General features: G+C 38.5%; 55 protein-coding genes and 1 other RNA gene (2 of these 56 cut by a window edge). 18 read left to right on the forward strand and 38 right to left on the reverse strand.

Features of this window, described 5'->3' with window-relative positions:
• Positions 1-1,531, reverse strand: the 5' portion of a protein-coding gene (locus tag LI951_RS07430) for an alpha-mannosidase (protein WP_229441753.1). Its footprint begins 1,151 nt before the window's first position; the window shows 1,531 of its 2,682 coding nt (coding positions 1-1,531); its start codon is at positions 1,529-1,531; its stop codon lies beyond the left edge, outside the window.
• Positions 1,532-1,559: 28 nt separating this feature from the next.
• Entirely contained in the window at positions 1,560-2,849 is a 1,290-nt protein-coding gene (locus tag LI951_RS07435; RefSeq protein ID WP_229441754.1) for a glycoside hydrolase family 125 protein, read from the reverse strand.
• Between the two features lie 162 nt (positions 2,850-3,011).
• Here LI951_RS07435 and LI951_RS07440 point away from each other — a divergent pair, with 162 nt between their 5' ends.
• The 4 genes from LI951_RS07440 (at position 3,012) to LI951_RS07455 (ending at position 7,205) form a co-directional block, all read left to right on the forward strand.
• A complete protein-coding gene (locus LI951_RS07440) occupies positions 3,012-4,040 on the forward strand; it encodes a LacI family DNA-binding transcriptional regulator (RefSeq protein WP_229441755.1) in 1,029 nt (342 codons plus the stop codon).
• Between the two features lie 15 nt (positions 4,041-4,055).
• On the forward strand, positions 4,056-6,194 hold the full coding sequence (locus LI951_RS07445) for a GH92 family glycosyl hydrolase (protein WP_229441756.1): 2,139 nt from the start codon (positions 4,056-4,058) through the stop codon (positions 6,192-6,194).
• 378 nt (positions 6,195-6,572) lie between these two features.
• Positions 6,573-6,746 (forward strand): type II toxin-antitoxin system HicA family toxin, encoded by a 174-nt coding sequence (locus LI951_RS07450; protein ID WP_202064777.1) that lies wholly within the window; start codon positions 6,573-6,575, stop codon positions 6,744-6,746.
• Between the two features lie 57 nt (positions 6,747-6,803).
• Positions 6,804-7,205 (forward strand): type II toxin-antitoxin system HicB family antitoxin, encoded by a 402-nt coding sequence (locus LI951_RS07455; RefSeq protein ID WP_202064778.1) that lies wholly within the window; start codon positions 6,804-6,806, stop codon positions 7,203-7,205.
• A 471-nt stretch (positions 7,206-7,676) separates the two neighbouring features.
• Here the strand turns inward: LI951_RS07455 and LI951_RS07460 are convergent, their stop codons facing one another.
• The 3 genes from LI951_RS07460 to groES all read right to left on the reverse strand — a co-directional run bounded on the left by LI951_RS07460 (position 7,677) and on the right by groES (position 10,870).
• Positions 7,677-8,537 (reverse strand): hypothetical protein, encoded by an 861-nt coding sequence (locus LI951_RS07460; protein WP_229441757.1) that lies wholly within the window; start codon positions 8,535-8,537, stop codon positions 7,677-7,679.
• 369 nt (positions 8,538-8,906) lie between these two features.
• Entirely contained in the window at positions 8,907-10,535 is a 1,629-nt protein-coding gene (gene groL / locus LI951_RS07465) for a chaperonin GroEL (protein ID WP_202064780.1), read from the reverse strand.
• Positions 10,536-10,585: 50 nt separating this feature from the next.
• Complete coding sequence (gene groES, locus LI951_RS07470; protein ID WP_202064781.1) at positions 10,586-10,870, reverse strand: co-chaperone GroES; 285 nt, start codon at positions 10,868-10,870, stop codon at positions 10,586-10,588.
• A 240-nt stretch (positions 10,871-11,110) separates the two neighbouring features.
• Between groES and LI951_RS07475 the strand changes: the two genes are divergently transcribed.
• Positions 11,111-11,287 carry a hypothetical protein gene (locus tag LI951_RS07475; RefSeq protein ID WP_202064783.1) on the forward strand — a complete coding sequence of 59 codons (177 nt, stop codon included), beginning with the start codon at positions 11,111-11,113 and terminating at the stop codon, positions 11,285-11,287.
• Between the two features lie 71 nt (positions 11,288-11,358).
• Entirely contained in the window at positions 11,359-12,024 is a 666-nt protein-coding gene (locus LI951_RS07480; RefSeq protein ID WP_202064785.1) for a CPBP family intramembrane glutamic endopeptidase, read from the forward strand.
• 126 nt (positions 12,025-12,150) lie between these two features.
• Here LI951_RS07480 and LI951_RS07485 read toward each other — a convergent pair whose 3' ends face one another.
• Positions 12,151-12,807: a redox-sensing transcriptional repressor Rex gene (locus LI951_RS07485; protein WP_202064787.1), complete on the reverse strand. Its 657-nt coding sequence runs from the start codon at positions 12,805-12,807 to the stop codon at positions 12,151-12,153.
• 199 nt (positions 12,808-13,006) lie between these two features.
• Here LI951_RS07485 and LI951_RS07490 point away from each other — a divergent pair, with 199 nt between their 5' ends.
• Positions 13,007-14,941: an ABC-F family ATP-binding cassette domain-containing protein gene (locus tag LI951_RS07490; protein WP_202064789.1), complete on the forward strand. Its 1,935-nt coding sequence runs from the start codon at positions 13,007-13,009 to the stop codon at positions 14,939-14,941.
• 106 nt (positions 14,942-15,047) lie between these two features.
• On the opposite strand, the gene LI951_RS07495 is transcribed toward LI951_RS07490, so the two are convergent.
• From LI951_RS07495 to LI951_RS07530, 8 genes are all read right to left on the reverse strand, one after another.
• Positions 15,048-16,847, reverse strand: a complete 1,800-nt coding sequence (locus LI951_RS07495; protein WP_229441758.1) for a choline/carnitine O-acyltransferase — start codon at positions 16,845-16,847, stop codon at positions 15,048-15,050.
• 417 nt (positions 16,848-17,264) lie between these two features.
• On the reverse strand, positions 17,265-17,711 hold the full coding sequence (gene dtd, locus LI951_RS07500; protein WP_202064793.1) for a D-aminoacyl-tRNA deacylase: 447 nt from the start codon (positions 17,709-17,711) through the stop codon (positions 17,265-17,267).
• Positions 17,712-17,722: 11 nt separating this feature from the next.
• A complete protein-coding gene (locus LI951_RS07505) occupies positions 17,723-19,936 on the reverse strand; it encodes a RelA/SpoT family protein (protein ID WP_202064795.1) in 2,214 nt (737 codons plus the stop codon).
• 489 nt (positions 19,937-20,425) lie between these two features.
• Positions 20,426-21,067: a deoxyribose-phosphate aldolase gene (locus LI951_RS07510; protein ID WP_202064796.1), complete on the reverse strand. Its 642-nt coding sequence runs from the start codon at positions 21,065-21,067 to the stop codon at positions 20,426-20,428.
• 10 nt (positions 21,068-21,077) lie between these two features.
• Complete coding sequence (locus LI951_RS07515; protein ID WP_202064797.1) at positions 21,078-21,830, reverse strand: 16S rRNA (uracil(1498)-N(3))-methyltransferase; 753 nt, start codon at positions 21,828-21,830, stop codon at positions 21,078-21,080.
• A 1-nt stretch (position 21,831) separates the two neighbouring features.
• Positions 21,832-22,779 (reverse strand): 50S ribosomal protein L11 methyltransferase, encoded by a 948-nt coding sequence (prmA, locus tag LI951_RS07520; protein WP_202064798.1) that lies wholly within the window; start codon positions 22,777-22,779, stop codon positions 21,832-21,834.
• A 12-nt stretch (positions 22,780-22,791) separates the two neighbouring features.
• The gene (locus LI951_RS07525; protein ID WP_202064799.1) at positions 22,792-23,280 is read right to left on the reverse strand and encodes a DUF3013 family protein; all 489 of its coding nucleotides are present in this window, start codon (positions 23,278-23,280) and stop codon (positions 22,792-22,794) included.
• Between the two features lie 4 nt (positions 23,281-23,284).
• Entirely contained in the window at positions 23,285-23,917 is a 633-nt protein-coding gene (locus tag LI951_RS07530; RefSeq protein WP_420705923.1) for a DNA-3-methyladenine glycosylase, read from the reverse strand.
• A gap of 786 nt (positions 23,918-24,703) precedes the next feature.
• Here LI951_RS07530 and LI951_RS07535 point away from each other — a divergent pair.
• From LI951_RS07535 to LI951_RS07550, 4 genes are all read left to right on the forward strand, one after another.
• Positions 24,704-25,981, forward strand: a complete 1,278-nt coding sequence (locus LI951_RS07535; RefSeq protein WP_229441759.1) for a replication-associated recombination protein A — start codon at positions 24,704-24,706, stop codon at positions 25,979-25,981.
• 54 nt (positions 25,982-26,035) lie between these two features.
• Positions 26,036-26,228: non-coding RNA, 6S RNA (gene ssrS / locus LI951_RS07540), on the forward strand.
• A gap of 74 nt (positions 26,229-26,302) precedes the next feature.
• Positions 26,303-26,572 (forward strand): hypothetical protein, encoded by a 270-nt coding sequence (locus LI951_RS07545; RefSeq protein WP_202064802.1) that lies wholly within the window; start codon positions 26,303-26,305, stop codon positions 26,570-26,572.
• A gap of 95 nt (positions 26,573-26,667) precedes the next feature.
• Positions 26,668-27,144, forward strand: coding sequence for a universal stress protein (locus tag LI951_RS07550; RefSeq protein ID WP_202064803.1), 477 nt, complete (start codon positions 26,668-26,670; stop codon positions 27,142-27,144).
• 124 nt (positions 27,145-27,268) lie between these two features.
• Here the strand turns inward: LI951_RS07550 and LI951_RS07555 are convergent, their stop codons facing one another.
• The 17 genes from LI951_RS07555 to ulaG all read right to left on the reverse strand — a co-directional run bounded on the left by LI951_RS07555 (position 27,269) and on the right by ulaG (position 40,068).
• Positions 27,269-28,456 carry an acetate/propionate family kinase gene (locus LI951_RS07555; RefSeq protein ID WP_202064805.1) on the reverse strand — a complete coding sequence of 396 codons (1,188 nt, stop codon included), beginning with the start codon at positions 28,454-28,456 and terminating at the stop codon, positions 27,269-27,271.
• A 33-nt stretch (positions 28,457-28,489) separates the two neighbouring features.
• Positions 28,490-29,500 carry a class I SAM-dependent methyltransferase gene (locus LI951_RS07560; RefSeq protein WP_229441760.1) on the reverse strand — a complete coding sequence of 337 codons (1,011 nt, stop codon included), beginning with the start codon at positions 29,498-29,500 and terminating at the stop codon, positions 28,490-28,492.
• A gap of 209 nt (positions 29,501-29,709) precedes the next feature.
• Complete coding sequence (gene comGG, locus LI951_RS07565) at positions 29,710-30,051, reverse strand: competence type IV pilus minor pilin ComGG (RefSeq protein WP_202064807.1); 342 nt, start codon at positions 30,049-30,051, stop codon at positions 29,710-29,712.
• Between the two features lie 10 nt (positions 30,052-30,061).
• Positions 30,062-30,493, reverse strand: coding sequence for a competence type IV pilus minor pilin ComGF (gene comGF / locus LI951_RS07570; protein WP_202064808.1), 432 nt, complete (start codon positions 30,491-30,493; stop codon positions 30,062-30,064).
• Positions 30,480-30,803, reverse strand: coding sequence for a hypothetical protein (locus LI951_RS07575; protein WP_229441761.1), 324 nt, complete (start codon positions 30,801-30,803; stop codon positions 30,480-30,482). Before LI951_RS07575 ends, comGF begins: the two co-directional genes overlap by 14 nt.
• Complete coding sequence (gene comGD, locus LI951_RS07580; RefSeq protein ID WP_229441762.1) at positions 30,778-31,230, reverse strand: competence type IV pilus minor pilin ComGD; 453 nt, start codon at positions 31,228-31,230, stop codon at positions 30,778-30,780. Before comGD ends, LI951_RS07575 begins: the two co-directional genes overlap by 26 nt.
• Positions 31,205-31,531, reverse strand: coding sequence for a competence type IV pilus major pilin ComGC (comGC, locus tag LI951_RS07585; RefSeq protein WP_229441763.1), 327 nt, complete (start codon positions 31,529-31,531; stop codon positions 31,205-31,207). The genes comGD and comGC overlap by 26 nt, the downstream gene beginning before the upstream one ends.
• Complete coding sequence (gene comGB, locus LI951_RS07590) at positions 31,528-32,571, reverse strand: competence type IV pilus assembly protein ComGB (protein WP_202064969.1); 1,044 nt, start codon at positions 32,569-32,571, stop codon at positions 31,528-31,530. Before comGB ends, comGC begins: the two co-directional genes overlap by 4 nt.
• Complete coding sequence (gene comGA, locus LI951_RS07595; RefSeq protein WP_202064977.1) at positions 32,525-33,484, reverse strand: competence type IV pilus ATPase ComGA; 960 nt, start codon at positions 33,482-33,484, stop codon at positions 32,525-32,527. The genes comGB and comGA overlap by 47 nt, the downstream gene beginning before the upstream one ends.
• A gap of 636 nt (positions 33,485-34,120) precedes the next feature.
• Positions 34,121-34,828 carry an L-ribulose-5-phosphate 4-epimerase gene (locus LI951_RS07600; protein WP_324254745.1) on the reverse strand — a complete coding sequence of 236 codons (708 nt, stop codon included), beginning with the start codon at positions 34,826-34,828 and terminating at the stop codon, positions 34,121-34,123.
• On the reverse strand, positions 34,818-35,675 hold the full coding sequence (locus LI951_RS07605) for an L-ribulose-5-phosphate 3-epimerase (protein WP_229441764.1): 858 nt from the start codon (positions 35,673-35,675) through the stop codon (positions 34,818-34,820). Before LI951_RS07605 ends, LI951_RS07600 begins: the two co-directional genes overlap by 11 nt.
• A gap of 4 nt (positions 35,676-35,679) precedes the next feature.
• Positions 35,680-36,318 carry a 3-keto-L-gulonate-6-phosphate decarboxylase UlaD gene (locus tag LI951_RS07610; protein WP_202064982.1) on the reverse strand — a complete coding sequence of 213 codons (639 nt, stop codon included), beginning with the start codon at positions 36,316-36,318 and terminating at the stop codon, positions 35,680-35,682.
• 94 nt (positions 36,319-36,412) lie between these two features.
• The gene (locus LI951_RS07615; RefSeq protein WP_202064985.1) at positions 36,413-36,568 is read right to left on the reverse strand and encodes a hypothetical protein; all 156 of its coding nucleotides are present in this window, start codon (positions 36,566-36,568) and stop codon (positions 36,413-36,415) included.
• Between the two features lie 15 nt (positions 36,569-36,583).
• On the reverse strand, positions 36,584-36,883 hold the full coding sequence (locus tag LI951_RS07620; protein ID WP_202064987.1) for a PTS sugar transporter subunit IIB: 300 nt from the start codon (positions 36,881-36,883) through the stop codon (positions 36,584-36,586).
• Between the two features lie 40 nt (positions 36,884-36,923).
• Entirely contained in the window at positions 36,924-38,393 is a 1,470-nt protein-coding gene (locus LI951_RS07625) for a PTS ascorbate transporter subunit IIC (RefSeq protein ID WP_229441765.1), read from the reverse strand.
• 16 nt (positions 38,394-38,409) lie between these two features.
• Positions 38,410-38,868, reverse strand: a complete 459-nt coding sequence (locus tag LI951_RS07630; protein WP_202064992.1) for a PTS sugar transporter subunit IIA — start codon at positions 38,866-38,868, stop codon at positions 38,410-38,412.
• A 135-nt stretch (positions 38,869-39,003) separates the two neighbouring features.
• Positions 39,004-40,068, reverse strand: a complete 1,065-nt coding sequence (gene ulaG, locus LI951_RS07635; protein ID WP_229441766.1) for an L-ascorbate 6-phosphate lactonase — start codon at positions 40,066-40,068, stop codon at positions 39,004-39,006.
• Between the two features lie 198 nt (positions 40,069-40,266).
• Here ulaG and LI951_RS07640 point away from each other — a divergent pair, with 198 nt between their 5' ends.
• The 3 genes from LI951_RS07640 (at position 40,267) to LI951_RS07650 (ending at position 43,376) form a co-directional block, all read left to right on the forward strand.
• On the forward strand, positions 40,267-41,028 hold the full coding sequence (locus LI951_RS07640) for a hypothetical protein (RefSeq protein ID WP_202064997.1): 762 nt from the start codon (positions 40,267-40,269) through the stop codon (positions 41,026-41,028).
• Positions 41,029-41,046: 18 nt separating this feature from the next.
• A complete protein-coding gene (locus LI951_RS07645) occupies positions 41,047-41,814 on the forward strand; it encodes a DeoR/GlpR family DNA-binding transcription regulator (protein ID WP_202064999.1) in 768 nt (255 codons plus the stop codon).
• A 974-nt stretch (positions 41,815-42,788) separates the two neighbouring features.
• Positions 42,789-43,376 (forward strand): DJ-1/PfpI family protein, encoded by a 588-nt coding sequence (locus LI951_RS07650; RefSeq protein ID WP_202065001.1) that lies wholly within the window; start codon positions 42,789-42,791, stop codon positions 43,374-43,376.
• A gap of 109 nt (positions 43,377-43,485) precedes the next feature.
• Here the strand turns inward: LI951_RS07650 and rlmN are convergent, their stop codons facing one another.
• Positions 43,486-44,562 (reverse strand): 23S rRNA (adenine(2503)-C(2))-methyltransferase RlmN, encoded by a 1,077-nt coding sequence (rlmN, locus tag LI951_RS07655; protein WP_202065003.1) that lies wholly within the window; start codon positions 44,560-44,562, stop codon positions 43,486-43,488.
• Positions 44,563-45,115: 553 nt separating this feature from the next.
• Between rlmN and LI951_RS07660 the strand changes: the two genes are divergently transcribed.
• Together LI951_RS07660 and LI951_RS07665 are read left to right on the forward strand one after the other, a co-directional pair.
• On the forward strand, positions 45,116-45,793 hold the full coding sequence (locus LI951_RS07660; protein WP_229441767.1) for a CHAP domain-containing protein: 678 nt from the start codon (positions 45,116-45,118) through the stop codon (positions 45,791-45,793).
• Between the two features lie 52 nt (positions 45,794-45,845).
• Complete coding sequence (locus LI951_RS07665; protein WP_202065007.1) at positions 45,846-46,523, forward strand: lysozyme; 678 nt, start codon at positions 45,846-45,848, stop codon at positions 46,521-46,523.
• A 498-nt stretch (positions 46,524-47,021) separates the two neighbouring features.
• On the opposite strand, the gene LI951_RS07670 is transcribed toward LI951_RS07665, so the two are convergent.
• The 4 genes from LI951_RS07670 to LI951_RS07685 all read right to left on the reverse strand — a co-directional run bounded on the left by LI951_RS07670 (position 47,022) and on the right by LI951_RS07685 (position 53,662).
• On the reverse strand, positions 47,022-48,851 hold the full coding sequence (locus tag LI951_RS07670) for an FtsX-like permease family protein (RefSeq protein ID WP_229441768.1): 1,830 nt from the start codon (positions 48,849-48,851) through the stop codon (positions 47,022-47,024).
• On the reverse strand, positions 48,841-49,590 hold the full coding sequence (locus LI951_RS07675) for an ABC transporter ATP-binding protein (RefSeq protein ID WP_229441769.1): 750 nt from the start codon (positions 49,588-49,590) through the stop codon (positions 48,841-48,843). The genes LI951_RS07670 and LI951_RS07675 overlap by 11 nt, the downstream gene beginning before the upstream one ends.
• A gap of 110 nt (positions 49,591-49,700) precedes the next feature.
• On the reverse strand, positions 49,701-50,402 hold the full coding sequence (locus LI951_RS07680; RefSeq protein ID WP_202067506.1) for a GntR family transcriptional regulator: 702 nt from the start codon (positions 50,400-50,402) through the stop codon (positions 49,701-49,703).
• An 875-nt stretch (positions 50,403-51,277) separates the two neighbouring features.
• Positions 51,278-53,662: a DNA translocase FtsK gene (locus LI951_RS07685; protein WP_229441770.1), complete on the reverse strand. Its 2,385-nt coding sequence runs from the start codon at positions 53,660-53,662 to the stop codon at positions 51,278-51,280.
• A gap of 330 nt (positions 53,663-53,992) precedes the next feature.
• Here LI951_RS07685 and LI951_RS07690 point away from each other — a divergent pair, with 330 nt between their 5' ends.
• Positions 53,993-54,814 carry a VanW family protein gene (locus tag LI951_RS07690; protein WP_202067508.1) on the forward strand — a complete coding sequence of 274 codons (822 nt, stop codon included), beginning with the start codon at positions 53,993-53,995 and terminating at the stop codon, positions 54,812-54,814.
• Between the two features lie 335 nt (positions 54,815-55,149).
• Here LI951_RS07690 and LI951_RS07695 read toward each other — a convergent pair whose 3' ends face one another.
• Together LI951_RS07695 and LI951_RS07700 are read right to left on the reverse strand one after the other, a co-directional pair.
• Positions 55,150-56,361, reverse strand: a complete 1,212-nt coding sequence (locus LI951_RS07695; protein ID WP_229441771.1) for an NAD(P)/FAD-dependent oxidoreductase — start codon at positions 56,359-56,361, stop codon at positions 55,150-55,152.
• Positions 56,362-56,449: 88 nt separating this feature from the next.
• Entirely contained in the window at positions 56,450-57,352 is a 903-nt protein-coding gene (locus LI951_RS07700) for a prenyltransferase (RefSeq protein WP_229441772.1), read from the reverse strand.
• A gap of 128 nt (positions 57,353-57,480) precedes the next feature.
• On the opposite strand from LI951_RS07700, the gene LI951_RS07705 reads away from it, so the two are divergent.
• A protein-coding gene (locus LI951_RS07705) for a polyprenyl synthetase family protein (RefSeq protein WP_229441773.1) crosses the window boundary here: on the forward strand, positions 57,481-57,671 show its beginning. 790 nt of this gene lie beyond the right edge of the window; 191 of the gene's 981 nt are visible here — the first part of the coding sequence; it begins with the start codon at positions 57,481-57,483; the stop codon falls past the right edge of the window.

Here is a 57,671-nt window from a genome sequence, read left to right on the forward strand (position 1 = left end):
TTTTTCCTTCTACAAGTGCCAATGTTTCCCATGAAAATTCTGCCATCTCAGAGGTCTCGACACTCACTGTCACAAAACGTTTCATAAAAGGGATACGAAACGCATCTTTTGGAAGTTCATAATCAAATAGAACTTCTTCAGTGGTAATGGAGGCATTCACTGTGTCGCCAAATTGATTTATCACATAGTAGTCTCTGGAAGGCTGATTTTTTAACATGCTGTATAACTGTACCGGCAAACCTTCTTTAAATGTTTTTCGCTCCAGCTCAATTTCCACCACCGCAATCCCTGCTCTTTTCTGACCAGATGTATTGAAAATAACAAAGGGTCTGCTGTTTTCCGGAAATCCAGAGGTATCCATTGCTTCTACCAAACTGGCTGCTGCTTCCTCTGCGAGATACTTTCCAACCTCATTCGCTTTTTGAAATCTCATCATCATTTCACGGTGCACCTCATCAAGAGAACAGCCGCAGATACTATCATGAGGATGATTCTGCATTAGTGTCTTCCATGCATAATCCAAAGTATCATGATCGTATTTCCCGGTCAGCTCATATGCCATAGCAGCTAAAGGCTCACTAATATTTTCGAGTTGTCTTGATACTTGTGTATTCCATTGCTTGAGATAAACTCTGGAAGAAGCTGTATTCGCCAACGTAAACCAGCCATCTGTCTCCTGACTTGTCAATTCCCCAGTGACAGTTCCCAAGTCTTCTGGCAACTCTTTTTGTACTTCTTTCAAATATTCTGTAAAACCAGCATGAATAAATTCATAATCCGGAAAAAGTCTGTTCGCTGTGTGAATTGCTTTTGTAATATCCTTTTGAACAGGCTGATGATCAACTCCATTCATCATAAGATAATGTCTGGTTGAGCCGAATCTTTCAACTTCTGCCAGCTTTTGCTCCCAAAAAATTTTTGCTTCTTCTTCATTCACTGGTATTTCATTACCGTTTGAATACCAGTTGGCAAATAATAAACCAAAGATTCTGCTTCCATCCGGTCCTTCCCAAAACATTTCAGAGTACTGAGATGTAAAATGATCATCTGACAAAACCTCATTATCAAACCCGATTGGCTTTACGCCTCGACCAAAAGCCGCACTTTTCAGCCCAGCCTGAAGCATCATCTGCGGCGTCTGTCCCATATTTCCAAAAGTGTCTGGAAAATAGCCCAAAGCAACTGGTGTACCCCACTTTTTACTTTCTTCCATGCCAATCAGCATATTTCTGGTATTCGATTCAGAACTAATTAAAAAGTCATCCTGAAGAATATAAAAAGGACCAATCTGTAGTTTTCCTTCAGCAATTGCCCGCTGAACGGCTGCCCTTTTTTCCGGACGTACCTGCAGATAATCATCCAAAATAATTGTTTGACCATCCAAATGAAAACTTTTAAACTCAGGATCTGTTTCAAACAGCTCCAGCAAATCATCCATCAGCTCAATTAAACGCATGTGGTGCTGCTCGTATGGCAGATACCATTCCCGGTCCCAGTGACTGTGTGATACAATATATACTTTTTTCTTCATTCCCATCTTTCCTTCCAAAGGTTATCCATTATTTTTCAACTCGGATATCAAAATAATCCATCACTAACTCACAAAACATCATATTTGCCCAAGAAAACCATTCTCTTGTATACTGATTCGGATCATTCACATCAAAGCCTTCATGCATGAGGTGCGTTCCGGCATCGGTTGCTGTCAACAAATTAAGGATACGCTCCTTTTCCTTTTTATCCGAAACAGTCATACCTTCCATTGCCAGCGCAATAGGCCAGACATAATTTTCCGGTGTATGAGAGCTGCCAATTCCTTTGGCAAAAGCTCCTTCATAGTAATAAGGATTTTCTTTACTTAACAATGTTCGACGAGTCGCCTGGTAAACCTCATCTTCCTCAGAAAGATACCCCAAATAAGGAGCAGCAATCAGATTAGGAACATTACTGTCATCCATAACTGTCGCATTTCCTTTTCCATCCGCCTCATAGGCAAAAACCTTTTCTCCTGCCTGATTCCTTGTGATTCCGTAAATAGTAATTCCCCGCTGAATCTCCTCTTTCAATATTTTTGCCTGTTCAACAACTTTTTTATCCTTCAGTACCGAGCTGAATAGTTCTTCCAGATACCCCAAAATAACCACTGCAAACATATTGGAAGGTACCAGATAGCCGTACTTGCAAGCATCATCACTTGGTCTGAAACCGGACCAGGTCATACCTGTTGGAAAAATCTCTGCACCTCTGCCGTTATTGATCAGCGTATCTTCAGTTCTTGACGTGTCACGTGTAAAGCGATAAGGGGAATTTGCATGATTTTGTTCGGTACGAAATACATGCAGGATTTTTTTAATTCCTTCGACAAATTCTTGATTAAATTGATCTGTACGTCCGGTATTTTTAAAAAGCAGGTATGCCAGCTGAACCGGATAGCAAAGTGAATCAATTTCATATTTACGCTCCCATACCCAGTCATTCATCTCCGTATGGTCAGTTTGATGGCCGGCACCATCTGCACTTTCATTAAAAGCATTTGCATAAGGATCAATATTGATACATTGAAACTGTTTTTTTACTAAACCGCTAATCATATCTGCTAACTCTTCATCTTCTTTCGCAATCACTAGATAAGGTCTTACTTGTGCAGTAGAATCACGCAGCCACATCGCCGGAATATCTCCTGTTAATAAAAAGGTCGTACCATCTTCATGTCTCTTTACGGTAGTTAAAAGTGTATTGGCAAATGCAGCATTAAAATTTGCTGCCCAATCCTTATGCTCTTCTCCGCATTTTTCTGTAATCTCCTTCATGAATTTCTCCACCGAACTTGGTATGCTTTTATATACCATTTACTATTCACTCCTCGTTTATTGATATACCATTTGAATGTACTCAGTATAGCTGTATTTTCTATGTATGTCTATCTTTTTTTTAATTAAAAAGGTTTTCAATTATCCAGTGATATGTTATCATCAAAATATGATATATCAAATCAAGAGGTGTAATCGATTATGAAACAACCCTTATACAAACTTATTTATGGAGATCTCCGAAAATTGATTGAAACCGGAAGCCTGGCTCCGGAAAGTAAGGTTCCTACCGAAATGGAACTTTCTGAAAAATATCAGGTAAGCCGTATTACATCAAAACGAGCGTTAACAGAGCTTGAAAACGAAGGATACATTTATCGGGAGCAAGGACGAGGCAGCTTTGTAAAAAATCGGAAAAGTAAAACAGAACAAACAGGAAAAATTCTTTTTATTTTGCCTTTTGCCAACGATCTGTCTTTAGGTAATTTCAATGAAGGCATTTATCCAGTTATCCAAAAGCATGGCTTCGAATTACTGATGACGCCTTCTGATTATTTGGAACAACACACTACGCAAATGATTATTAAGGAATTTGACGGACTGATTTACTACGCAGTCAATACTGAAACACAGCTCGACCTCCTTTTTGAGCTGTCTGTACTAGAGTTTCCAGTTGTCACATTAGACAAGAAACTATACGACTTTTCATTCCCAGCGGTACTGTCAGATAATTTTCAAGGTGGGCAATTGGCTGCTGGTCATTTAATCGAAAGTGGTCATCAAAGAATTGGCTATATTTTTGGAGAAATACATCATCCTCAAACTGTCCGACAACGCTATTTAGGTTATGTTGATGCATTAAACAAAAAGGATCTGACTTTTCGAACAAAGTTAAATGACACTGAAGCGGCGATCTCAACTGCGGTAGAGTACATTCGTTCCAATCAGCTGACTGCAGCTGTCTGTGAAAATGATTTAATCGCTATTGAACTCATGAGGCAGCTTAAGCAGGCGGACTATCAAATTCCGGCAGATTTTTCTGTTATTGGCTTTGATGATATTCAGGCAGCTTCTCTAGTTGAACCGCCGCTAACAACTGTGGCACAGGATTTCGCTGAATTGGGTCAGCTGGCCGGTTCTAAAATTGTTGCTCTTATACAGAATCAAACAACTCCTGATGAGAAGGTTCCAGTAAAGCTTATTTTACGGCAATCCACTATTAACGAATAAGGAGCTTAGTACAGCATGAAAATTTCAACAATCGATACAAGGCATGGAACAGACAATCAATACAGCTTTTCTCACGGTAATTGCCTACCCTATACAGGCGTTCCTTTTGGTATGAATTTTTTCGCACCACAGACAACTGACCAAAAAGGGAGCTGGTGGTTTCATCCAGATGACCGTATTTTTCAAGGATTCCGTATTACCCATCAGCCCAGTCCCTGGATGGGCGATTTCAGCCATCTGATTCTGCTCCCCATAAGTGGTGAGCTTAGTGAAAATAATCTATTCCATGCTCAAAGCTCTTATCGTCCGGAAGACAGCACATTCAATCCTGCTTGTTTGGAAATCACAAGCAGCCGTTATCAGATTCATTCTCAGCTGATTCCCAGCATGTATGGCGCATTGCTCTCTTTATCCGGCATCCAAGAGCATGGCGGACTAGCTCTTTCTCTGCCTGGCCGTTATAAAATAAAAAAAATAGATAAAACGACTGTTTCCGGAGAAATCATTAATTTTTCCGGATGTGAAGATAAGAATTTCACTTTTTACTTTATCCTCCGCTTTGAAGATGACCTGACGATAATTGAAGGTCCGACTGAGGGTAAAGACGGCTTCGTTATTCTTAGATTTGGTGATGCCGCTGAGCAAACAATCCAACTCGCCGCCTCTTTTATTTCTGCGGAGCAGGCTCAACTGAATTTATCACGAGAAGAAGACTTGTCAAAAGTAGATTTCCTTTCCCGGGCCCAATCCGCATGGGAAGATTACTTAAATAGGATAGAAATTACTCATCATGACCAGAAACAGGTATCTGCTTTTTATCACGCGCTGTATCGAACATTTCTATTCCCCCAAACCTTTTATGAATTAAATGAAAAAGAACTGCCTGTCCACTATGACACATTTAATCAAACCATTCGAGAAGGTGTCTTTTATACAAATAATGGATTTTGGGATACGTTTCGAACCGTGTATCCTTTATATTCCTTAATTGCTTCAGACAAGTACGGTGAAATGCTGGAAGGCTTTTTAAACAGCTATAAAGAAACAGGTTTTCTGCCTAAATGGCTTTCTCCTGATGAGCGCGGAATGATGCCGGGCACACTGATTGATGCAGTCATTGCTGATGCAGCGGTTAAAGGAATTCGTCCGGATTTGATGCCTGCCTTTTTGCAGGCAATGAAAAAAGCAGCGACAGATCAAAGTAATCACGAAAACTATGGTCGTCGCGGGACAAACGACTATTTATCCTATGGCTATGTTCCAAGCACGTATCACGAATCTGTCAATCACACACTGGATTATTGCTACAGTGATTTTTGTATACATCAAGTGGCCTCCCTACTTGAAGATCCAGATGCTGCAGATTATAGAAAACAGGCAAAAAATTATACTCATTTATTTGATAGTGAAACTGGATTTATGCGTGCAAAAGATGTAGACGGTCAATTTCGTGAAGCTTTTGACTCTCATTGTTGGGGAACAGACTACGCTGAAGGGAGTGCCTGGCAAAATAGCTTTGCTGTTTATCATGATTTTGCGGGTTTAATCGATAAATATGGCGGTAAAGAACACTTTGAGAAGAAGCTGATTGCGCTTTGTAATCAAAAGCCTTTGTATAAAACAGGAGGCTACGGCTTCGAAATTCATGAAATGAGTGAGATGGCGGCAATAGAGTTCGGACAGGTAGCACTATCAAATCAGCCAAGCTTCCACCTTCCTTATTTATTCAATTACCTGGGCAAGCCTGAAATGGCACAGCCTATGATCAAACAACTAATGAGCCAATGCTTCAGCAGCACTGCTCAGGGGTATCCAGGAGATGAGGATAATGGCAGCATGTCTTGCTGGTTCATCTTCAGTTCTCTAGGCTTCTATCCTGTTACTGCCGGCAGTGGAGAATATGTCATCGGTATCCCTTTATTTGACAAAGCTGAAATCCAACTCTCAAGCGGCAATACACTTACTATTACAAGTACTCCTAATCAGATTCAGCAGCAGTTTGTTCATGAAGTGAAACGAAATAATGTTAGCCACCCTTCACTGTTCTTTGTACACAGTGATTTAGAAAAGGGCGGTTCTATCGATTATCATTTGGGTATCGTGCCTAATCCAAAAAAATATACAGAAGAACAATTACCTTTTAGCCTTGGATAAATACAGAAACAGCTGGGAAAGAAAAGTTTCCCAGCTGTTTCTGTATTTCAATTTATGATTTTAAAAAAGACTACGGACAAGCCACCCTTCCAGGTCCCAGTCCGTAATCTTCCACTCATGCTGCATTGTATTTTCTATTTCAGCCTATTACATCATGCCGCTCATCAGTCCGAGCTTAATATGACAGGGGTCACTAGCTTAAAAGACCATGAAATAAGGGATTCTAGCTATTAAATTTCATTTTAAGAATCCCGCTGGTAGGGACTAGCAGAAAAGTTTTGCCCTATAAATGATCAAAATAAGTTCAAGATGATTCATAAAACCCATTGAACGACACGTGTTTATCACGTATAATAATATGTACAAAGGAGGCTTGGAATGAAAACTAGGGACCTAGTAAAGCTATTCAAGAATAACGGTTGGTGGTTCTTGAGACACGGAAGCAATCATGACATCTACACCAACGGTAAAAAAACAGAAGAAATTGTTCGACATCGTGAAACAAATGAAAGACTGGCAAAAGCATTAATCAGGAAGTACGGACTCAAATAAGCCCCTCTGCTTCATTGTAAATTATACAATAATAAACAAAAGAAAGGAAAATATATTATGACAAATAAATTTGTATATCCAGTTATATTAAACTATGAAAAAGATAAATCCGGTTATGATTATTTTGTATCTATTCCAGATTTTGAAGGGTTCACACAAGGCAAAGATGTGGCCGATGCTATTTCTATGGCACGGGACTATATCGGAAATATGTTAATCGAATTTGAAAAAGAAGGGAAACCATTCCCTGAATCAAATGCTACTAAATATGACTTAAAAGAAAACGATATGGAAACCTTAGTGGATATTGATTTGACTCGTTTCAAAGCTCAATCTAAAAACGTTGTAGTGAAAAAAACTCTTTCTATTCCAAAATATTTGAATGAATTAGGCAACGAAGCTGGAATAAATTTCTCCGCAACTCTTACTGAAGCATTGAAAGAAAAACTAGGCGTATAAAAAAAGGAAGGTCCGGCATCACGCTGGTCCTTCTTTTTATTTTTTACAACCAAGTACATACAATGCTAACACACTTTACCTTTTTCGAAAAATATGTAAATAAAAAGACCATCTCAGACAAGATGATCAAATAAAAAGAAACGTTACTCAAATAAGCAACAATGAAAAAATAAAAAGTTATTGGTTAACTTCATATATACTTGACTGCCGTTCCGGAATTGAACAGAACCTAGGAATAGTTGCAGGTTTAATTACAAATAATCTTTACATTTACTTAAAACAAAAGTTTTCATAAGTCTGGCTCTCCTTTTCCCATGCACAAATAAATAACAGCACAAAAAGCACTCCATCCACGAAATTTCCCAGACACAGCGCTAAAATATTGCTTATTCAATTTATTCCCACATACGATTTTAGTTGTCTCACTTAATATTTAGAGCCCCAAGTAGGCAATGGGCTAGTTAATTAAAATTAGTTTTCTTGCTCATTTTTACTTTTGATTTCTTTAATAATAAATCTAAGGAAATTTTTTGCATTGTTTTCAGTCTTTTGCTTTAAATACATGTTTAGAACAATCAAACCTACTATAACAGCTGTAGAAAGAACAAAAATAATAATTATTATCCCCACATTTTTTGTCTCTTCATTAACATAATAATCAATTCCATTTTTTAAAGCAGCTAAAATAGAAGCGATAAAAGTAACACTTAAAATACTCTCAATTATTTTTTCTTTGTATATTTTACTTGAGTTTTCAAATTTTATAAATCTGTCAATCGAAACTAAGTACTCTTTAGTCGCTTCGTCAAGCAAATCTACAATTTCAATCACAGAACCAAGAAAATATTTTTCAACACTAGGTACTTTAAACTTTTTGCTATCTGATCTGCTCTCTTCTATAATTATACCCCCAGTCTCTTTAAAATACTCTTTCACTTTCTCATTTTGAGATAGTGATTTTACTACCAAGGTCGCACTCCCCACATCGTTATTGCTGACCCATTTAAATAACCCTGAATACATGTTGGTTAATTTGGTAATAGAATTCTCTGCAGAAATATCTACTATTATTATAATTATAGAAATAGCTAAAAGAATTGCTGACAAAAACATAAGAATTCCAAAAACCAGGATAAATTTTGTTGCAAACATTTTTTTGTCGATACCGTAAATAAGAGCACTAAAAAATAATGCATTGAAACAAAAAAGAATTACTCCAAAAGCTAACCTAAAAGCTCTAAAGTTAAAAATCAACCTAATTAGCTTAAAAATCAACCTTATAATCTTACCTATAATAGGTATCAATAAAATTTTGTCCCATACTTGCCTCATATATTACTCCTTTATTTTTTACTTCATACAAATGATACGCTGTGCCTTTCTTATTATAAACAATAAATAACTTACAGATTGATAAAATATTAATTTTTTTCTTTTCAATCACTTCCTGTAAGTATCTTTTTTTGAAAATATCTATCCAGTTATCATAATATGTATTTTTCCTTTTAGATCATCTAATCGAGTAATCCCACCTTTGGCTGTTAAAGCATCCATGGTTCTTTTAGCCGATTGTTGTAATTCTGGATTGGTTAACCTTATTTCCCGCTTACATAATTTTTTTAGAAAGTTTTGCCCTATAAGCCGTTAAAAATAACAGAAAATTAAAAAGAACCCTGATTTCTCAAGGTTCTTAGAGGTTGCTTACATCATGCCGCCCATTCCCATTGAAGGGTCCATAGCCGGTGCTGCTGCTCCGGCAGGTTCAGGCTTGTCTGCAACAACTGCTTCAGTTGTCAGCAGTAATGCTGCTACAGAAGCTGCGTTTTGCAATGCAGAACGAGTTACTTTTGTTGGATCAACGATTCCGGCTTCCACCATGTTTACCCATTCACCATTTGCTGCATTGAATCCTGTTCCCAATTCGATATTTTTCAGTTTGTCTACAATAACAGAACCTTCATAACCAGCATTTTCTGCAATTTGGCGAATTGGTTCTTCCAATGCACGAATAACGATTTTCACACCTGTTGCTATGTCACCTTCAACTTCTACTTCAGAAACTTTTCCGATCACATTCACCAGTGCAGTACCACCACCTGATACCATACCTTCTTCAACAGCTGCACGAGTTGCATTCAATGCGTCTTCGATTCGCAATTTCAATTCTTTCAATTCTGTTTCAGTAGCAGCACCGACTTTAACAACAGCTACACCACCGGCTAATTTAGCTAAACGTTCTTGTAGTTTTTCACGATCAAAATCAGAAGTAGTATCACCGATTTGGTTTTTAATCAATTGAACGCGTGCTTCAATCGCTTCTTTCCCTCCGGCACCTTCTACGATAGTTGTATTGTCTTTATCAACAACGACTTTACTTGCATTACCAAGATTTTCAATGGTTGTATCTTTTAATTCAAGTCCCAGTTCTTCTGTGATCACTGTTCCGCCAGTTAATACTGCAATATCTTCAAGCATTGCTTTACGACGATCGCCAAAGCCTGGTGCTTTTACTGCAACAACATTAAATGTTCCGCGAATTTTGTTCAATACCAATGTTGGCAATGCTTCGCCATCCACATCGTCAGCAATAATCAGCAACGGACGAGATTGCTGTAAAATTTGTTCCAGCAATGGCAGAATATCCTGAATATTGGAGATTTTCTTGTCAGTAATCAGAATGTAAGGATTTTCCAAAACAGCTTCCATCTTGTCGTTGTCAGTTACCATATATTGAGATAAATAGCCGCGATCAAACTGCATTCCTTCAACAACGTCCAGCTCTGTTTCAATTCCTTTTGATTCTTCAATTGTGATAACTCCGTCGTTGCCGACTTTTTCCATTGCATCAGCAATCAGCTGACCCACTTTTTCATCACCTGAAGAAACCGCAGCAACCTGTGCAATCGCTTCTTTTGAATCAACCACCGTTGAAATATTGTGCAGTTCTTCTACTGCAGTTTTTGTTGCCAACTCAATACCGCGGCGAATCCCTAAAGGATTAGCTCCCGCAGTTACATTTTTCAACCCTTCACGAACAATTGCCTGAGTTAATACTGTGGCAGTTGTTGTTCCGTCACCAGCAATATCATTTGTTTTAGAAGCAACTTCTGAAACCAGCTTTGCTCCCATGTTTTCAAAATGATCTTCCAGCTCGATTTCTTTTGCAATCGTCACACCATCATTTGTGATCAGTGGAGAACCGAAAGATTTTTCCAAAACTACATTACGACCTTTAGGCCCTAAAGTCACTTTCACTGTATCTGCTAAAATATCAACACCGCGAAGCATTGCCGCACGGGCATCTTCTGAAAATTTAATTTCTTTTGCCATGATTTTCCCACCTTATTTTATTTTTTTAATACTATCTTCTACTTAAAAATTTACTCTACAACTGCGATAATATCTTTTCCGGAAACGATTAAATACTCTTTTCCTTCATATTTAACTTCTGTTCCAGAATACTTTTCAAACATTACGGTATCGCCTTCTTTAACTTCTGCAGGAACTTTTGTACCGTTATCAAGAATACGGCCTTCGCCAACTGCGATAACAGTTCCAGTCTGTGGCTTTTCTTTTGCAGCTGAAGCTAAAACGATGCCTCCCACTGTTTTTTCTTCTTCTTCCGCGACTTCAAGAATGACGCGATCGCCTAATGGTTTTAACACAATAAATCCCTCCATAATAATAATTTTACATACATTAGCACTCTTGATAATCGAGTGCTAACTCACACTATTTATAATACTCATTTCTCTTCTGCTTTGCAAGTCTTTTGAACAGAAAATTTTACCTTTCTTATCTAATTCCCTCTTTCGTTATCTTTCAATTAAACTTTTCAGCAGCTTCATGATAAACTAGAAGAAGAAAAGTATCCTTAATAAAATAAAGAAAAAGGAGTTTATGCTATGAGACAGCGTATAATACAAACTGCTCTTTTAACAATTATTTATCTACTCGTTGCAAATATCGGAAACATTTTCTTTAGAGTAGACAGAACCATCAATTGGACGACCACTTTATGGGAAGCTTTATTTTTTGCGATATTCATTTTTCTATTTCTTGGCTATCGTGACAAAAAATAGAAGAACCTCTTTACCAAAGATTACTTTTGTATGATATACTCTTACTAATTGTTAAATAAGGGAGGATCTTCATGGCTAAAAAGAAAACCAGTATCACTATCACTTTGCTCTATTTCGTTATTTTTCTCTCACCGCTGGCATTGGCTGGTGCTTCTCAGCAAATCGTCATTTTATGGTCGACATTTGCGTATGTTCTGGGCGCTGCTGCAATGATTTTTCTTTATTTTAGAAATCATTCAAAAATAGAAATTGAGCAGGAAGGGAAATTAACTTCACCCGTATTTATTTTACTTCTGGGAATTAGCGGAATATTTATTGCATTAATTCTTCAAGCACTCATTATGGGGATACAAATGGCAATCACAAACACTCAGCCCAGCTCGGAAAATACAGAAAGCATCATCTCTGTTATTGTAGAAAATAAACTGTTTATCCTTGCTACGGCCATTGGCGGTCCTATTATGGAAGAATTTGTCTTTCGCCGTTCATTGATTGACTTGTTTACATTTCCTAAAACAGGATTTTGGCTTGCTGCTGTGATCAGCTCTATACTGTTTTCCGTGATTCATATGGATGGAAATTATTTTGTTTATTTCTTCCTTGGTTTATTTTTTACCATCCTTTATAAAATGACCGGAAAAATTTGGACTTCCGTTATTGCACATTGCGGAATGAATACATTAGTCATTATTCTACAGCTCATTGTTCATTATGGATTGCTGGACCTCCCACAATGATTTGAGAGCTGTTTTGTTATCTAAAAAGAAAAAGCAAACACCAAAAAAGGAATCTTTTCCAGAACATTTTTCAGTTCGGGCAACGACTCCTTTTTGTTTGCTTCATATTTGCTTTTGCAACACTAATTATTCTGATTCTTCCACATCAATTAATTTCTCATCATTATGCAGGAAATAAATCAATGTCTGCAGCTCATTGGTTAAATCAACATTTTGAATCAATACGTGTGACGGAGCTGCCAGGCGGGCGATAGTAAAGTTTAGTATCCCTTTGATTCCAGCTTCTGCCAACTGATTTACTATATCCTGAGCTTTACGTGCAGGCAGTGTTAAAATTGCAACTTCAATCTGCTGCATTTTAATTTGCTCCAGCATATCTTCAATCGGGTAAACAGGTACACCATCCACAATTCTTCCGACAATATCCTCATTAATGTCAAACGCACAGCTCACTCTAATGCTGTTGCTTTGATGAAATTTATATTTCAGAAGTGCGCTGCCCAAATTCCCCACACCAATCAGTGCGACATTTGTCAGTTCATCATCATTCAGTGTTTTACCAAAAAAATTCATCAAATTTTCGACATCATATCCGTAACCTCTTTTGCCCAGTTCTCCAAAATAGGAAAAATCACGGCGAATAGTTGCACTGTCAACTTGGACTGCTTCACTCAGCTCAGTTGAAGAAACCTTGTTCTTTCCTGCATCATACAAAATTCTTAAGTACCGATAATATAAAGGGAGCCTGCGTGCAGTGGCTCTTGGAATCGTTTGATCTTTCACATTCATACCTCCAACTATTTAAATCTCCTCTAATAGTAATAATAGCAGTTACTCTGAACAAAAAGCAATGTTACTGCTCATAATTATTTTTTATTTCATACTATAATAAAAAAAATACGAAACAGCTGTTTCATCAAACTGAATTTTTCGTTATTTTATGCTACACTGATAGGGATTACTACGAAATGAGGACAGCATAATGATTTTATTACAAGCAAATCAGATTGCCCGCTATTTTGGTGCTGAGACTTTGTTTGAAAACATACAGATGGAAGTGGCGGACAACAGCCGAATTGCTTTAGTTGGACGGAACGGAGCCGGCAAGTCCACACTGCTGAAAATAATCGCCGGCACAGAAACTCCTGATGCCGGAACAATTTCCAAAAGCAAAACCTCAACCTTGGGATATTTGGCCCAAGATACAGGACTTGATTCTGAAAAGAGCGTTTGGGCTGAAATGCTGCTGACATTTGCAGCAATAACTGCAATGGAAAAAAGAATGCACGAGTTAGAGCAAATAATCAGTGAAACAGATCCCGAGAGTTCAGACTATCCGCCTATCCTAAAAGAATATGATCGTCTGCAGCAGGAATTTGCTGATCAAAATGGCTATGGCATAGAAAATGAAATTCGTTCTGTCCTCCATGGATTTGGATTTGACAGCAGTTTTTATGATCGCTCCATCAATTCTCTTTCTGGCGGACAGAAGACACGTCTGGCGTTGGCGAGAATGCTGCTGCAAAAACCTGATCTTCTAATTTTGGACGAACCAACCAACCATCTGGACATCGAAACCCTGTCCTGGCTGGAAAACTATCTGCCGAACTATTCCGGTGCTTTACTGATCGTTTCCCATGACCGTTATTTTCTGGATAAAGTTGTAACTGAAATTTATGAATTAAGCAGAAGAAAGATGCACCACTACAAAGGTAATTATTCAACCTATTTAAAACTGAAGGCTGAAAAGCTGGCGAGTGAGTGGAAAGCATTTGAAAAACAGCAAACTGAAATTAACAAGCTGGAAGATTTTGTTGCCCGTAATCTTGTCAGAGCCTCTACAACCAAGCGTGCACAAAGTCGGCGTAAAGTCCTTGAAAAAATGGACCGTTTAGATCGACCTCAAGGTGATGAGAAATCGGCGCACTTTCTTTTTGATATCGAAAAAACTTCCGGCAATGTTGTCCTTCAATTGGAAAATGGAGCGATTGGTTATGCTGAAAAGATACTTTCTGCCCCAATTAACATGGATATTCGCAGACAGGAGGCTATTGCTTTAGTTGGACCTAACGGGATTGGCAAATCCACGCTGCTGAAATCAATTATCGGTGAGCTTCCGTTTATTAAAGGCTCTGTTTCTCTGGGAACAAATGTCTCAATCGGCTACTACGATCAGGAGCAGGCGAATCTTCATGGAAACAAAACGGTTCTTGCAGAATTATGGGATGAGCATCCGACAACACCTGAGAAAGATATCCGTAATGTACTTGGAAGCTTTCTGTTCAGCGGAAATGATGTGGATAAAACCATTCCTTTACTCAGCGGTGGAGAAAAAGCCCGAGTCGCTCTGGCAAAACTGTCAATGAATAAAGAAAACTTTTTGATTCTTGATGAGCCGACCAACCATTTGGATATTGACAACAAGGAAGTACTCGAAAATGCACTGATTGATTATGAAGGAACCTTGCTTTTCGTTTCTCATGACCGCTATTTTATTAACCGGATTGCAACGAAGGTAATTGAACTGTCAGAAAAAGGCAGCAAGCTGTACCTTGGTGACTATGATTATTATCTGGAAAAGAAAAAAGAGGAAGAAGAGCTCGCTGCTTTGGTAGCTGTCAAAGACCAAAAAGGGGTAACCATTCCGACGAATAAATCAGATTTTTATCAAAATAAAGAGTCTCAGAAACTCTTAAGGACTCTGAAGAGAAAAATTATTCAGATTGAAGAGATGACGGCTGAAGTGGATAAAACAATTCATATACTTGAAACAGAGATGAGTCAGCCTGATTCAACTGAAGATCATGTCCTTTTAATAAAACTAAATACACAGCTGGAAGAGGCACAAGCGAAACAAGAAGAGCTCCTTAATACTTGGGAAGAGTTGAGCCTTGAGCTGGAGGAAATGGAGTCTTGATTCCACTCTGAAACATACTAAAAATACTGAGGTTTAAGCAACAGCTGTCGAGCAGTTGTATCCAGAAACTTCAGTATTTTTCTATAGCTATTTTCTTTTCAGCAGATTAAAAATTAACAGCTGTGTTTATTTTCTGATCAGCCGCCAAGTCAAGCAGCTCCGTTATTGCCTGATCGATCGCATCCAGCAGCTGCATCGCTTTTTCTGTCAGCTCTTTTCTAGATGAAATGGTCAGGGCAATACGATTTTCAAGAATACCGTAATACAAGCCAAAACCATCCTGTTCTACTGGTCCAAAACTAAACGATTCCAGTAAGTCAGAAGGAATTCCTGTTGTAGAAATAAAATTTTGACTGATTTTTTGAATACCGTCAGAAGAGAAAAAATACTCCGCTTCCACCTTTGCATCAGTCATTTTCTGCAGTCCGAAAAGATGTCGTTCTACCCCCAGCCCTTCTTGGCACCTGCTGATACGCTTGGAATGAGCTTCTATACCACTCATAAACAGCTTATATAAACTCAAATTATCCTGAGCTGATTCCTTCTTCCTGTTGACAAATGCTTCAGCAAACTTCTTTTTTTCCAAACTGACAGAACGGGCACACTCGGTCCTTCCCTGATAAAATTCTCTCATAGCAACAGGCTCATATACAGATTTCAACTCATCGAATACTCTCTGCTGAGCAACTGCCAATGCCATGTGAAAAAGAGCATCCGGACTGATTTTAAATGCCTTTATTTGTTCTTTTCCAACGTAGTCCAAAACTAGTCGTTGAATACTGCAGGAATTATTTTCAGCTTCTGTCAATTCCTTACATTTTACCAGCTCTGCGCTGATTTCATCAGTCAAATGCCAGTTCAATCTTACTGGTATATTTTGTTCAGCGAGCTTTTGGTCAGCAGCAGCTTTACTGAAATCAATAGAATTTAACTGCTTAAATACTTGGGTCAGCAAATTCATCGCCGGAACACCATCAACCGCTGTATGCTCCATATTAAAACCAATCCCGCCATTCTCTGTAATGATTGCCTGGATAGTTTTCGTATAAAACTGATCTTTTCCATCCAGCAGCATAGTTGAAATCCGCCCATTTTCCGTCATATCATCACCGGCATTAAAAGACAGCATAAATAAAGAATGTTCAATCATTGCCAGATTCTCAGCATTTTCCGGATATTTTTTTAACAGCCGATAGACATGACCCGCCTCGTTTCTTTTAACCCCTGTAGAGTAAGCTAAATTCTTTTCGGCTTCATCTGAATAATTATCCTTAGTCAGAATGAAATGAATCATTGCTAATATTGAATCCTGAGAATGCATCTGGCCGGCATCATTAATGACCTCAAGTTGATAATAGCAGCCGTCATTTACAACTATAACATGTCTAGATGGTTTTGCTGCTTTATAGAAAGAATCACCAAATTCGCCCGGAATCCGGCAGTTGCCATAAAAGTTCCCATAAAATGACATATCCAAATGCTCATTTTTACGAGTATAATCCAGCGGAAAACGCTCTTCATAGTAATCTTGACAATTTTTTACCAGAGAGCAGATGACACCGGCAGCCTTCTCAGCACGTGAAGCAAGATGCTTATGGTATTTCGGATTGATAACTAAAGCAAAATTAGATTGGGTTTGCAAATGTCCCTGCAAAGCCAAATAGTTCTCCTCCCAGAACGGAGCAAGCCAGCTGTCTGTTCCTTTGTCGCAATATTCATTCAAGCGTGCTTGAAGTACCATTCCCTCTGCTTCAGCAAACTGCCGGATAATTTGTCTAAATCCATCCATCTCTTCATCCGTCAAAAACGGAGCCGCCCATTCGACAGCTTCTTCCAATGTATCTTCCAACACAGGAACAGGCAGTTTCTTCAATAGAGGACGCAACTCTTCTTTATATCGTTTCATTGATTCAGCTCCTTCTTTTGTAAGTATTCATTCAACTATTTATTATACCAGTGAATCCTCTATTCATGACAGTCACAGTAAAAAAGAATCACATCAAAAGTACAAAACCGTCTATTCTTTATTATGCAGGTTTTTGTTCATTTTTTTAAACTACAAAAAATAAACAACCTAAATATTAAAAATACTGTGTATCTGGATTGCTTCTTCCTTAAAGAAAAAATCAGCCTGCTGGGAGCCTCTTGTTATTTATCACGTTGTTTCCACTGGATGACTCCCTTTTCACTTCATCCTTACTTGACAGGAGGAGTTTTTTTTACTTTGCTTCAATTCTTTTCATTTGTATTTTTTCATGCGTTTGTCATGAAAAAGAGTCATTTCCATTTCTGAAAAATCTTCCAGAAACAGAAATGACTCTTTTTATTTTTCCCGTGTATCAATAACGATTGTGACTGGTCCGTCATTGATTAGAGAAATATCCATGTTGCCGCCAAATTCCCCGGTTTCAACAATAATACCAGCGTCTCTCAGCTGCTGATTAAATGCTTCATAGAGAGGAACAGCCTGCTCAGGTCTGGCAGCCTGAATAAAGCTCGGGCGGTTTCCTTTTTTTGTCTCTGCATACAACGTAAATTGAGAAACACTTAAAATACTTCCCCCTATTGCCTGAATATCCAGATTCATTTTTCCTTCTTCGTCCTCAAAGACACGAAGCTTGCTGATTTTACGTACCAGATACGCCACATCTTCCATAGTATCCTCTACATGAATCCCTAAAAGGATCATAAATCCATGATCAATTTTCCCGATAATAGTACCTGTCAGTTCGACATGAGCTTTTGAAACTCTTTGAATAACAGCCTTCACATTGTCTCCTCCTACCCATTGGTCCGACGAACACTATAAACATCCGGAACATTTTTGATTTTGTCTACTATTGTTTTTAAATGAGACAGGTTCTGAATTTTCACCGTAAGATGAATCATTGCCATTTTATCCTTAGTTGGCTTCGCTTCTACGCTAACCAAATTTTTGGTCATGGAACTGATCGCTTGTAAAACATCATTCAAGAGACCGCTGCGATTATAGCCATAGATCTCTAAATCTGCATTATATTCCTTATTCAGATTCTCAGTATCTTCCCACTCCACCTCGATCATACGTTCAGGGAGCTCCTCCTGATGCTGAACATTCGGACAGTCGGCACGGTGAATAGACACCCCACGCCCTTTGGTGATATAGCCGACAATTTTATCTCCCGGTACAGGATTACAGCAGCGGCTTAGGCGGATCAGAAGATTATCAATCCCCTGAATAACAATTCCGCCTTCGTGTCGAACTTTCATCTTATCAGACTCTTTTTTCACAGGCTGAGTCAGCAGTTCTTCTGCTTCCTGCTTCTGCCGTTCCTTTTCCTGCTCTTTTCGTTCTTTTTCAGTCAGACGATTGGAAACCACTTGTGCGCTGATTTCACCATAGCCCACAGCAGCATACAAATCATCTTCCGACTGATAATTGAATCGCTCAACTGCTTCGGAAATTTTAGCTTTGCTCATAAATTCTTTTGGTGTAAAGCCATGCTCTGTCAAGAATTTGCTGATCAAGTCATGCCCTTTAATAATATTTACTTCCCGATCCTGAACCTTGAAAAATCGTTTAATTTTATTTCTGGCTTTACTGGTTTTTACCATTTTCAGCCAGTCACGACTGGGACCAAATGAATTAGGTGAAGTCAGAACCTCAATAATATCCCCGTTTTTCAGCGTATAGTCCAGTTGAACCATTTTGCCATTTACTTTGGCACCAGTTGTTTTATTCCCAATCTCAGTATGTACACTGTAGGCAAAATCAAGAGGTCCGGAACCTTTCGGCAGTTCAGTTACATCACCTGTCGGGGTGAAAACATAGACTTTGTCACTAAAAATATCGCCTTTGACACTTTCCATAAAATCAGAAGCATCATAACTTTCGTCTTGAAGCTCCAAAATTTCATGGAACCAGCTAAGTTGTTTGCTTTCTTCATCTTCTTCGACTTTATCTGTTTTTCCTTCTTTATATGCCCAGTGAGCGGCTACCCCAAATTCTGCAATCTGATGCATCTCATGCGTCCGTATTTGAACTTCTATAGGATTTCCTTTTGGACCGATAACTGTCGTATGGATAGACTGATACATATTGGCTTTTGGCATAGCAATGTAATCTTTAAAACGTCCCGGCATTGGTGTCCATTTTGTATGAATCGCTCCCAGCACAGCATAGCAGTCTTTAATGGAATCAACGATGACACGTATAGCCAGTAAATCATAAATTTCCGTAAACTGCTTCTTTTGATCTTTCATCTTCCGATAAATAGAGTAAATGTGCTTCGGTCTTCCATAAATCTCTGCGTAAATTTCTAAATCTTCTGTAGCTTTTTTAATATCTTCTACAGCCTCAGTAATATATTCTTCTCGTTCTTCTCTTTTGGTCTGCATTAAATGTACAATCCGGTAATACTGTTTGGGATTGATATAGCGCAAGGCTGTATCTTCAAGTTCCCATTTAATACGGCTCATCCCTAAACGATGAGCCAGCGGTGCATAAATCTCCAGCGTTTCCTGAGCAATTCGTCTCTGTTTGTCATCCCTCAGATGTTTCAGTGTGCGCATATTATGAAGTCTGTCAGCCAGCTTAACCATAATAACCCGTAAATCCTGCGCCATAGCCAGCAGCATTTTTCGGTGGTTTTCCGCCAACTGTTCCTCATGGGACTTATACTTGATTTTACCAAGCTTTGTCACCCCGTCAACCAGCATAGCGACATCTTCGCCAAATTCATTTTTTAAATCTTCCAAAGTTACGTCAGTATCCTCGACGACATCGTGAAGGAACCCCGTTGCAACGGTATGAGGGTCCATATGTAATTCAGCAAGAATGCCCGCCACCTGTATGGGGTGAATAATATAAGGCTCTCCTGATTTTCTAACCTGTCCTTCATGCGCACTTTCAGCGTATTTGTAGGCTTTCTCAACAAAAGCAGTGTGCTGGTCTGACATATATTTTGACACAGTGCTTATTACTTGCGGACCGGTTACGATTTCTTCCTTTGACATCGCCCTCACCCTTTCTCTGTATTTATTTTCAACAGACTGCTGCTGCAGTAGTCTGCACAATACAGTCATTGTCTATTGTCAGTTTATATTTTTATAGTTTAACATTAATCAGAGTAAAAAAAAGCCCGAGAAACAATAAATTTTTGATCTGAGCTGAGATTTTTAAAAGAAAGCAGATTAAAGAATGAAAAAATGAACAGATATACCCCCCTATTTTATTCATCCTTTCGCAGCACATTCAATTCCAAAGTAACTTTCTATAAAAAATCGACTCAATCCATCAAGAATAGAAATTCGGAAAAGCAGTTATTTCTTACTAAATATGAATATTCCTCGTTCAAATCATTCATCTTCAAAAAACAAACAGCAATTTATCAAAAATTTGTTGAACAATTTTCGTAAACTCCTGCCTGCTTCTCATAACTGACTACTGTCCTTGCTTCTTAAGCAGTAATCATTATACTTAAAATTCTCAATTTTGTCCGCTGCTCACTTCTTTTTCAGCAGCGGCAGAACCTCTCTGGCGTTGTTGATTCCAATCACATCTGCACCTGATTGAAGTAAAATTTCTATCTCCAGTAATGTAGGTGAATTCACATTTACCTGAACTCTCAGCTGGCGTTCCCTTGCGGTACGGAAAATACCCAGATGAAATAATGCATCTTCAACAGATATGCCTGTTCCCAGCAAAATTTCCTTAACATTGACACGTCCAATCTGAAAAGCGATTCTGCTGCGATCCTCCTCTGGCATCTCATCGATATCAATGAAAAATCCTAACTGTCCTTTTCCAAAAGAAAGCGGCTCAAGCATTTGAAAAGTTTGCTTGCTTATCGGCAGATTTTCCAGTGTTGCTGTAATATAGACTTCAGCTGCGCCGTTTCTGTATATTTCACCCGTTTCAAACGCTTGTTTACCCAAGGTTCCAGCGCCCAATGGATAATCTGCAATACTCCCGACCTGTATTGTTGTTCCTTCCAAAAGCTGCTTTGTTCTGGTTATCTGACAGGGCAGCACGATAACAGCTTTGATGCCAAACTCCCTGATAAACAAAATATCTTCCTTCAACTGCTGATCAGTCATAGATGAATCCAACAGCAGTACAGATAATTGTTTTAAATCAATGCCCATAACAACCCCCCTACACCAGTAATTCAAATTGATAGCTGACAGCACTCAGTGCATAAAGCGGTGCAGTTTCAGCTCTTAAAATCCGAGGACCTAATCCGCAGAGAACCCCTCCATTTTGTTCAAATAGATTGATTTCCTCCGGTGAAAAGCCGCCTTCCGGACCAAAAACAATTAAAAGTTTTTCTCCTGGTTTCATTTTTGTCAATGTTTGTGCCAGCGTGCTTCGTTCTCCTTGCTTCGCTGACTCTTCATAGGCAACCAATACTTTCTCATAGATAGAAAATTGATCAATCAATTCTTGTTCTTTTTCAACTAAAGTGATCTCGGGAATCCACTGTCGGTGAGACTGCTCTGCTGCTTCCTGTGCAATTTTTTCCAGTCGTTTTGCTTTATTGCCTTTTTTCTTATGGTCCCATTTTACAATAGAATTTTTAGCTGGAAATCCGATAAAATGATACGCCCCAAGCTCAGTCCCTTTTTGAACAATCCACTCAAGCTTGTCGCCTTTAGGAAATCCGCAGGCGATCGTTACTTTTATTGGAAGCTCCTTAACCGCTTCTTCTTTGGAAATTTCGCTGATCTGGACTTCCGAATCACTGATCTCTGTTATTTCTCCCAGAATGACAATACCGTCTTCAAAAACAAGAAAAAGTTGATCTTCCGGCTTCATGCGCATCACTCGAACAATGTGATGATAATTTTCTCCGTTAACTGAAAACAAGTTTTTCTCTTCATAGGTCTCGTTTATAAAATAACGCTGCATATTATTCTTCCTCTGATTTTTTCAAAATAATCGCATACCAGTCGCCCTGTTGAAATATCTGGTCCGCAATAAACCCTGCTTCACTCATCTGTTCTAGTACCATAGCCTTTTTCTCGTGGATAATTCCTGAAACAATAAACGTTCCGTTTGGCTGCAGCAGACGATATGCATCCTTAATCATCAATACAATGATATCCGCCAAAATATTGGCAACTATTACATCCGCTTCAACACTGATATCCGTCAGTAAATTATTCGCCGAAACATGAACATTTTCTGCAATTGGATTCAACCCCATATTTTCTTTTGCAGAAGTAACCGCCACATCATCTAAATCATATGCATACACAGATTCTGCCCCCAGATATCTGGAAGCAATACTCAGCACCCCTGATCCTGTTCCCACATCTAAAAGGGTTTCTCCTCCTCGAAGAACAGTTTCCAGCGCCTGAAGAGTGAGTCTGGTTGTCGGATGCGTTCCGGTTCCAAATGCCATCCCTGGATCTAAAGTGATGATTTTCTCGCTGTCATCTTTGGGCTCGTATTTCTCCCAGCTTGGAACAATTGTTAAATAGCGGGTAACACGAACAGGATGATAATACTTTTTCCAGGCAGTTGCCCAATCACTTTCAGCTACTTCACTGACAGTTAGTTCATTTTTCCCAATTGCCAACCCAAAATCGGGCAGACGCATGATATTTTCTTTGATAAACGGAACAACTTCAGGTAAAAAAGTAGTTTCCGGAAAATAAGCCATCACCAGAGCACCTTCTTTAATATGAGTAAAGTGTTTTTTATCCAATATTTCACCAAACAAATCACTCTCAAAGTTTTCCACATCAAGCGCATCCTCAATCGCTACTCCGCTGGCTCCTGCTTCCATCATAATATTTGAGACTGCTTCAACCGCTTCACTGGCAGTTTCAACTTTTACTTCTGTCCATTTCATCGCTGCCCCTCCTTAATAGCTTGGATAAGGCAGATAGATTTCCAAATCGGTTCCTGCCTGTTTCAAAACATTCTTATATTCTTCTTCATCCCAGATCAGTTCAAAGAATTCTTTATCCGGATTATTTAAAAACTCAAGCAAATCATCCAGCCCATCTGTCAATACATCATTTAAATAGACCAATACACTGTCTATTACTGCTTTGCTGATCCCTTTCTTTCCATCAAATGGGATAACCGCTAAGAAATCTTCAGGGTTTGGCTCCTGCTTCCCTTTTTCAGTATTAAAAAACAATATCCCATCTTCAAACTCAATGATTTCTTCTTGTGATGAAATTCCTTCTGAATCGTCAATCGTTTCACCCGCATTATTTTCCGCAAACAGGCGTACCATCAGTTCAATGGTATGATTTCGTGTATCCCAATCAATTGCTGTGTCAAATTCACTGAGCTGCTTATCTATCTGTTTATCCAGATAATCCAACATCGTTTCTTTTTTCATCTGTCTATTCTTCCTTCCAACCTAATGTCGTTAAATCAACTGCATCTTTTCTCTGTAATGAAATATAGGGGTTTCCTGCCACTGCAAAACGTAATGGGCTGTCTGTCCAGATTCCTTTGTTCGGAATACCAATACGTGGTAAAGCAAGAATTTTTTTCGGATGCTTTCTTTTTTCCGGAACCAGATGGAGAGAACTGTTAAAAATGGATTGACCATATAAGTCTCTTTTAATATCCAATGCCTTTACCAGTTTTCCGGGACCATTCGTCAACTCGACCCCTGTTCTGCCGCCGCGGAGTCTTTCCATTTCCTCCAATCCCTGTGCAGGCTGAATTGCCCGAATCATCACTCCCTGAGGATGACCCTTGTCTCCGGTTACCATATTCAGAATTAAGTGTGTATGCATCGTATACAAATAAATCGTTCCAGGATGATCATACATTGCCTTCAGCCTTGGCGTGTTTCGCATCCCAAAGCTGTGTGCCGCCTCATCTTCAGGGCCCAGATACGCTTCGGCATCCACAATATATCCAGCCAAAAGACCATTTTCTGTCTGATGCTCCAAGTACATTCCTAAAAGATATTGTGCGATCTGTTCTGTTTTATGCGTTTTAAAATAATTCATCGTTTCATTCATAGTTACACCACTTTCCATCATACACAATCCTTGATAAATAAGCTATGAAAACAGCTGCCCAATGGGAGTAAGCCTCCGTTTCTGAAGAGCATTCAACTTTTCATCTGCTTCAAAAGATTTCAAAATTTTAAATCCTTTCAGTTATTCCTCTCTAAAGAATAAGCAATTTTTCTAAAAGATTGTTCATACTCACAACAGTTATTTTATCAAATTTTCTTTAACATTGTATCACAACAAAAATACGAATGTACGTTCTTTACAAAAAACATGATATACTAGGATATGTCTAAAAACTCTAAAGACGAATGTTTTCAAAAAAATAGATCTAGACGAATTCCGTGACAATTTTCGGAGAATACTTCTTATTATCATAAATCACTGCGATTGATTTATCAAAGCAAGTCTTTTCGTGCTTTGAGCAACCACAGGAGCACTTACATGACCTTCTCTGCGACGAGTAATCGCAGGAGCAGATGATACCCTTGTGACAAGCATTCGAAGAAGCATAGGAGTAATCTCTTAATTTCAATTCAATGCATTGATTTTATTTCTTAAAATCAGTCCTATTCTCAGTGCGCCTACCATTCTGCTAAATGCACCTGCATCAGTAGAACTGGCAATTCTGATACCCCGATAGTTTTCAGACACGCCTTAAATATGAATAGAGTAATAATGTCCCGAAAATTTTAAAATGAACAACATACCCGGAATCATCACAATGATCCAGATGCATTTATACTAAAAATAGATTTGATAAACTCAGAGCTAAGGAAAGGAAGATGACTCATGCAAAAGCCTCTTGCCTATCGTATGCGTCCCAGAAATACAGCCGAAGTAGTTGGACAGACCCACCTAGTAGGAGAAGGAAAAATTATTCGCCGAATGGTTGAAGCCCGAATGCTTTCATCCATGATTCTTTATGGCCCTCCAGGTACAGGGAAAACTAGTATTGCCAGTGCAATTGCCGGTTCAACAAACTATGCATTCCGCATGCTGAATGCCGCAACAGACACTAAAAAAGATCTGCAGATTGTGGCTGAAGAAGCAAAAATGAGCGGAACTGTCATTCTCCTGCTGGACGAGATCCATCGCTTGGATAAAACGAAGCAGGATTTTCTCCTGCCACATCTGGAAAGCGGACGAATTATTATGATTGGAGCAACAACAGAAAATCCATATATCACCATCAACCCTGCGATTCGAAGCAGAACACAAATTTTTGAAGTAAAACCACTAAATGAAGATGATATAAAAACAGCGATAGAAGCTGCACTAAAAGATAAAGAGCGGGGGCTGGGCGACTATCCTGTGGAGATTACACCGGAAGCTCTGCAGCATCTTTCCAGAGCTACCAATGGAGATTTGAGAAGCGCATTAAATGGACTGGAGCTGGCTGTTCGATCAACGAAAGAAACAAAGAATAAAATTGTTATTACGCTGGCAATTATTGAAGAATGTGTCCAAAGAAAAGCATTAACGCATGACAAAAACGGCGATGCACATTATGATGTAATCTCAGCGTTTCAAAAATCTATTCGAGGCAGTGATGTAGATGCTGCTCTCCACTATCTCGGCAGACTGGTGGTAGCAGGAGACCTGCCGATTATTTGCCGCAGACTGATGGTTGTTGCCTATGAAGATATCGGGTTAGGCAACCCGGCAGCAGCAGCAAGAGCTGTTACAGCTGTTCAAGCCGCTGAAAAATTAGGCTTTCCTGAAGCAGTCATGCCGCTTTCAACAGCAATTGTTGACCTTTGTCTTTCACCAAAATCAAACTCAGCCAATGCTGCGCTTGGAAAAGCAATAGCAGATATTGAAGCAGGACTGGCAGGAGAGGTTCCTGATCACTTAAGAGACAGCCATTATTCAGGTGCAAAGGAATTAAAACGCGGAATCGGCTACCAGTATCCTCATGCTTTTGAAAATGCATGGGTGGATCAGCAGTATCTTCCTGATAAAATTAAGAATGCTCACTATTATGAGCCTATTGATACTGGAAAATACGAACAAGCACTCCATCAGCAGTACAATAAAATCCAAAGAATGAAAGAAAAAAATTCCTGATTTCAATAGGCAATCTCATTGCCGTATAGATAAAGCTATGCTATTATAAAGATGGTAAATCTGTGATGTGCGCGTTGTCTCTTTTGTGTGTTGACCGAACATTTTTATTGATATCTTGGGATCCGACTAGTATCTAGATGGGTAGCATGCCTTTTCATTTGGTAGCTCAAAATCGCAGATCGTGGAACCCACCTGCTAATTGCGGGCTCAATACTATAAGACAAGTAACGGCATCGACGGATTTTCCTTTTTTTAAACAATTGAGGATGCAGCATTTATCTGAGGATTGATGTTGTATCTTTTTTATTTACGGAGGTAATTATGCTCATTCAAATTCTAATTATTGCTGTTGCTCTTATTTCCATTTTCATTGGGATCTATATCAAAAAAAGCTCTGCTGTTCTTTCATCACTTTCACAAAAAGACATCCCCGCTGATTTTTTTCAGCGATACAGTCAGCTTTTTTTTATTTTAGGTGGTGCCGGGATTGTTATTGCTCTGTTTAATAAATTTTATTTTTCTCTTGGTTATATCGTTATCCTGCTGACAGTGTCAGCCGTATTTGGGTTAGCTCTCTCAAAAAAAATCTGAGGGGCTGCCCTTTTTTATTTAATTTTTCTTTGTTTTGTTCTACAATGAAATTGTAAGGATCAAGAATACTATTCAGGATAAAGGGAGTGGTTAACTTGTTACAAAATTATAATAAGATTATGGTTGCTGTTGATGGATCAGCAGAAGCAGAATTGGCTTTTAAAAAAGCAGTCAATGTTGCAGTAAGAAATAAAGCAGAATTGCTGCTGGCTCATGTCATTGATACTCGTGCATTCCAGTCGGTCTCTGCCTTTGACGGAATGCTCGCCGAACAAGCCACTGAAATGGCTAAACAAACATTGGAAGATTATAAGAAACAGGCCGAGCTTCACGGCTGTAAAAAAGTGTCCACTGTCATTGAATACGGATCGCCCAAAGCTATTATTGCAAAACAACTGCCTGAGGACAACGATATTGAATTGGTACTGATTGGTGCAACTGGTCTAAACGCTGTTGAACGATTATTCATCGGCTCCGTTTCAGAGTATGTTATCCGAAATGCTCCTTGTGATGTACTGGTTGTGCGAACAGATTTGGACAATAACATTCCTCAAGAAGAAGAAGCTAAATAGCTAAGGCTTTAAAAGACTGGCTTTACTGGGGACGTTACCAGTAAAATCAGCTTTTTCAAAAGAAAGACATGAAAGCATTTAAAATCAGCTTTCATGTCTTTTTGAAACTTCTGTTAAATTTAAATTAGCCGCGCAAACGTTCCACGTCACGAGCAATCATCAGTTCTTCATCTGTAGGAATCAGCAGTACTTTCACTTTAGAATCCTCTGTTGAAATCACAGCTTCTTTCCCGCGAACATTGTTCTTCTCTGCATCAATTTCACAGCCGAACCAAGTCATTCCCTTAATTACTTCACTGCGGACATGGGAATCATTTTCGCCAATACCCGCTGTAAAGACAATTGCATCGACACCATTCATCACGGTTACATAGCTTCCGATATATTTACGGATACGATCAGTGAATACTGCATAGGCAGTTTGAACTGCTTCTTTATCCAAATTAGCTTCCAAATCACGCATGTCGCTTGAGATACCTGATAAGCCTAGAAGTCCGGATTCTTTATTCAAAATATTGATCATTTCCTTGATATCAGTCAAACCAAGTTTATCCATCAGATAAGGCAGTAAAGACGGGTCAATATCACCTGAGCGGGTTCCCATTGTTACACCTGCAAGTGGAGTGAAGCCCATTGAAGTATCCACAGATACTCCGCCGTCTACAGCAGTAATGGATGCTCCGTTTCCTAAATGACAAGTAATAATCTTCAATTCTTGAATTGGTTTACCCAACACTTCGGCTGCACGCTGAGAAACGTATTTATGGCTTGTTCCATGCGCACCATATTTACGTGCTGCATATTTTTCATAATACTCAGTAGAAATACTGTAAAGGTAATTGTGTTTAGGCATTGTTGTATGGAAAGCTGTATCAAATACCGCTACACTGATAATATCAGGCAGAATTTTTTTGAATGCTCTGATACCCATTGCATTTGCAGGATTATGCAGAGGAGCAAGATCAGCTAATGCTTCAATTTTTGCCAGTGCTTCATCATCAATAACAGCTGAGTCTTTAAAATCTTCACCGCCGGCAACAACACGGTGTCCAACTCCGGTGATCTCATTGTAGTCAGATAAAATATTTAATTCGATCAGTTTATCCAACAACATTTTCACGGCTACATCATGATCGTTGATATCAACGATTTCTTCATATTTTTGGTCTTCACCATACTTGATAGTAAAGATAGAATCATTTAAACCAATACGTTCAACAATTCCTTTGGCGATTACTTCTTCACTGGGCATAACATACAGCTGCCATTTCAAACTTGAACTTCCGGCATTAATTGCAATTGTTTTAGACATGATATTCTCCTCTTTAAAATTAGTTAGATATTATTATAAATATAAATTTGAAGATTTCCAGGCTTCAAATTGTTGAAAAAATTGAGTGATTTTTTGAGAATCTTTTAGCGAAGCCAGCTTAACAAGCAGCACTTCTTTCGCCTGCCTGCTGTTTTCACCTTTATTCTGCACCATGAGAATACTCTTTCTTGACTGCTCAGACTGGAACATTCCATCAGGAAGTTGAATAAATCCCTGCAGATAAACCTGCTCCTGAATCCACTTCTTAAGATGATCACTCTGTTCAGATTCAAACAAATTTGAAGGAACTAAAAAGAGTCCGAAACCGCCTGGTTTTACATATTTCATTACCTGTTCCATCAGTAAATGATGCGCATAGCTGTGTCCCTCAGAAGCAGAAACTGAAAAGTCCTTCACTTTGTCATCGTTTGGATAATAGCCAATCGGTAAATCACTGACAGCCACATCCACCGGTTCAAGCAGCAAATCCTGAATGCCATCCTGATGAAATAATTGTACCTCTGCGCCTGTAAGACCACTATTTACAGAAGCAACCGAAAGCAGTGTATCGTCAATATCTACACCATATCCAATAGCCTGAGCATTTTCGACTTTCAGATTTAATAAAATTGTTAACAATAGATTCCCCATACCTGATGCAATATCCAAAATCTGCAGCGACTCTCTGTCAGGATACAGTTGTTCTACGAGATAAACAAATAAAAAACCGATACTGTCAGGCGTTAATTGATGATTCGCCTGTATTGGTTCCTCTTTATTTCCCTTCAGCAGCAATAGTTGGCTTAGGCGCCGCAATTCCTCAGGTTCTAATTCAAATTTTGCCAGCTCTTTGTAAATTTTTTCCAGCTTGAGAACCGTTTCTTTTTCAGGTTTTCCATCAAGAATACGTACCTGAAAATTATCCAGAATATTGTCTCCGTTTTCTATATAGGCATCCAAAAAAGAAACATCTAAAGACCCCTTTAATAGCTGAATTGCCTGTTCCATTTGCTCGAAAGCTTTTTCCATCTTCTCAGAAAACAAAAAAACACCTCAACTTTATAAAATATAACAACTTTTGTATCTGTTTCATTTTATCGAAAAAACGCATAATAATCAATCAATTTCACAATAATATTTGGAAATTCGCTTTTATCAGCAAAAACACTGTTAACTTATGACAAATAACCGATTATTTCACTATTCTTTTAAATACTGTATCAGTCATTTTAAGCACCTGTTTGATACACATTTCACAAATCGAGTTCATTGTCTGCTTTATGATAAAACATATAATTTATTCCAGAAACATTCACCGTTATTTCTATCATACCGCTACTGTACTGATAATTAAGATTCCCAGCTGAATAATGAATCGTTTCATCAGTCTTCAAGGTATGGTTATCGCGCACCTCTGCCAAAAACATGCTCGCCATAATTTTTGCTTCGTAAAAACTTTCAGTATGCTGAGAGAAGCTCTTTGTCAGGTGATAATCCTCTATCATTAAAAAGAACAGCAAGCTGAACAAATTCAAAAAGAGCAGCACGGTTATGAAGGTACTTCCTTTATAATATTCTTTTCGGGATTTTTCCATTTCCTCCTCCTCAAATAATGAAACAACCGACTTTATTCTTTCCATTTTCAAACAATATTTCAAGTTCTATCTTTCCCTCCTGCTGTCGGAATTCTGCTTTTTCTATTTTCATCAATAAAGGCTGATAGCCTCCATTTGCTGCCTTAATTATTTTGTTCTGTTTAAATTCAACAATAACTGGATAATCCGCTTCTTGATGATGAAAATATATCTGCTCCTTCGTTACAGAAATCAGTTCAAGGTTGCTCATTTCATTTTCCAATTGGATTAAAAAGATATGCCATTCCTTTTCCGAGGTATTATTTATTCTGTCCGTCAGTACCTGAGCATTTTTCAAATAGCCTGAACTTACCAGACAGATAAATGAAAAGAAAAAGAGTGCCAAAAGACACTCAAATAGCGTAAAGCCTGCATACTGTTCCCAATTTCTACTGTCTTTCAATAGTAAAAACATCCTTTCCATTTTCCACTGTTGCAGCTTTTATTTCTCCGTCCTGCTCAATAATTGTTACGAAGTATTCCTTTTTCTCCCTTAACACTTTTCGAACAGCGGAACCTCCATAATGCTTGTATTCTTTCATTTCTTCATACAAAACTCGTTTCATTGCCAAGCGTTCTTCATAAGGTTTCGCTTTACTGAACAGAACAGTGTGAACAGATAGATACCCGCCGATAACTACGGTAAGGATCGTTAATGATACCAAACTTTCAATGAAAAAGTACCCACTAAAATTCAGAAATTTTTTTAACATATTTTCCACTACCCATCTGAAACTGAAATTCAATCAGCTGATTCTTTCTGCCATATTTAAAACTGTATTTTGAAAGGTTGCCATTGTTTCCCGTTCCTTTTTTAAATATAATTTTCACAGGACCTGTTGCTGCCAGTGCCTCCGGCAATAAAAGGGCTTCTTCTTTACTTCCGGTAACAAAACGAAACTGCTGTTCTTCCAATGAAAAGTACACCTCTGTGTCGACAGCGCCCACCACCGCCATTTGTTGTGTATACAAAAGCTGCTTTTCAAAGCTGGAAAAAAATTGAGCTGTAGAGAAGTTGCTTATATTCTTTTCTACCAATAGACTGGACAGGCTGATCAAGGAGACAGCAACAACAAATACCAGCAGTGTTTCTATTAATGTAAACCCCGAGCAGTTATTTATTCGCCTTGTATCTGTCATACTGCTCCTGTGTAATATACCCTTCTGATAACAAAGCTTCTACTGTCGGAGACTGATCATTTTCCAGCCGGTAAACATCCATTTGAGTCTCGACAACTTTTACAATTGCAGCATTGCCTTTCTTGTCGATACTGTCTTTTTGCTTTGAAAGATTGGGTGCAAAAAGAAGAATCAGCACAGAAATAATTAATAGAACAATGAGCATTTCTAAAAGTGTAAAGCCCTTCAATTGCCTCTGTCTGCATTTGGATATCTGCTGGTTGCGCAAGTTAACAGCTATTGCTTTATTTCTCTTTTTCATAAATTTTCTATCCCTCCGTAAATTGGCAGCAGCATCGCCGCGTATATGCTGACTACTGCCAGTGCAATGATTAAAAATATAATCGGCTGAATCCACTGAATAAGCTTCTCTATTCTGATAAAGAAATTTTTGCGACAAATACTGCTGTAAATCATTAATTCTTTTCCCAGATTTCCTTTTACCTCACCTTGTCTGATGATCATTGACAACTCTTTAGCTAAAAAGGGGAAGCCATCCAACTGATCATAAACAGGCAGCCCTTCAATCAGCCGGTTCTCAATAACTACAGAAAGCTCCTTCATAAGAGAGGCTGTCATAAGTTCTTTCATTACACTGATAATTTGCTTAATCTCCATCCCTTGAGAAAAAAGCTTCCCCCATTCCAAGGCGAAAAAAGCTGAAGTATACTGGATATAATAGGAGCGAATCACAGGGATCCGTGCAAACAACTCAGAACGTTCAACCATTGTTTTCCTCCGTAAATAAAGAATCAGACATATCACAGAAAAAAAGCTGAGCAGCAGAAATCCGCTGATATAGTAAGGACTCTCCCGTACAAAGCGAATACCCGGATTATCAGCTGTAGTCAACCCGCTCATTTCGAGCTGCGGCAGTAAAAATTGACGCATCCCTAACAAAGCAGAAAAGAGAAAAAACAACAGAATTAACGGATATATTAAGATTTTTGATAGACTTTCCCGTTGTTTTTGCAGAATATTCATATGCTCTTCAATCCCCTGCAAGGTTGTTGAAAGGTCGCCATGCTTTTGAGCGAATTCTATTTGAGTGATATTTTCAGCTGAAATACCCAAGCGAAACAATGCAGCTGCCAATTCTTCCCCATTTTCAAGTTCTCCGATCAGATAGGTCAGCAGTTTTTCCGGAAAGACCTTTGCTTTCTTCATAAAAACAAAGCTTTCATTAATCGAAAAGCCATTTTTAAGCAGTTCTGCCAGCAACTTAAAAAGTGCAGCCGACTGCTTTTTAGAAAGTTTACTTCCGCTGTTCATTCGAAAAAGTGATATCATCAATATAGCCATACGCCCATACCTTTCTCAGCATGTCATTCCATGCTGTTACATTTTTTTCCGAAAAATAATATTCCATCAGTAACGCTGAAACTTTTTTCTCTCTTATTTTTGCAGGCAGCAGTCTCTGATAAATGACACTTTGCAGACATTCCGCCAGTTCTCTTTCCTTTACACCTAATTCGATCAGACGCTCTGTCACGCCTGCTATTCCTCTGCTGTGAATTGTTGCAAAAACAGTATGTCCGGTTAGCGAAGCTCTGATGGCAGCTTTTGCAGTCAATGAATCTCTAATCTCACCAATAATCAAAATATCAGGTCTATGCCTCAAACAAGCCTTGATTAACGCATCATAAGTTAAATCAATTTTTATATTCGTCTGCAGCTGAAGAAAACGCTCTTCCTCGATCTCTACAGGGTCCTCAATACAGATAACTTGATGACTCCCGCGCTTTTCTTTAGCCAATTTATACATCAAGGTTGTCTTTCCGGAACCGACAGGACCGCAAAATAAATGAAGTCCTGATGATTTTACAGCTGTTCGAATTTTTGAAAGCTGCCACGGCAGTAAATAGTGTTCTTTGCTGTCACCAAAATAGTGAAGAAAACGAATAACCAGACTTTCCCGCTGCTTAAAATCTCCAACTGTCGATAACCTCAACCTCCTTTCCTGATTATCAACCAAGTAAGATACGGCACCCACCTGAGCCTTTCTTTTCTCACCTACATCCATCTGACCAATAAATTTAAAATGAAAAATCAGTTTTTCTCCATACTCTTTTGAAAGCTGCTTATATCTCATATTAGACTGAGCTGTTCGAAATAAAATATTGTAACGATCTCTTTCAGGGAGAATATAAAGATCCTGAGCTCTGTTACGTATCCCCCATGTAATGAGTTCTTTTGAAAAATCCTTAATATCCATCACATCCTCCTCACAACTAAAATACGAAAAAAAACTGAAAAGTTTTCCACTTTCCAGCTTTTTTCTTTTAATCTGTATAAAATGTCCAAGAGTTTCTACAACGAAAGATTTGAAATACTATATAGCATCTATATACAACTTAAAGAATTTTATAAAAAAATAGTTTTAGTTACTTATGTACTAATTCGTCAGAAAAAAATAATAGAGCAGATATCATTTCAATGATATCTGCTCTATTATTAAGAGTTTTAATGCACTATCTTCCCCAAAATAGTTTATTGCTTTTGATACAATTCATTATACTAAAAAAATCATCTTTGTGACTTTCAAAAATTATTAGTTTTTTTAAAATTTTTGAGAAAAAGAGGTATTTATCCGAAAGGGTCAGATAAATACCTCAGTTTTATACTAAGATAAAACACTAGATCTCTTTCAGTTTAACAAATAGTTGATTGAATATCCTCTCACTTTTTTTATGAAATATACCTTTTTTTGATAAAAGAAAAAATAAAATTCAACTATTTAAGAGACAAGCTGCATACACTTATTGACCGTTTACTGTATTTCAGCCGTCCGAGACTCTTCCATTCTTTTTCACAAATAAGTTAAAATAACTAATTAAATCCTGCATGGTTGTTATTGTCCATAATATGCATTTTTTCCATGCTTTCTGAAATAGTGCTTATCCAGCAAATACTGAGGGATCGCTTTGATCTCTGGGTTATTGTTCTCCGTTAGAGTGCCCATCTCTGCAATTTCATCCAAAACGATACTGATTTCGACTGCTTTTTGTGGTGATACTCCCCAAGTGAAAGGTCCATGACCATATACAAGAACGCCCGGTACAGCCAAAGGATCAATCTGTTGAGTAGTAAAGGTTTCAATAATTACGTTGCCGGTTTCAGTCTCATAATTATTTTTCACTTCTTCTTTTGTAAGCTGTCGAGTACAAGGGACAGCTCCATAAAAGGTATCAGCATGTGTTGTTCCATAAGCAGGAAGTTCACGTCCCGACTGAGCCCAGGTTACAGCATTCTTTGAGTGAGTATGGACTACCGCGCTTATTTCTTCAAATTCTTTATATAGAACCACATGTGTAGCCAAATCTGAGGAAGGCTTCATTCCTTGTTGAACAACTTGCCCTTCCAAATCTGTTACAACCATATTCTCAGGAGTCATTTTGCTGTATGGAACACCGCTTGGTTTAATAACGATTACGCCAAGCTCACGATCAATCTCACTGACATTTCCCCAAGTCAGCTTTACCAGTCCGGCTTTAGGTAGCGCCAAATTTGCTTCAAAAACTCGTTCCTGTATTTTCTTTATTCTTTCATTACACAAAATATCCAGCCTCCTTCAAATAAGGTAAAAGAAACTCTTTTGCCTGCTGTATTTCTTTTTCAGGATTGGGGCTTGTTTCACTCCACATTTCAATTAAAAAAGGACCATTATAATCCAATCGTCTCAGCGTTTTCAGACAACCACTAAAATCGACACAGCCTTCTCCAAATGGAACCTCTTTAAATTTACCGCCAAACCCCTCTGTAACTGCCAGGGTATCTTTTAAATGAACTGCAGAAATTTGGCTGATGCCTGCTTCCAGTTCATAGCCGACATCGTTCTCAGGCCATGCTGAAAGATTGCCTAAATCAGGATAAACCTGAAGATAAGGGGATGGAATCTGCTTTTTGATTTTAAGAAATTTCGAAATAGAGTTAATAAATGGATCATCCATAATTTCAATAGACAGGACAACTTCTTTGGCTGCTGCCATGCTGACTGCCTTTTTCAAGTTTTCAATGAAATAGTTTCGGGAAGACAATGCTTTTTTCTCATAGTAAACATCATACCCGGCCAGTTGAATAGTTCGAACGCCTAAATCAGAAGCCAAATCTATTGCTTTTTTCATAATCATCAATGATTCTTCACGTATCTCCTCTTTTTTTGATCCAAAAGGAAAACGCCGATGTCCGCTTAAACAAATGGATAAAATTTTGGTTCCCGTTTCATGAATTGCATCAATAACTTGTTTTCTTTCTTCTTTTGACCAGTCAAGTCTGGCTAAGCGTTCATCCGTCTCATCAATGGACATTTCAATAAAATCAAAGCCCAGTTTTTTTGTCAGCGACAGTCGTTCTGCCCAGCTGATATCCTTTGGCAAGGCTTTTTCATAAATGCCTAGCGATGTCATCTTTTCACCCCCAAATGCGTTTTATTTCATCTTTAAATGCCTGTGCTGCAACCTGGGGATCATCGGCCGAAGTAATTCCTCGTCCGGTAATAAATGTATAAACATCTACTCCTTTAAACAACTCAAGTGTCTCAACATCCAACCCGCCGGTTACAGAAACCCTAAATCCCATATCAATTAACGTTTTTACTTTTGACAGATCTTTTTCTCCCCATGTTTCTCCTGCAAGCAGGGCATCTCGACTTTGATGATAAATTGCCTGAGAAATTCCGGCATCCAGCCATTTTTGTGCCTGCTCATAGGTCCAGTCCCCATATAGCTCTACCTGGACCTCCTTAACTTCAGCGGCTGCTGCTTTCATCGTAGGAATTGTTGCACAGCAAATCACCGTCATCCAGTCCGCTCCTGCATCCGCACAGTTTTTAGCGACTGTTCCTCCTGCATCCGCGCATTTGGTATCTGCTACAACCAGCTTTTCCGGATACAAAGCACGAATGCAGCGAATGGCTTCTTCACCTGCCTGCAAGCATAAAATCGTTCCGACCTCCACAATATCCACTATTTCTCCGACTTTCACTATGTCTGCCAATGCACTGGCTAAATTAGAATGATCCAGTGCTATTTGTAAATTGGGTAAACTCATTAATTTGCTTCCTCCTTATTTTCCTGTTAGTATGATAATTTGAACTTTATAGATTTGAAACATAAAAAAGAAGGCAGTCTAAGATACTTCATTTCTATACTGCACTTTTTTTCTGACTTCCTTCTTTAATCTTTTCAGCAGTAAAGCAGCTGATTGCCGGCAGCATTGTAGTATACTTGACTCCTTCATATCTGTTCAAAGTACTTTCATATAGACCAGCGCCAGCTGCTTTCAACTTCTGTTCAGCCATATTTCCTATGAGTTTTTACAGGAATCGTTCTCCCAAGTCCGTTTCCTTCACTTTTTCCTGTACTTCTTTTGCTGACATCACATTTTTAATTCCAATGACAGTGATACCTTTTTCTTTTGCATTATCAAACATATTCAAAAAGTTCATTGGTGTAAATACAACATCATATTGAGCAGCAGAGCTTTTCCCTTCTGCAATCGAACAATGGTGAATTTTCGTTATTTCAAATCCCAGATCCTTCAGACCTTTTTCCACACTCTTTTTCATCATTAAGCTTGTTCCTGATCCGTTTGCACATGATACTAATACTCTCATAATAAAATCCTCCTAAATTATTTTTTTCTACTGAGCTTAATTAAACAACCATTTTTTTTACATATTCATCATAATCTTCTGTAATCAGGAAATAGCCTTCCGGATTCGCACGATACTGAAATTGAGGAATTGCCAGAAGAATCAGTACAACAATACCAATACCAGCGTATCCCAGGAATTTCATGATGACAGTGAATGCAGGCCAGACTGTTGCCCAGTCAAACATTCCAAGATAACCTCCATATTGTGCAAGTCCTACAAAAGAAGCAATCAGTGCTGATCCAATTACCTGAATAATTCCTGACAGGAACGGGAAAATGCACGCCGCTTTTACTCCGCCTCGATGATTTGCAAAAAGTGCGATTGCTGCATTGTCAAAGAACAATGGAATAAACCCGGCAATAACAATAACCGGCGACTTGAATAAAATCATTAATCCGATTGTTAGAAATTGTCCCAGTGCTCCAAAAAGAAAACCAATCGTTACCGCATTTGAAGAACCAAAAGCCAGAGATGCCGATACGTCAATTCCCGGAACAGCTCCCGGCAGAAGTGTGTTGGAAATCCCCTGGAATGATTCTGTCAGTTCATCCACAAAGGTACGAACTCCCAACTGCAGAATAGCCAGATAAACAGCAAAGTACAGAGAGGTTTGCAGAATGTAGAAGAAAAAGCTTTGACCTTCAACCATAAATTCTGCTTGAATCAGATAATCCTTGCCAAGTACCAGCATAATAATTCCAAAGAAGAATAGCATCAAAATGGAAGTGGAGACCATATTTTCATTAAAGATAGAAAGAAAGCCGGGGAATTTCATATCCTCAATCCGTTTATTCTTTTTCCCTTTTTTCATTTTCTCAGCCAGTCTGGCAAAGATATAAATTCCAAACATCTGCTGATGGGCGATCGCAAATCCGGCACCCTCCGTTAATTCCTGTGTAATTCCAACAGTTAGATTAGAACCGACTGCCCAGTAGCAACCAAGAACCAATCCCATAACCAGAAGCATTTCCACACGTCCCAAATCAGGGAAACAGAATAGCAGCAACCAGAATGCGGTTGCAGCCTGTTGAATCTGAACGTTGCCTGTTGTAAATACTGCCCGTAGCTTCGTATATTTTTTAAAGCGTACCAGCAAAATATTCATGACAAAGGCAATCAGCAACAAAATCATCGTATCACTGAAAGTCCGTCCAAATGTCTCTTCAATCCCTGCTGTCACTGCATTTTGACCGAAATAAGGGTCAATAACCATTGCATCCAGATTAAATCGTTCTTTTAAACCAACTAGAATAGGGCGGAAATTATTAACTAGACCGCCGGAGCCTACGGTTAATATCAAATATCCAACTGTTGCTTTTAAAAAACCGGCAACACTTTCATAAAATGGTTTTTTCAATAACATGTAACCCAATAACACTATAAATCCAATAAGAAATGCTGGCTGTGTCAGGATGTTTGCAGCAAAATAATCCCAAATCCCTAATAAAAAATCTAAAACCTGTTCCATTCTATCCTCTTCTTTCTTATAATTGATATTTCTCCATCACATCTTTATAATCCGACATTGTTTCAATTGCAGATAAATCATCAATCAAGCCGTCCACCATCAGCATTTCCGATAATTTTGAAATATTTTGAACATGTTCCTCGCTGTTTTTTGCTGCCAGAGTAAAAAACAGGCTCGCATTTTTTTCAGCATTTCCCTCTTCAAAAACAATCTCCTTCGGCATTTTTGTAAAAGAGATTGCCGTACCAAATACTCCTTCACTTTTTTCTGATGAATGAGGCATTGCGACACCCGGAACAATGACAATATAGGGACCAAATTCTTTTACACAATCAATGATTTCGTCTATATACGTCTGATTAATGATTTCTTTTTCCAGAAGATTTTCGCAGCTGATTTTAACAGCTTCTTCCCAATTCTCAGGTACTTTTTCACTCAATCGAATCAAATCATTTTCATAAAAATAACCAAGCATGTTGAATCCCCTTTCATTTTTGATAAATCATTTATTAACCTTTTTAGTTCTGATTACTTACACTCCAGCTGACTCCGTGGATATCGGAATCAACTGCAGCTTATCCTGCTAAATTTCCAGCGACTTTTCTGACGATTAGAGAAACGATGGAAACGGTGTATCATTTTCCACTGTAAATACATCATCAAATCCACGATAGAAATTGAACTCAAGCTTGTCCTTATCATTCGGATAAGTGAATTTTCCGCCAACCTGCCAGATAAACGGCTTAAACTGATAATTCAAACGATCTTTTTTAAATTTCCAGATTTCAGTAATTTCTTTGGGATCAGCCATGAAATTTGCCCAAATATCATAATGCACCGGAATCACTACTTTGGCATTCAATGATTCTGCCATTCTCAGCATATCAACTGACGTAACTTTATCTGTTATTCCTCTTGGGTTTTCTCCGTATGCGCCCAGACAGACATCAATTTTATACTCGTTCCCGTGTTTGGCAAACATATTGGAATAATGGGAATCTCCTGCATGGTAGATATTTCCTCCGGATGTTTCAAATAAGTAGTTTACTGCAATTTCATCCATATCCTGAGGCATTTTTCCTTTCAGAGTCACTTCAGGATTTTCGCATGTCACTAATGCTGTACGATCGAAGGCTTCCAAAGCAACCACCTCAATATCTTTGACTGTCACACGATCACCCGGTCTTACCACAGTCGTTTTTTCTTCAGGAATGCCCCAATTCAGCCAGGTATTAACAACCTCCCGGGGACCGATAAAACGAGCTTCCGGACAATTTTGATGAACAGCAGCAGCTGTGTTAATATCCAAATGATCAGAATGAATATGTGTAACAATCAGTGCATCTACATTTTTTACCGCAAAGGGATCAATGACAAACGGCTGTGTTCTTAAGTTTGGCTGCATATTTTCACAACCGCTCATTCGCATCATTTGATGCCCTTTTTTCATTTTTCCATCTCCATGGCTTCGTTTACCTGTCCCGCACCACAGATCACAAAGAATATTTGTTCCTTCATGCGACTTAAGCCAAATACCTGTACAACCCAACCACCACATCGCCACAGTTCCTGTCTTAACTGCTTCATTTTCTATTTCCTCGTTTAAGTAAGTTCCCCATTCCGGAAATGTGCTTAAAATCCAACTCTCTTTTGTCACATCATTAATTGTTGCCATATGCTACCTCCATTTTGCTTTTTCTGTTTCGTTTACATTTTCATTCTACAATAAATTTAACCGTTTTCAATCCATTTATACGATCATTAAACATTTTTAGGATCATTTATATTGATATACAATTATTTTTAGATCGTTTAAGCATTTTAATGTTGATTTAAGAATGTTTTGTGATATTATTGCGATGAGGTGATGGAAATGAAGAAAATATTTTGGTCTTTTTTTTATACTAGTAAGAAGATTTTACTTTGGATTATTTATTTGATTTTCACGGTATATATCATATATTTAGTCAGCAATACAGATGGACTAGGTGCGAAGATTATTTTTGGTTTGATCGGCAGTATCGTTTTGACAGTGGTCCTTCTTTTTGAGTATTTAAAAAGAAAATATGAACAGATGATTTATGCTCTAACGATTGATTGTGATATTCCTCGGGCTGAGAACTTGAAAATGGTGCTGGAAATAAAAGATATTTTTAACGGTTTCAAGCGTTCTATGTATATTTTTGATGCATTACTTCTTCTTGATAAGGGAGAATACAGAAATTGCCTGGAACACTTAGCAAAACATGAAAGGTTTTTCCGTTCAACCTATGACTATCTTTTCATTTACTATCATACACAGCTTCATTGCTATTATTTTTTAGAAGATTATGAGAATGCAGAGCATATTTTGAATTCAATAGTAAAACTTAAATCATTGAAAAAGAAGCAGCTCAGCGGACTCTATTCATGGCATGAAATTGAAGGAATCAAGTTCTATTTACAGGGAAGAAACAAGAAGAGCCTTGAAGCCTTTAGCCAAGTAGATACAAGCCGCCTGAACAATCGGGAACTCGCTTACCTGTTTTATATGCAGGGATGCAGTCTTATTAAAAGCGGAGATACATCAGAAGGCAATCACTTCATTAACAAGTCACGGTCTGTAGGCAAAACACTGTGCATAAATATAGTTTAATGTGGGGAGAGAATAAACATGAAAAGTTCGTATAAAACAATTCAGAACAGACGAGATCAGATTTTTGAGATAGTAAAGGAAAAAGAAATAGTTACTGTCAGAGAAATCAGTGATATGTTAGCTGTATCAGAAATTACTATTCGTCGAGATTTGAATGCTATGGAAAAAATGGGCTTGATTTTAAGAGAGCACGGAAAAGCAAGGATTCTTCAGAAAGAGAACGGACAGGTGTTTAACAAGGAACTGGAAAGTCTAAAATGCTGTATTGCCCAAAAAGCCGCAGAGTTCGTCAAAGATGGAGATACTCTTTTTATTAATACTAGCTCCACTGCTTTGGCTGCCATAAAAAAACTGGAAGAAAAGCGCGTGACAATCGTTACAAATAATGTGAAAGTTGCCAACATTGATCATAATCCCAATTCAACAGTCATTCTTTCGGGAGGAGAAATTCGATTTCCAAAAGAAGCACTGGTTGGCGATATTGCCATTGAATCTTTTTCAAAAATGTCCTCCGATATTTCCATTATCGGCTGCTCCGGATTGAGTCTTGAAAATGGCATCACTACGCCTGTTCTGCATGAAGCAAAAATCAATTCTCTGATTATAGAAAGAACAAGAGGACCAGTAATTGTAGTAGCAGATTATCGAAAAATTGGAGTTTCTTCTAATTTTACCAGCGGGAACATAAAAGATATTGATTATTTAATTACAGATTCTTTTGCCTCACCTGAATCTCTGAATACCATTGAAAAAATGGGGGTTCGGGTGATACAGATTGAGATATAAAGCAAAGAGGTTGTGACAGCTCTTTGCTTTTCTGAGGAGGAATAAAAGAACTTGCTCCTACGCTTCTTCGAATGCTTGAATAGGCTACACTTTGTTTGACAATTTTTCTGTGGAAAATAGAGCGTTAAAAAACACGATCTACGGTGGTTCGTTGGCGAAGCGAACCATTGACAATGAGTTGGGGTATGTTATCCGGAGGGAATCGTCTGTGCCGTTTCTAGGCTCAGGCGACAAGACGAAAACACATACCCTAGAAGGCTCATTGTCAATGGCAACCGTAACAGAACAAACGGATGTGCCTCAATTATTTATAGAAACTGTCAAAAAATTGTTGCCATTCCAGCTCGTCACATATCTGAGAGTCCTGCAAGGGCTTGCTCCTTCGCTTCTTCGAATGCTCGTCGCATGTCTGAGGGTCTTGCAAGGACTTGCTCCTTCACTTCTTCGAATGCTCGTCGCATGTCTGAGGGGGTTCCTTGCAAGGCAGGCCAATACTTTTTCAAATAGGTGCACATTTGTATTGAGAATCGAACAATGTGAGACTCGTAGAGACAGAAGTACCCAGTTTTAAGAACTAGGCAAGTACTGTTCAGCACTGATATGAACTAAACTACGATGAGTGTTCTATAAGAAACCTCGGGCAAGCCCGAGGCTTTCTTACAAAATAGTGATTCTCAACAATTTCTAAATGGCTTTGCCATTTAGAATTGAAGGCTCTCGCTCCAATCCTCAAAGTACATAAAGACTGGAACACCGTTTATTCGGTTGCAAATATCCAAGACAGACTACTGTCACAAATCCTCTTTTCGATTCTAAAGTCAGCCAAACTTCCCCCATTCATTTCTTTTTTTGCAGGTCGTCTGTTTTTCTCTTTTCTTAAAAAGAACATCTATTATCAGCCCACTTCTTCACACTCTCTGCTACTATTCCCTGCCAAAATCTTGTATACTAAAAAAAAATAAGGAGGGACGCTTGTGAGTGAAAAAATTGTTTTACTGCTTTTAACTGATGAATGGGCAGATTGGGAAGCCAGCTATGCAATTTCCAACATCAATCATACTGCTCCATACAAAGTTAAAACCCTTTCTATAGATTCCGATCCCAAAGCTTCAATCGGCGGCCTTAGAGCAATGATTGACCTGACAATAGACAGCTTCGAAGATTTTGAAAAGACTGCACTTCTGATTATTCCCGGCGGTCTTTACTGGAAAGAGTCTGTGGCGGAGCATAAACAAATCAGCACATTCATTGAAAAAATCAGAACACATGAAATACCCATTGCTGCTATTTGCGGGGCAACCATTTTTCTAGCCAGACATGGTTTTCTGGATTCCGTTGATCATACCGGAGATGAATTTGCTTACTTCAAAGATGAGAAACCGGCTTATCAGGGAGCTGATCATTTTAAAGAAGCTCAGGTCGTCGTCGACCAAGGATTTATCACAGCTAATGAAACCGCAGCAGTAGATTTTGCCCACGCCATTTATACATTACTTAAAATTGACACGACAGAAGAAATTGAAGCTTGGCGGGATAATTTCAAGTTTGGATTGGTTCGTTAACAAAAAAATAATTGGACACCAAAAAAAAGACTCCTTCTGCAACAAACTCAAAAAGTTAGATTTTCGGTCTAACTTTTTGAGTTTGTTTTATTCCAAAGTCTTCTTTTTTCTATTTTGCTGTTACTTTCTTTTCTTTTTGGATTTGCTTGCTTCTCAGCTGTCCGCAGGCTGCATCAATATCGGTGCCATGCTCCTTGCGAATCACGCAGTTTACTCCGTTTTTCTTCAGAACATCATAGAACGCCAATACATCTGCTTTATCACTGCGGCTGTATTGGTCATGTTCGCTGACTGGATTATAAGGAATCAGATTGACATAGGTTAATTTCTTCTTATCCTTCAGAAGCTCTGCCAACTGACGGGCATGCTCCGGGCGATCATTTACATGGTTCAGCATAATATATTCAAATGTAATTCGTCGATTTGTTTTTTCAAGATAATTGTCTACTGCTGCCATCAGCTTCTCTATTGGGAAGCTTCGGTTAATTCTCATAATGGACGTTCTAACGTCATTATTCGGTGCATGAAGTGAGATAGCCAAATTTACCTGCAGACCATTTTCTGCAAACTCATTAATTTTAGGTACAAGACCGCTAGTTGAAACTGTAATATGGCGTGCACCAATTGCCAGTCCTTTTGCATCATTAATGACATGCAGAAAATCCATTAAGTTATCATAATTGTCAAATGGTTCGCCAATACCCATGACAACTACATGACTGACACGTTCTTCTTTCTGACGTTCATCAAAATAATGCTGAACTTCCATAATCTGCGCCACTATTTCCCCGGCAGTCAGATCTCGTTGTTTCGTCAGAAGTCCGCTGGCACAAAACGTACAGCCGATGTTACAGCCCACCTGAGTTGTTACGCAAACAGACAAGCCGTATTCCTGACGCATCAGGACCGTTTCAATCATATTTTTATCAGGAAGTTCAAAAAGATATTTAACTGTCCCATCTTGAGACTCCTGAATAATCACCTGACGCAGCGGATTAATGATAAATGCTTCTTCAAGAACTTCAATCAGCTGTTTGGATAGATTCGTCATTTCACCAAATGTTCGAACCCGTTTTATGTATAGCCATTCCCAGACCTGAGTTGCCCGAAATTTTTTCTCACCATGTTCTATAAACCAGTTGATCAGTTCGTCTTTTGTTAATCCATAAATGGAGATCTTTTCCACCTGTTTTCCTCATTTCTTCTTAACTTCGTTTCATTACTATAACTCATTCTTACAGTCATTGCAACAGAAGCTGCTATGCTTTTCACAAAGTTCTAATATTAATAAAGTCAAATTGGCTGCCTACGCACTAATACTATAGAAAGCTGATTGAGCGATGCTCGTTGCCATTATATATTGATCTATATGGGTTGATACCGGACAGGATAAAGAAGGGATATCTCTTCCTTATCCTATTCATGAAATATGTTGGTTTATGGGTCCATGAAAGGTCACAACAAGCTATAGCTCTACTTATTCCATCATGACTTAGACTTCAAAGTTATCGTATTTCCCCATTCAAACTAATATTTTGCGTAATTTATGCATCAAAAACCGAAACAGTTACAAGTATAGCTTCTTTTATTCCAATTGCCAGAAGATAAGCGTCTCTCATATTTAACTTTGAAAGTAAAATGACAGTGATTTGAAAGTTTTAGTAAACTAATTAGTATTATGATAGGTATATAGAAATAACAGCGCTGAATTTCTAAATAAAATGAAAGGAGAAATCAGTATGACGACACAAGCTCAGGGTCTTCAGTGGATAAATAATTCCATTGGAAAAACCTATGATTTTGATGGTTTTGCTGGGGCACAGTGTTTTGATCTAATTAATTCTTATGCCTTTGAACTCTTCTCAACAAGTTTTCCAGGAGCTGGAGCAATTGATTTATTAAGTACTGGTAACAGGGCTGGTTTTAAAGTGATAAATCAGACAGTCAATAGTTATCCGAAGCCAGGTGATATTTTCATTATGGAGATATACGGTAGTCAATGGGGACATACAGGTCTCATATTATCTGCTGACACGGCAGGTATGTGGGTTGTTGATCAAAATTTCAAAGGTACAGCACCAACAATCAATTATCCGGCAGAAAAACGATATATTAAATATTTAGAATCCTACGGAAAATTAGCAGGTTGGATTCATCCACCATTTAGCAGTTCACTAGAGGAAGAAGATGGGACAAAAAAGAACACCAAAATGCAATGCTTTTTTAGAGTTACAAATGAGTCGTTAGTCCACTATTTTGATGGAAAAAGATTGACTCCAATCGGGAATCCCGATGAAATCAACATTTTAAACGATATTTACAAAGCCAACAATGGAAAAGCAATGCCAAGCTTTGTGCTAGATAAACCTTGGTTTGTTCGGTTATCAGATGTTGCAAAACGCAATGTGCTCATATAGAGACACAATCAGAAAACTTTCAATAAGTTTTTTGCATGAAAGGATAAAAAAGATGGCAAATGAAAACATGAAACCGTCCTCAAAAGGAAGGGATTTGATTAAGAAGTGGGAAGCTCTAAGGCTGAATGCTTATCAGGACTCTGTTGGAGTTTGGACAATAGGTTATGGGCATACCAAAGGAGTCTATGCTGGATTGGTCATTACAGAAGCACAAGCTAACGTATTTCTGGATGAAGATATGCAAAACCATGCTGTAGGTATCTTTAACTACGTAACCGTTCAATTGACACAGAATCAATTTGATGCCTTAGTCAGCTTTCACTTCAATCTAGGAGTAAATATTCTTAGTGGTTCTCAACTGTTGGTTTATTTGAATCAAAAGCAATGGCAGTCTGCAGCTGCTGAAATGAAAAAATATGTTTATGCAGGGGGCCAAATCCTAGAAGGTTTGGTCAACCGAAGAAAAGATGAGGTTGATCTGTTTTTAAAAGAAGAACCTGAAACTACGAAAGGAGAGATTACAATGCAATGTTTTTTTAGAGTTACAAATGAGTCGTTAGTTTACTATTTTGATGGAAAAGGATTGACTCCAATTGGGAATCCTGATGAAATTAATATTTTAAACGATATTTACAAAGCCAATAATGGAAAAGCAATGCCAAGCTTTGTGCTAGATAAACCTTGGTTTGTTCGGTTATCAGATGTTGCAAAACGTGCAGTATATAAATAATAACTCATAGTTATATACTAAAAATAACATTAAATCAGTAGAGTAGAAAACTGATTTCAAACACCGAGCCTCGGCTCGGTGTTTTACTTTCAGCTCCCCCTCATCAAACCGTACGTGAAGTTTTCCTTCATACGACTTTCCAACATTCTTTGCCTTGTGCATTACAGTTTTACTCAATTGCTAGTTTCTTTAATTTCCCCTCTAGTGGATTAACCACTACATGTCATTTTCTATATTTTTTTTTCGTTTTGTGTTGTAATGAATGATTAATAACTCCCTGATGTACCTATCAATCTTCGCCAACCATTTCTGGGCTTTCGTGATAAAAGATATACCCTAAAGGTCTGACACATATTCTTCATGGCTTTCTTGTTAAGAACATGTTCCAGTATATAAAATACTTTTCCATTTTTCCCCCTTTTAGGAAACTTCCGATGATGAGACCTAAAAAAAAACAGAATAGACGAAAAAGAAATTCTTCCGTCTGCTCTGCCATTTTTAAGACTGCACCAGTTTATATACTTTATTAAAATAGAAAATTCTTGCAATCATATAGTAGACAATCTGTATGAGAACAAAAGCACCCAATACCTGCCAGCCTGCCAGCTGCATACTCTGACCAAAGATATGGAACATTGCAGTCAGTGCTACTGCTCCATGTATCACGGAAACAATAATTGGCGTAAAAAACAAAATGCCTACTTGCTGATTAATCATCTTCTTCAGCTCTTTTTTCGCCAGTCCCATTTTATAAATCATTTTAAATTTCTCTACATCGACATCCATGTCACTGTATAAGCGGAAATACAAAAAGCTGCCTGCAGATACAAAGAAAACAATTCCGATAAAAATCCCGACAAACAAAATAGGTTTATAACCGTCTATTATTGATTGTGTCATAGAGGTTTTCGCAGTAAAAAGATAGTTGCCTTCCTGCGTTTTCCCTAATGCAATCAAGTCCTCTCTGGAAGCATCTTTTGGCTGCCAGACAACACTTTTAGTATAGGTCATTTTAGCAAAATTCACTGTATCAGGAACCACTACCGTTGCATTAAAAGCTGGTAAAATTTCCTCTTTTTCACTTTTAGACACAGGCAGGATCTGCTGTCCTGCTATCTCCACCTGTGTCAGCTTTGTTGCCTGATTCCCTGTATTAAACTCACTTTTAAATTCCAATTGAACGGCCTGTCCATTTGTCTGGATTTGAGGTTTGTCTACAACTTTAGCCAGCTGATTGTAGTCGCTCTCCGTAATATAGTTAATCTGATTCTGATCTGCGTAAAGCCTATACTCTGCCTGATCAACCTGGATTCCTTTTTCTTCCAGAAGTGCTGTAAATTCATTGCTGGTCGGTATAATTTTAATTTCTTCTCCAGAAATTTGAAATTCATAAGGGACATTAGCTGCAGACTCCAGAATCATTTGCTGAAAGCTGTAAAGAGTTCCGATTGCCGCAAAAGCAACAGTAGAAATGACAGATACAAGAAAAAACGAACGTGCATTGTCTTTCATTCTGAATGACAAATCAGAGAAAATCACCATATTGGTCTTTTTCCAAAAGATTTTCTGATTTTTTTTTAACTTCTCAATGCTCCAGACACTTAATTGGTTAAACAAGAATCTAGTTCCGACAACAACTAGGAAAATAACTGGGATCATTACAGCTGGAACCATCATTCCCGGTACAAGCAATGCAACTGCATAGCCAACTCCAATCAAAACAATTGCCAATATTCCTTTTAGTAAAGAGCCTTTGATCATTCCTTTACCTAAATCGCCTGCTTTCAGCAAGGTTTGCAGCTTAAGCTTTGGCAAACGAAACTGGATGAAAAAAGCTATCATAAAGAATAAAAGTGTGAATGCCGCAATCGTAATCAGCATCGCCTGCAACGGAAAATAGAAAGCCAGCTGTACATGAATTAAATGATTGCTGATCAGGAGAATAATCTGAGAAAATCCAATTCCCGCAAATCCGCCGATAAATGTTGCAAAAAAACCAATGACCAGATTCTCAATAAAGATCATCCGCTTCAGCTGTTTCGGACTCATTCCCTGAATCATTAATAATCCAAATTCTTTTTTTCTGGACTGAATAAAAACATCCATCGAATATAAAACAAAGAAAAACGAAAAGGCATAAATAATAATTGCTGCACCAAGCATCCCCTGTCTTGCACTCGCATTCAGTCCATCTGATAAAGCAGGATGAAACGCAAAACCGGTAAATGTAAAGAAGACCATCACTGCAAACAATGTACTCAGGAAGTAAGCCATATACAGCCTTTTATTTCTTATTGTATTGCGGATAACAAATTGACTAAAACTCATTTTCAACACCTTCAATCTTAGCCAAATTTACCATAATCTCATTGTAGAACTGCTTCTGACCATTCATCTGCCTAATTTCACCAATCAGCTGTCCATCTTTAATAAAGACAATTCTTTGACAGTAGCTGGCAGCCAGCGGATCATGTGTCACCATTAGAATTGTCGCTTTTTCTCTTTTGTTCAGCTGTTGGAGCAGCTTCATAACATCTTTGGAAGACTTAGTATCCAGATTCCCTGTCGGTTCATCTGCAAGCAGCAGCTGCGGCTGATGGATCATCGCTCTTGCCACTGCTGCACGCTGTGCCTGTCCTCCGGAAATTTCAGCAATTCTCTTTTTGAGCAAAGGCGCAATTCCCAGCTGTTCTGATAATCTGCTCAGTTTTTTCTTCATCACCGAAATTTTTTCTCCATCCAAAGTCAGCGGCAGTACAATATTTTCTTCCACTGTCAAGGTCGGCATCAGGTTAAAGTTTTGAAAAACAAAACCAAGTTCTCTTCTTCTGAATTTAGCAATAGCCTCCTGATTCAATTCATTTGGATTTTTTCCATTTAGTTCAATCGTTCCTGAGGTTGGCTGATCAATTGTTGCCAGTAAATTCAAAAATGTACTCTTCCCACTTCCGGAAGGTCCCATAATTCCTATAAATTCTCCATCCTCAACAGTAAGATTCAAGGCTTTTAAAGCTTTATATTTAATTTCATCTCCATAGGTTTTACTTAGATTTTTTACTTGCAGCATTTTTCTCACTCCATTTTCTTTTTCCTTTCATTCTATAGGAGACACTGCTTACCAGCCATTGAAACAAATAACAAAGGACTTACATTTTTGTCATGTAAGTCCTTTGTTATTTATGCTTCATATTCAATCACGTAAGGATGCATGGCTGTGTTATAAACAGCCTCAGAAAACTCAACAATTTGGTCGTTCTTACCAAATGATCGGCGGATTCGTTTCAGCCCTGACGATTCAGCTGTATTCAAGATTTTTTGCAGCTTGGGAGTCAACGGGATAATTTCAAAACTGTCCTCGAATCGATAAATCTCTATATGATGCTGATCAAGAATCCGATAGAGTGATTCTGTTTCGAATTGTTCTACAGTCACATCCGACAGTGCTCTTGGCAGCAGATATTCAAAATAGATATAGGGCTGGCTGTCAAGCAGATAGAGCCTTGAAAACTTCACTGCGCTGTTTCCCAGTCCTTTGTATGCTTCCATATCTTCTGACAAAGTCACAAGCTCAAGATCAAAGTTCTTTTTAATAATATCCAATCCTGAATCATGGAGATATTCTGTAAAGGTTCCTGCTTTTGATAATTTGTTGTATGGACGATTACTTAGAACAGTCGTCCCTTTTCCACTTTTCTTTTCCACCAGCTCTTCATCTGCCAACATTTCAATTGCCCGACGAATCGTAATTTTACTAACCTCAAACAATTCTTCCAGTTCTGACTCTGTCGGAAGCAGAGAACCAACAGGATATTTGCCATTTAGGATATCCGCTTTGATTTGTTCTGCCACTTCCAGATATAAGACGCTTTTTCTCTTCATATCGCTCACCCTTATCCCTATTTTATCTATCTGTTCCCGCCAAACAGCATGCAGCTCGTATTTTTTCCTTACAAACTATTCCAAACAAGAACTAATACCTTTTTCTTTTTTCCAGACACTTCTGTTGTTTCTTCTCAAAAAATAAGCTGCGTTTCCTCAGAGCTTCTTTCACTGCGCTCGTGCTTTTTTCAATTCTCAATTCCTCGTACTGTTCCGCCATGACTGCCTGTGCTTTTTGTAATAACAACTAGTTTTTTTCTTCTCTTTCTGAATCATTCTTTGTACATACTTGAGATTCAGTCTTTTCTTTTCTGTCTTTACACTTGTTATCTGACTGTACCATGATTCTTCCTTCTTAAAACGAAAAAAAGAACAACTGACACCCCAAGGAGGAAAGGTTACTGACAATTTATGCTTTTGGACTACCAACCAAAATATGTTTTTATGCTCTTATAAACATGATACCGCAAATAGAGCGGAATGCAATTCGATTAAGGTTGATTTCTCTAAAAAAAGAAGAAATATTTTATAAAAAAGGAAAAATCAGGTAACTTAGAAATATCTAAACAGTCTATCTTACTGGTTTCTAAACAGTCTTCAGACTGTTTATTTCTATCTGTATATCTTTCATTTTATTTCAGGGAGATATCTTTTGTTCAGATCAATCGAGCTGTTTATAGAATGGCATGATATCTACATACGAGCCATTCGAAAGCTTAAAGCCATTTGGCATAGCTCCCAGTGCTGTAGTCATATAAATGAACAGCTCCCTTATTAGCTGCTGCAATTTATACTGCTTCCCTTCTGTTTTTTAGTGTAAAAGAAGAGACCACGGAAATTCCTCCCATGGTCTCTGATACAACAATTTCTCTTAATTAATAATCCTGATCATGTTCAGGCGGTTGAACCTCTTCCTCTTCTTCCACTTCAACAAAAACTTTTCTTGGTTTGCTGCCTTCAGACGGACCGATAACATGATTGGCTTCCAGCTCATCCACCAGACGGGCTGCCCGATTATAACCGATTCTGAACCGGCGCTGCAGCAAAGAGATACTTGCTGTCTGCATTTCGATCACAAGTGCTTTTGCTTCTCCATATAGTTCATCCTGAGGATTTTCACTGCTTCCGGAAACAGCTTCTTCCGTAGGCATCATATCTTCCTGATAGTCTGCCTCCTGCTGCTCCGTCACAAAGCTCACTACACGTTCCACTTCGTGATCCGAAATAAATGCTCCCTGCACGCGTATTGGTTTATTTTCCCCCATAGGCAGAAACAGCATATCTCCGCGTCCAAGAAGCTTCTCTGCACCGTTACTGTCAATAATCGTTCGGGAATCTGTCCCGCTGGAAACCGCAAACGCAATTCTGGACGGAACATTCGCTTTGATAATTCCTGTAATAACGTCAACACTTGGCCGCTGCGTAGCAAGAATCATGTGAATACCCGCTGCCCTCGCCATTTGTGCCAGTCGAATGATTGCATCTTCCACTTCATTGCTGGCCACCATCATCAAGTCAGCCAATTCATCAACAATCACAACAATAAATGGTAAAATCGGACGGTTCTCGCCATCCTCGAGATTTTTCTGAATCACCAGCTCGTTGTAGCCGGATATATTTCTCACACCCGCTGCTGCAAATTTTTCATAACGGAATTCCATCTCCTGAACAACCTTTTGTAAAGCCTGTGCTGCTTTTCTGGGGTTTGTAACCACTGGCGTCAGCAAATGCGGAATCCCGTTGTAGACATTCAATTCCACCATTTTGGGATCAATCATCATCATTTTTACTTCGTGAGGCTTTGCTCTCATCAGAATGCTGGTAATAATCCCATTAATAGCTACAGATTTACCACTACCAGTAGAGCCGGCAATCAGCAAATGCGGCATCTTTGTCAAATCAGCAGACTGTACAACACCAGATATGTCTCTTCCCAAAGGCACTTCCAAAATTTTATCTGGATGACTTGGCTGAGCATCAATCACATCTCTAAATGATACTGTGCTGACTGTACTATTGGGCACTTCAATTCCAATTAAGGATTTCCCCGGAATCGGCGCCTCCATCCTTACATCTTTCGCGGCCAATGCCAAAGCAATATCGTCTGTCAATCCGACAATTTTACTTACCTTCACACCCACAGCAGGTTGAACTTCAAACTTGGTAACAGCCGGACCCAAGCTCGCCTTGACAACTTGAGCGTCAACACCAAAGCTCTTGAATGTCTGCTCCAAAACAGAAATATTCTTTTCAATCTTCTTATATTCTCCACTCTGGTCAGCAACAGGTACTGAGTCAAGAAGAGTCGAAAAAGGCAGTTGGTAGTCGCGGTCTTCTGCTTCAGCAGCAATATCAAAGTCAAGATCACCAGCCTCTTCCTGTTCGTTATAGTGTATCTCTTCCTGAGAATAATGCGGTTCAGACCTTTCTTGTTCCTGACTCTGAAAGCTGTCAATTGGTACCAAGGTCAACTGCTCAGGCTCCTGTTCAGGATAATCGTACTGCTCTCTTTCAGTTTGCGCCAGATGCTCTCCCGGCGTATGCTCTCTGACCTGATTCTTCTCAAGCCACTGTTCAGCCATCTCTCTGGCTCTTTCCTGTTTTTCTGCTTCCTTCATTTTTTTCTGTTCTGCACGCTTCTCTGCTCTCGCAGCCAGATGCTCATCACTTTTTGCAAATAGCATTCCCAGTACCTTGCGAAATTTCTGAATACCATCCAACAGCTGCTGAATTTCCAGCATGCTGATCAAATAGCTGCCGGTCAATATCAACACAACAGCAACAGCATAACTCCCAAGCTGAGCAACCAGAAAATGGGTAACAGTGTACAAGCCGGCTCCGATCATTCCTCCGCCGATATTTTCAGCAATGGTGCTTCTGCTTAGATCCATTTTTAAAAAATCCCAGGTAGTATTAATAATATTAGGTGATCCGCTGCCAATATTTCGAAACCAGTAAACATGCAGGAATAGCAATACTCCTAAATATATCAGCAGCCCGCCAATAATAGGACGAGCGGATTTAATTGGAAAATTTTCTCCGAAAAGGACCAGCGAAAACCCATATAACATTAACAAAACTGCAGCAATGGTAAAGGTATTCCCCACTACCAGACGCAGTCCGTTTGCAATCAGTATCCCCAAGTATCCCAACTTTAGCAACCCCAGTAAACTAAAGCAAATAAAGAAGATACCAATAAAAATGTAACGCAGCTGTTCTTGCTGCTTTTTCTGTTTCTTTGTCTTTTTTTTCTGCGCCATTTTTTCCCCTCTTTTCAACAAATTCCATTATACCTGAAAACGAGCACGATCAAAAGTATCCCTATTCCTTTTTCAAAATTATTCACAGAAACATGATTTTATTCAGATTTACAGAGAGTTCCTTCTTAACATTCCCTTTATCAAATAGTCTAACTCTAATAGAAATATTCTCTCATTGAAGAAGCTTCTCCCTGTTTATACTGCCTGAAACCAGTAATCTGCATTTCTCATTTAATATTAAAGAAATATAATTGTAATATTTTTGACACGCAAGTAATATTATGTAATAATTTTTCTTAGGGAAAGTTAATATTATGGAGGGTACTGGTTATGGGAAGAAAATTATTTTGTGAAATCTCACCGACAACATACAAACTATCAGTCTATAAAAATATTATCTCAAGACATTTTCAGGATAAACTGCAAAAGCAACGATTCGCTTCAAAAAAAGAGGCAGAGAAACTGCCTGTTTGTATTTATAAACATAGTTCGTTAATTAGAAGAAAGCTTGGAAATGTCGATCAGCATCTGCAGGATAACAAAGCGGTTAATTTGGCACTGTCAACCCCAAAGGTTTCAGGAATCCTCATCCGACCGGGCGAAACTTTTTCATTTTGGAAGCTGGTAGGCTCGTGTAAGGAAAAAGACGGCTATCAGGAAGGACTGATGATAGGCAAAGAAGAAGCGATCAGCGGAATAGGCGGAGGGATGTGCCAGTTTACCAATCTAATTCACTGGATGGTTCTTCATACGCCGTTTGAAATTGTGGAACATCATCATCATGATGGGGTGGATCTTTTCCCAGATTATGGCAGAGTCATTCCTTTTGGAACTGGAACATCCATTGTTTACAACTATATGGACTACCGTTTCAAAAATTCTTCCGATCAAACCTATCAGCTTATTACTTATACAGACGACACTCATCTTCACGGAGAGCTTTATGCTGAAAAAGAGCAGCCCTACAGCTATCACGTAAAATGTGAAGATGACTATTTTAGCAGAGAACAGGGAATCGTTTACCGCAACAGCAATATTTATCAACAAGTCATTGACAAACAAACAGGAAACGAAATTAAAAAAGTACTGATTAAAAAAAATCATGCCAAAGTTGTCTACCCTACAGACCATTTAACTATAATAGAAAAGTAGAACAACCGATAAATGATTTACAGCTTAACAAATTAATAGCGTGAATGGGACAGAAATAAAGTTCCCAACTCTCTTCGTATCTAATCCCGAATAAACGGCGAGACAAAAGCAAAAATTCTTTTTGCGACGAGTAACCGCAGGAGCAACTCCTTCGGAATTAAGCCAAACTATCCTGAAAATATGAGGAGCTCCAGGGAGGTATCAATTCACAGCTAGTCATTTTATGACTAGTGTTCCTTGACAATTTTTGTATATTCCTTCTTAATTCTCGGAGCTGATCGCTTTTGTCCCGACCTTGTTTTTTCAATAATTAATCAAAGCAGCAATGTTAACTCTTAATGGTAAAAATCAAAACGTCCTTTAGCCAATACTTCTTTTACTCCGCCCGTTTCAAATAGGGAGCGATCCATAATGGCTTTCTTAACAAATGAAGCAGGATAGCCTTTAATTTCCATTTTGCCAACCTCTCCAAAAGCATGGGTGTTTCCGATAGAACAAACAGAGCCCAAAGAATGAAAAGTAAATGGCTGTGTTGATTTTCCTCTAAGCTGAGCTTTAATATTCTTTCCGGCGCACTCGCCCATTTTCAGTGAAATTTGAGCGGTTGTCGGATAAGGTCGTTGACTTTCTTCATCCATTACTGCAGAACAATCTCCGATAATGTAGACATTATCACGTCCGGGGTAAGTTAAATCAGGATTAACCATTACTCTCCCGCGTTTTTCTTCAAAGCCCGATGCGCCAATAACATGGCTGCCGCTGACTCCTGTCGTCCAAATGATGGTTCCGCCATGTAATTCTTTTAAGGTATTGTTTTCTTTGTCATCCAAATAAACAACCGATCCTTCTTTGATTTCCTTAATCGGTTTGCCTGTTAAGAACTCAACACCCCAATCTTTCAGCTTATTGATTCCATAATCAGAAAGTTTTTCACTAAACATAGGTAATAAGCGGGTAACAGCTTCAACACAATACAGCCTAATTTTTTCCGAATCTACACCAGCAGCTTCAGCCAGCTTTTTCTTTCCGTCTGTCAAAGCACCCAGCAATTCAATTCCTGTAAACCCTGCCCCGCAAACAATAATTTTCAGCGCATTTTCATCCTGCATTTCTTTATAGTTCTTCATTTGCTCCTCAATATGCTGATAGATTTTCTCAGCAGTATCCACATCAACCATTTGCAGCGAGTATTCGTCGACACCTGGGATTCCGAATGATTCAGATTCAAATCCTAAAGCTACCACCAAATAATCATAGGATAATGTCTTTCCATCTGCTAATTTTACCAGCTGCTGTTCAGTGTCAATCGCACTGACGGTTCCCTGTATAAAGGTTGTACATGAATTTTTTACAACATCTCTGATCGGGTAAATGATTCTTTCGCTTTTTTGCGTACCGGCTGCTACCTCATGAAGATCTGTTGCTTCGTAATGATACTCATTTCGGTCCACCAAAGTAATTTCTATATCGGCTGCCTCTTTCTGCAATTCATGCAATGCTCTTAAACCAGCATATCCCGCACCTAAAATAACGATTTTTTTACTCATTTTATTTATCCCTCTCTCTACACGTTTATTTGATCATTCATCACTTATCGGCTGCCATCTTCTTTCACAAATATCCAAACCTTCAAATTCACAGCCACAAACCTAGCGCAAAAAAGAATACTTGAGCAAATGCTCCGACTGCCAATATTTTTACTGCACAGCTAAACGTTTTTGACTTTATCTGTTCTTTCAGAAAGCCGCAGGTCTCTTTCCAAACAAAAGGAATAACTACCACCGTCAGCAGTAGAGTCATCGGTGCCAGTCCTGCAATAACACTGTAAAAAACTGCAGATAAAGCAATCAACAATAATAAAACAAATAATGTAAGTGATTTTTTTCTTCCTAAATAGTGCACCAGTGTAAAGCGGTGATTTCTTTCATCCTCATCTAAATCACAGATATTATTTGCCAACATTAGATTGGCAATCAGACACATATTCGGAAGAGCAATCACAAACACATTGAACAAGCTTTCTCCTGTCCATTGAAAAACCTCAAACGTATTGATATAAACACAAATCAAAAGAATCATAAAGCCCATCGTAAATCCTGAAAAAAACTCTCCCAAAGGTAAACTGGATAACGGTCTAGGTCCTGAAGAATAAAAAATGCCGACTAGGTAACAATAAATTCCCATCCAAAGCAGCGGCCAGCCGACTACTGTTGAAAGTAAAATACCAATCACTGCCGAACTGCAGACCATCCATTGAATCCATTGACGAATCATTGATAATGACAATCTTTCTCTACCAATAATGTTCGTTTTTTCTTTATAATCATGTCCCTCTTTAGCATGAAGATAATCATTATAATTATCCAGAATATCTACAGCCATGTTAAAAACGATCATTGCTATAAAGTAGATAAGCACATACAATACGTGAACCTGACGATAATGATACCAACTGAAACACAGACCTAAAAGAAATGGCAAAATACTGGCAGTTTTTGCTTTTAATTCAACTAGCTCAAAAAATATTTCTCTATTCAAACTATACTCCTATCTTCAGCTTTTTATCAAAAATTTGCTTTGCAAAGTTTTGATAAGATTTACTGTATTTATTTTGGCTCTTCGTATACAATCAATAGTATTGAGCTATTGAAAGGATTATTTATGTTATGGAAAAATTTTGGACATATTTCCCATTGATCCAGCAACAGTTAGATGAAACGCGGTTGCTGATCATAGAAAAAGTCAACAGTCGCAACAAAGAGATTAAACAGGCTTTGGTTGAATTGACCAACTCCGGCGGTAAACTACTGCGCCCGGCTTTTTTCTTTATCTTTACCCAAATGGGAAATGCCGATCA

This window comes from Enterococcus sp. BWT-B8, from assembly GCF_020567625.1.
GTDB lineage: Bacteria > Bacillota > Bacilli > Lactobacillales > Enterococcaceae > Enterococcus_L.

Coding starts and splice junctions, on each gene's coding strand:
- LI951_RS07435 (WP_229441754.1), bottom strand. CDS start 2,849: ATGGTATATAAAAGCATACCAAGTTCGGTGGAGAAATTCATGAAGGAG.
- LI951_RS07440 (WP_229441755.1), top strand. CDS start 3,012: ATGAAACAACCCTTATACAAACTTATTTATGGAGATCTCCGAAAATTG.
- LI951_RS07445 (WP_229441756.1), top strand. CDS start 4,056: ATGAAAATTTCAACAATCGATACAAGGCATGGAACAGACAATCAATAC.
- LI951_RS07450 (WP_202064777.1), top strand. CDS start 6,573: ATGAAAACTAGGGACCTAGTAAAGCTATTCAAGAATAACGGTTGGTGG.
- LI951_RS07455 (WP_202064778.1), top strand. CDS start 6,804: ATGACAAATAAATTTGTATATCCAGTTATATTAAACTATGAAAAAGAT.
- LI951_RS07460 (WP_229441757.1), bottom strand. CDS start 8,537: ATGAGGCAAGTATGGGACAAAATTTTATTGATACCTATTATAGGTAAG.
- groL (WP_202064780.1), bottom strand. CDS start 10,535: ATGGCAAAAGAAATTAAATTTTCAGAAGATGCCCGTGCGGCAATGCTT.
- LI951_RS07475 (WP_202064783.1), top strand. CDS start 11,111: ATGAGACAGCGTATAATACAAACTGCTCTTTTAACAATTATTTATCTA.
- LI951_RS07480 (WP_202064785.1), top strand. CDS start 11,359: ATGGCTAAAAAGAAAACCAGTATCACTATCACTTTGCTCTATTTCGTT.
- LI951_RS07490 (WP_202064789.1), top strand. CDS start 13,007: ATGATTTTATTACAAGCAAATCAGATTGCCCGCTATTTTGGTGCTGAG.
- LI951_RS07495 (WP_229441758.1), bottom strand. CDS start 16,847: ATGAAACGATATAAAGAAGAGTTGCGTCCTCTATTGAAGAAACTGCCT.
- LI951_RS07505 (WP_202064795.1), bottom strand. CDS start 19,936: ATGTCAAAGGAAGAAATCGTAACCGGTCCGCAAGTAATAAGCACTGTG.
- LI951_RS07510 (WP_202064796.1), bottom strand. CDS start 21,067: ATGGGCATTGATTTAAAACAATTATCTGTACTGCTGTTGGATTCATCT.
- LI951_RS07515 (WP_202064797.1), bottom strand. CDS start 21,830: ATGCAGCGTTATTTTATAAACGAGACCTATGAAGAGAAAAACTTGTTT.
- prmA (WP_202064798.1), bottom strand. CDS start 22,779: ATGAAATGGACAGAAGTAAAAGTTGAAACTGCCAGTGAAGCGGTTGAA.
- LI951_RS07525 (WP_202064799.1), bottom strand. CDS start 23,280: ATGAAAAAAGAAACGATGTTGGATTATCTGGATAAACAGATAGATAAG.
- LI951_RS07530 (WP_420705923.1), bottom strand. CDS start 23,917: ATGAATGAAACGATGAATTATTTTAAAACGCATAAAACAGAACAGATC.
- LI951_RS07535 (WP_229441759.1), top strand. CDS start 24,704: ATGCAAAAGCCTCTTGCCTATCGTATGCGTCCCAGAAATACAGCCGAA.
- LI951_RS07545 (WP_202064802.1), top strand. CDS start 26,303: ATGCTCATTCAAATTCTAATTATTGCTGTTGCTCTTATTTCCATTTTC.
- LI951_RS07555 (WP_202064805.1), bottom strand. CDS start 28,456: ATGTCTAAAACAATTGCAATTAATGCCGGAAGTTCAAGTTTGAAATGG.
- comGG (WP_202064807.1), bottom strand. CDS start 30,051: ATGGAAAAATCCCGAAAAGAATATTATAAAGGAAGTACCTTCATAACC.
- LI951_RS07575 (WP_229441761.1), bottom strand. CDS start 30,803: ATGTTAAAAAAATTTCTGAATTTTAGTGGGTACTTTTTCATTGAAAGT.
- comGD (WP_229441762.1), bottom strand. CDS start 31,230: ATGACAGATACAAGGCGAATAAATAACTGCTCGGGGTTTACATTAATA.
- comGC (WP_229441763.1), bottom strand. CDS start 31,531: ATGAAAAAGAGAAATAAAGCAATAGCTGTTAACTTGCGCAACCAGCAG.
- comGB (WP_202064969.1), bottom strand. CDS start 32,571: ATGGCTATATTGATGATATCACTTTTTCGAATGAACAGCGGAAGTAAA.
- comGA (WP_202064977.1), bottom strand. CDS start 33,484: ATGGATATTAAGGATTTTTCAAAAGAACTCATTACATGGGGGATACGT.
- LI951_RS07605 (WP_229441764.1), bottom strand. CDS start 35,675: ATGACATCGCTAGGCATTTATGAAAAAGCCTTGCCAAAGGATATCAGC.
- LI951_RS07610 (WP_202064982.1), bottom strand. CDS start 36,318: ATGAGTTTACCCAATTTACAAATAGCACTGGATCATTCTAATTTAGCC.
- LI951_RS07615 (WP_202064985.1), bottom strand. CDS start 36,568: ATGGCTGAACAGAAGTTGAAAGCAGCTGGCGCTGGTCTATATGAAAGT.
- LI951_RS07620 (WP_202064987.1), bottom strand. CDS start 36,883: ATGAGAGTATTAGTATCATGTGCAAACGGATCAGGAACAAGCTTAATG.
- LI951_RS07625 (WP_229441765.1), bottom strand. CDS start 38,393: ATGGAACAGGTTTTAGATTTTTTATTAGGGATTTGGGATTATTTTGCT.
- LI951_RS07630 (WP_202064992.1), bottom strand. CDS start 38,868: ATGCTTGGTTATTTTTATGAAAATGATTTGATTCGATTGAGTGAAAAA.
- ulaG (WP_229441766.1), bottom strand. CDS start 40,068: ATGGCAACAATTAATGATGTGACAAAAGAGAGTTGGATTTTAAGCACA.
- LI951_RS07640 (WP_202064997.1), top strand. CDS start 40,267: ATGAAGAAAATATTTTGGTCTTTTTTTTATACTAGTAAGAAGATTTTA.
- LI951_RS07645 (WP_202064999.1), top strand. CDS start 41,047: ATGAAAAGTTCGTATAAAACAATTCAGAACAGACGAGATCAGATTTTT.
- LI951_RS07660 (WP_229441767.1), top strand. CDS start 45,116: ATGACGACACAAGCTCAGGGTCTTCAGTGGATAAATAATTCCATTGGA.
- LI951_RS07665 (WP_202065007.1), top strand. CDS start 45,846: ATGGCAAATGAAAACATGAAACCGTCCTCAAAAGGAAGGGATTTGATT.
- LI951_RS07670 (WP_229441768.1), bottom strand. CDS start 48,851: ATGAGTTTTAGTCAATTTGTTATCCGCAATACAATAAGAAATAAAAGG.
- LI951_RS07675 (WP_229441769.1), bottom strand. CDS start 49,590: ATGCTGCAAGTAAAAAATCTAAGTAAAACCTATGGAGATGAAATTAAA.
- LI951_RS07680 (WP_202067506.1), bottom strand. CDS start 50,402: ATGAAGAGAAAAAGCGTCTTATATCTGGAAGTGGCAGAACAAATCAAA.
- LI951_RS07685 (WP_229441770.1), bottom strand. CDS start 53,662: ATGGCGCAGAAAAAAAAGACAAAGAAACAGAAAAAGCAGCAAGAACAG.
- LI951_RS07690 (WP_202067508.1), top strand. CDS start 53,993: ATGGGAAGAAAATTATTTTGTGAAATCTCACCGACAACATACAAACTA.
- LI951_RS07695 (WP_229441771.1), bottom strand. CDS start 56,361: ATGAGTAAAAAAATCGTTATTTTAGGTGCGGGATATGCTGGTTTAAGA.